At 46.4% G+C, this 57671-nt stretch carries 51 protein-coding genes, 2 tRNA genes, 1 riboswitch and 1 other annotated feature (2 of these 55 running past the window's edge); of the genes, 4 read left to right on the top strand and 49 right to left on the bottom strand.

Annotation, left to right across the window (positions count from 1 at the left end):
- From DCMF_RS12530 to DCMF_RS12655, 26 genes are all read right to left on the bottom strand, one after another.
- Positions 1-159, bottom strand: the start of a protein-coding gene (locus DCMF_RS12530) for a murein hydrolase activator EnvC family protein (RefSeq protein ID WP_148134744.1). Its footprint begins 393 nt before the window's first position; 159 of the gene's 552 nt are visible here — the first part of the coding sequence; it begins with the start codon at positions 157-159; its stop codon lies off the left edge, out of view.
- 236 nt (positions 160-395) lie between these two features.
- Entirely contained in the window at positions 396-1556 is a 1161-nt protein-coding gene (rodA, locus tag DCMF_RS12535; RefSeq protein ID WP_148134745.1) for a rod shape-determining protein RodA, read from the bottom strand.
- 207 nt (positions 1557-1763) lie between these two features.
- Complete coding sequence (gene minE, locus DCMF_RS12540) at positions 1764-2039, bottom strand: cell division topological specificity factor MinE (protein WP_148134746.1); 276 nt, start codon at positions 2037-2039, stop codon at positions 1764-1766.
- Between the two features lie 14 nt (positions 2040-2053).
- A complete protein-coding gene (gene minD / locus DCMF_RS12545; RefSeq protein WP_148134747.1) occupies positions 2054-2848 on the bottom strand; it encodes a septum site-determining protein MinD in 795 nt (264 codons plus the stop codon).
- A gap of 40 nt (positions 2849-2888) precedes the next feature.
- Positions 2889-3257, bottom strand: coding sequence for a septum site-determining protein MinC (gene minC / locus DCMF_RS12550; RefSeq protein WP_148134748.1), 369 nt, complete (start codon positions 3255-3257; stop codon positions 2889-2891).
- Between the two features lie 111 nt (positions 3258-3368).
- On the bottom strand, positions 3369-5270 hold the full coding sequence (gene mrdA / locus DCMF_RS12555; RefSeq protein WP_214659311.1) for a penicillin-binding protein 2: 1902 nt from the start codon (positions 5268-5270) through the stop codon (positions 3369-3371).
- Between the two features lie 101 nt (positions 5271-5371).
- Positions 5372-5863, bottom strand: a complete 492-nt coding sequence (gene mreD, locus DCMF_RS12560; protein WP_148134749.1) for a rod shape-determining protein MreD — start codon at positions 5861-5863, stop codon at positions 5372-5374.
- Positions 5860-6594: a rod shape-determining protein MreC gene (gene mreC, locus DCMF_RS12565; RefSeq protein WP_214659312.1), complete on the bottom strand. Its 735-nt coding sequence runs from the start codon at positions 6592-6594 to the stop codon at positions 5860-5862. The genes mreD and mreC overlap by 4 nt, the downstream gene beginning before the upstream one ends.
- A gap of 123 nt (positions 6595-6717) precedes the next feature.
- On the bottom strand, positions 6718-7749 hold the full coding sequence (locus tag DCMF_RS12570; protein WP_148134751.1) for a rod shape-determining protein: 1032 nt from the start codon (positions 7747-7749) through the stop codon (positions 6718-6720).
- A gap of 45 nt (positions 7750-7794) precedes the next feature.
- Positions 7795-8478 carry a RadC family protein gene (gene radC, locus DCMF_RS12575; RefSeq protein ID WP_214659400.1) on the bottom strand — a complete coding sequence of 228 codons (684 nt, stop codon included), beginning with the start codon at positions 8476-8478 and terminating at the stop codon, positions 7795-7797.
- A 46-nt stretch (positions 8479-8524) separates the two neighbouring features.
- The gene (locus tag DCMF_RS12580) at positions 8525-9109 is read right to left on the bottom strand and encodes a Maf family protein (RefSeq protein ID WP_148134752.1); all 585 of its coding nucleotides are present in this window, start codon (positions 9107-9109) and stop codon (positions 8525-8527) included.
- Between the two features lie 112 nt (positions 9110-9221).
- On the bottom strand, positions 9222-9845 hold the full coding sequence (locus DCMF_RS12585; protein WP_148134753.1) for a redox-sensing transcriptional repressor Rex: 624 nt from the start codon (positions 9843-9845) through the stop codon (positions 9222-9224).
- Positions 9846-9999: 154 nt separating this feature from the next.
- Entirely contained in the window at positions 10000-10182 is a 183-nt protein-coding gene (locus tag DCMF_RS12590; protein ID WP_148134754.1) for a hypothetical protein, read from the bottom strand.
- Between the two features lie 85 nt (positions 10183-10267).
- The gene (locus DCMF_RS12595) at positions 10268-11554 is read right to left on the bottom strand and encodes a bifunctional folylpolyglutamate synthase/dihydrofolate synthase (RefSeq protein ID WP_335582407.1); all 1287 of its coding nucleotides are present in this window, start codon (positions 11552-11554) and stop codon (positions 10268-10270) included.
- A 10-nt stretch (positions 11555-11564) separates the two neighbouring features.
- Positions 11565-14207, bottom strand: coding sequence for a valine--tRNA ligase (locus DCMF_RS12600; RefSeq protein ID WP_148134755.1), 2643 nt, complete (start codon positions 14205-14207; stop codon positions 11565-11567).
- A 349-nt stretch (positions 14208-14556) separates the two neighbouring features.
- Entirely contained in the window at positions 14557-15501 is a 945-nt protein-coding gene (meaB, locus tag DCMF_RS12605; protein ID WP_148134756.1) for a methylmalonyl Co-A mutase-associated GTPase MeaB, read from the bottom strand.
- Between the two features lie 104 nt (positions 15502-15605).
- Positions 15606-16019, bottom strand: coding sequence for a TIGR04086 family membrane protein (locus DCMF_RS12610; protein ID WP_148134757.1), 414 nt, complete (start codon positions 16017-16019; stop codon positions 15606-15608).
- A gap of 109 nt (positions 16020-16128) precedes the next feature.
- Complete coding sequence (gene yihA, locus DCMF_RS12615; RefSeq protein WP_335582408.1) at positions 16129-16731, bottom strand: ribosome biogenesis GTP-binding protein YihA/YsxC; 603 nt, start codon at positions 16729-16731, stop codon at positions 16129-16131.
- Entirely contained in the window at positions 16718-19135 is a 2418-nt protein-coding gene (gene lon / locus DCMF_RS12620) for an endopeptidase La (protein ID WP_148134758.1), read from the bottom strand. Before lon ends, yihA begins: the two co-directional genes overlap by 14 nt.
- 49 nt (positions 19136-19184) lie before the next feature.
- Positions 19185-20903, bottom strand: a complete 1719-nt coding sequence (gene lonB / locus DCMF_RS12625; protein ID WP_148137880.1) for an ATP-dependent protease LonB — start codon at positions 20901-20903, stop codon at positions 19185-19187.
- Between the two features lie 109 nt (positions 20904-21012).
- Positions 21013-22272, bottom strand: coding sequence for an ATP-dependent Clp protease ATP-binding subunit ClpX (clpX, locus tag DCMF_RS12630; RefSeq protein WP_148134759.1), 1260 nt, complete (start codon positions 22270-22272; stop codon positions 21013-21015).
- 18 nt (positions 22273-22290) lie between these two features.
- Complete coding sequence (gene clpP / locus DCMF_RS12635; protein ID WP_148134760.1) at positions 22291-22890, bottom strand: ATP-dependent Clp endopeptidase proteolytic subunit ClpP; 600 nt, start codon at positions 22888-22890, stop codon at positions 22291-22293.
- A gap of 57 nt (positions 22891-22947) precedes the next feature.
- Entirely contained in the window at positions 22948-24240 is a 1293-nt protein-coding gene (gene tig, locus DCMF_RS12640; RefSeq protein ID WP_148134761.1) for a trigger factor, read from the bottom strand.
- 253 nt (positions 24241-24493) lie between these two features.
- Positions 24494-24568 (bottom strand) — tRNA-Gly (locus DCMF_RS12645).
- A 39-nt stretch (positions 24569-24607) separates the two neighbouring features.
- Positions 24608-24690, bottom strand: a tRNA-Leu gene (locus DCMF_RS12650).
- A 73-nt stretch (positions 24691-24763) separates the two neighbouring features.
- Complete coding sequence (locus DCMF_RS12655) at positions 24764-25405, bottom strand: helix-turn-helix domain-containing protein (protein WP_148134762.1); 642 nt, start codon at positions 25403-25405, stop codon at positions 24764-24766.
- 157 nt (positions 25406-25562) lie between these two features.
- Here DCMF_RS12655 and DCMF_RS12660 point away from each other — a divergent pair, with 157 nt between their 5' ends.
- Entirely contained in the window at positions 25563-25838 is a 276-nt protein-coding gene (locus DCMF_RS12660) for a hypothetical protein (protein WP_148134763.1), read from the top strand.
- Between the two features lie 68 nt (positions 25839-25906).
- On the opposite strand, the gene DCMF_RS12665 is transcribed toward DCMF_RS12660, so the two are convergent.
- The 4 genes from DCMF_RS12665 to DCMF_RS12680 are packed head-to-tail and all read right to left on the bottom strand — an operon-like array spanning position 25907 to position 30786.
- Positions 25907-26677: an NAD(P)-binding domain-containing protein gene (locus DCMF_RS12665; protein ID WP_148134764.1), complete on the bottom strand. Its 771-nt coding sequence runs from the start codon at positions 26675-26677 to the stop codon at positions 25907-25909.
- Positions 26678-26684: 7 nt separating this feature from the next.
- Complete coding sequence (locus tag DCMF_RS12670) at positions 26685-27371, bottom strand: GntR family transcriptional regulator (RefSeq protein ID WP_148134765.1); 687 nt, start codon at positions 27369-27371, stop codon at positions 26685-26687.
- 13 nt (positions 27372-27384) lie between these two features.
- Entirely contained in the window at positions 27385-28356 is a 972-nt protein-coding gene (locus tag DCMF_RS12675) for a glycyl-radical enzyme activating protein (protein WP_236860262.1), read from the bottom strand.
- 33 nt (positions 28357-28389) lie between these two features.
- On the bottom strand, positions 28390-30786 hold the full coding sequence (locus DCMF_RS12680) for a glycyl radical protein (RefSeq protein ID WP_148134766.1): 2397 nt from the start codon (positions 30784-30786) through the stop codon (positions 28390-28392).
- A 468-nt stretch (positions 30787-31254) separates the two neighbouring features.
- Positions 31255-31312 (top strand) — a sequence feature (sodium ion sensor (DUF1646 type); this cis-regulatory element may regulate processes involved in with the transportation of sodium ions).
- Between the two features lie 96 nt (positions 31313-31408).
- Positions 31409-31555, top strand: a riboswitch (cyclic di-AMP (ydaO/yuaA leader).
- Between the two features lie 107 nt (positions 31556-31662).
- On the opposite strand from DCMF_RS12680, the gene DCMF_RS12685 reads away from it, so the two are divergent.
- The 3 genes from DCMF_RS12685 to DCMF_RS12695 all read left to right on the top strand — a co-directional run bounded on the left by DCMF_RS12685 (position 31663) and on the right by DCMF_RS12695 (position 35435).
- Positions 31663-32988, top strand: coding sequence for a glycosyltransferase (locus DCMF_RS12685; protein ID WP_148134767.1), 1326 nt, complete (start codon positions 31663-31665; stop codon positions 32986-32988).
- Entirely contained in the window at positions 32946-33695 is a 750-nt protein-coding gene (locus DCMF_RS12690; RefSeq protein ID WP_236860263.1) for an HAD-IIB family hydrolase, read from the top strand. The genes DCMF_RS12685 and DCMF_RS12690 overlap by 43 nt, the downstream gene beginning before the upstream one ends.
- Before the next feature lie 138 nt (positions 33696-33833).
- Positions 33834-35435, top strand: coding sequence for a ClC family H(+)/Cl(-) exchange transporter (locus tag DCMF_RS12695; protein ID WP_148134768.1), 1602 nt, complete (start codon positions 33834-33836; stop codon positions 35433-35435).
- Between the two features lie 225 nt (positions 35436-35660).
- Here DCMF_RS12695 and DCMF_RS12705 read toward each other — a convergent pair whose 3' ends face one another.
- The 19 genes from DCMF_RS12705 to DCMF_RS12795 form a co-directional block, all read right to left on the bottom strand.
- Positions 35661-36311 (bottom strand): superoxide dismutase, encoded by a 651-nt coding sequence (locus DCMF_RS12705; protein ID WP_148134769.1) that lies wholly within the window; start codon positions 36309-36311, stop codon positions 35661-35663.
- A gap of 33 nt (positions 36312-36344) precedes the next feature.
- Complete coding sequence (locus tag DCMF_RS12710) at positions 36345-38990, bottom strand: PAS domain S-box protein (RefSeq protein ID WP_148134770.1); 2646 nt, start codon at positions 38988-38990, stop codon at positions 36345-36347.
- Between the two features lie 407 nt (positions 38991-39397).
- Positions 39398-40207 carry a CoA-transferase subunit beta gene (locus DCMF_RS12715; RefSeq protein ID WP_148134771.1) on the bottom strand — a complete coding sequence of 270 codons (810 nt, stop codon included), beginning with the start codon at positions 40205-40207 and terminating at the stop codon, positions 39398-39400.
- Positions 40204-41181, bottom strand: coding sequence for a CoA transferase subunit A (locus tag DCMF_RS12720; RefSeq protein ID WP_148134772.1), 978 nt, complete (start codon positions 41179-41181; stop codon positions 40204-40206). The genes DCMF_RS12715 and DCMF_RS12720 overlap by 4 nt, the downstream gene beginning before the upstream one ends.
- Before the next feature lie 108 nt (positions 41182-41289).
- Positions 41290-42303 (bottom strand): methylmalonyl Co-A mutase-associated GTPase MeaB, encoded by a 1014-nt coding sequence (gene meaB / locus DCMF_RS12725; protein WP_335582409.1) that lies wholly within the window; start codon positions 42301-42303, stop codon positions 41290-41292.
- On the bottom strand, positions 42270-42674 hold the full coding sequence (locus DCMF_RS12730; RefSeq protein ID WP_148134773.1) for a cobalamin B12-binding domain-containing protein: 405 nt from the start codon (positions 42672-42674) through the stop codon (positions 42270-42272). The genes meaB (DCMF_RS12725) and DCMF_RS12730 overlap by 34 nt, the downstream gene beginning before the upstream one ends.
- A gap of 198 nt (positions 42675-42872) precedes the next feature.
- Complete coding sequence (locus tag DCMF_RS12735) at positions 42873-44555, bottom strand: methylmalonyl-CoA mutase family protein (RefSeq protein WP_148134774.1); 1683 nt, start codon at positions 44553-44555, stop codon at positions 42873-42875.
- 51 nt (positions 44556-44606) lie between these two features.
- Positions 44607-45179 (bottom strand): cob(I)yrinic acid a,c-diamide adenosyltransferase, encoded by a 573-nt coding sequence (cobO, locus tag DCMF_RS12740; RefSeq protein WP_148137885.1) that lies wholly within the window; start codon positions 45177-45179, stop codon positions 44607-44609.
- A gap of 334 nt (positions 45180-45513) precedes the next feature.
- Positions 45514-46143, bottom strand: a complete 630-nt coding sequence (locus DCMF_RS12745) for a DUF3841 domain-containing protein (RefSeq protein WP_214659313.1) — start codon at positions 46141-46143, stop codon at positions 45514-45516.
- A gap of 171 nt (positions 46144-46314) precedes the next feature.
- Positions 46315-46524: a hypothetical protein gene (locus tag DCMF_RS12750; protein ID WP_148134775.1), complete on the bottom strand. Its 210-nt coding sequence runs from the start codon at positions 46522-46524 to the stop codon at positions 46315-46317.
- A 23-nt stretch (positions 46525-46547) separates the two neighbouring features.
- Entirely contained in the window at positions 46548-48119 is a 1572-nt protein-coding gene (locus DCMF_RS12755) for an L-lactate permease (RefSeq protein ID WP_148134776.1), read from the bottom strand.
- Between the two features lie 228 nt (positions 48120-48347).
- The gene (locus DCMF_RS12760) at positions 48348-49625 is read right to left on the bottom strand and encodes an amidohydrolase family protein (protein WP_148134777.1); all 1278 of its coding nucleotides are present in this window, start codon (positions 49623-49625) and stop codon (positions 48348-48350) included.
- Positions 49626-49653: 28 nt separating this feature from the next.
- Positions 49654-51054 (bottom strand): YfcC family protein, encoded by a 1401-nt coding sequence (locus DCMF_RS12765; RefSeq protein ID WP_148134778.1) that lies wholly within the window; start codon positions 51052-51054, stop codon positions 49654-49656.
- 311 nt (positions 51055-51365) lie between these two features.
- Entirely contained in the window at positions 51366-51902 is a 537-nt protein-coding gene (locus DCMF_RS12770; RefSeq protein ID WP_148134779.1) for an Lrp/AsnC family transcriptional regulator, read from the bottom strand.
- A gap of 489 nt (positions 51903-52391) precedes the next feature.
- Entirely contained in the window at positions 52392-53768 is a 1377-nt protein-coding gene (locus DCMF_RS12775; RefSeq protein ID WP_148134022.1) for an IS4 family transposase, read from the bottom strand.
- Positions 53769-54481: 713 nt separating this feature from the next.
- Positions 54482-55243 (bottom strand): stalk domain-containing protein, encoded by a 762-nt coding sequence (locus tag DCMF_RS12780; protein ID WP_148134780.1) that lies wholly within the window; start codon positions 55241-55243, stop codon positions 54482-54484.
- Positions 55244-55364: 121 nt separating this feature from the next.
- Positions 55365-56342 carry a copper amine oxidase N-terminal domain-containing protein gene (locus tag DCMF_RS12785; RefSeq protein WP_148134781.1) on the bottom strand — a complete coding sequence of 326 codons (978 nt, stop codon included), beginning with the start codon at positions 56340-56342 and terminating at the stop codon, positions 55365-55367.
- Positions 56343-56995: 653 nt separating this feature from the next.
- On the bottom strand, positions 56996-57250 hold the full coding sequence (locus DCMF_RS12790) for a hypothetical protein (protein ID WP_148134782.1): 255 nt from the start codon (positions 57248-57250) through the stop codon (positions 56996-56998).
- Positions 57247-57671: the 3' portion of an ExeA family protein gene (locus DCMF_RS12795; protein ID WP_148134783.1), read on the bottom strand. 376 nt of this gene lie beyond the right edge of the window; 425 of the gene's 801 nt are visible here — the last part of the coding sequence; the start codon falls outside the window, past its right edge; it ends in the stop codon at positions 57247-57249. The genes DCMF_RS12790 and DCMF_RS12795 overlap by 4 nt, the downstream gene beginning before the upstream one ends.

The raw sequence follows: 57671 nt of genomic DNA on the forward strand, positions 1-57671 counted from the left end.
CGTATTCTCCGGCTGTAGATGAATTACTTCCTGGATCGCCGGCATCCAATCATTTTGGGGAGAAAGTGCCGAGGTAACAAAATTACGGACCATTTCCCCCAAGGGACTCCCGGTGCCGATCAATCCCCAGATAATGGCGCAGGCCCATAACGAAACCACTAGCTGCCAAACCCACCTTTTTTTGAACCTTTTGTGAAGGGAAGGTATGGGCGTGAAACCAAAGTTTTTTTTCACTTTAACAGGCACTGTAAACCCCCCTTGGACATGCAAATCTTGGTAATATATATATTTGTCCAGAAGGAAGTTTATGAATAGAAAAAAGCCCTTGATAGGGCTTTTTTCGGCATGCCGATACCGTTACCGGAACCGGGGAAAAAGATTAATGGTCAATTTTTTTAGAACAGAAGCTGCTGTTTACGTAGATTCACACTCAAAACCAATCCCATAGAAATCATATTGGTTAACATGCCGCTTCCTCCATAGGTGAGAAAGGGCAAGGGAATACCGGTTACCGGCATAATGCCGATGGTCATGCCCACATTCACCAGGATCTGAAAAGCCAGCATGGATGCTACGCCCACCACAATTAATGTGCCGAAAGTGTCTCGAGCATCCTTGGCAATGAGAATCATGCGCCAAAGAAGGAAAAAATAAATTAAGAGGATGAGGCAGCTGCCTACAAAACCCAGTTCCTCGCCTACGGTAGAAAAGATAAAGTCTGTATGGTGTTCCGGGAGAAAGTTTCCTTGTACTTGAGACCCCTGCCGGTAACCCTTTCCCCAGAAACCTCCTGAACCTATGGCCACCTGGGATTGAATCACATGATACCCGGCCCCCAAAGGGTCCATATTAGGATTGACAAAAATAATCAGACGCATCAGCTGGTAGGATTTCAAGGGTAACGGAATGGGAAGCTCTTCCGGGGGCTTTTGAAACCCGTCTGTGGCAAAAAAAAGTACCCCGAAGATCAGCGCAGCCACTAAAAAAATGCCTGCCACCATGATCAGGATGATTTTGGGATTGGCTCCCCCCACCCATAACATGCCGAACATAATTGCCAGAAAGACCAAAGAAGTACCCAAATCCGGCTGCTTTAAGATTAAACCCATGGGGATGCCGATAAAAAGCAAGCAAGGAATAATATCCTGAAATCTTTCCAGGTAGCCCTGGCGCTTGGCCAGCAAACAGGCAAAGCTGACAATAATGGCAATTTTGGCAAACTCAGAAGGCTGCAGGTCAAAAAAGCCCAAACTGATCCACCGTTGCGCCCCCTTTGCCTCATATCCCATGATAAAAACCGACACTAAAAGAATCAGATTGAAAATATAGAGGTAATTACCGATGCGCTTGAAAAAAGAATAGTCAAAAACAGCCACAAAGACCATCACGCAGAACCCAACAAAGATCCATAATAATTGTTTTTTCACAAAATAATATTGATCTTGAAATACGTTGGCCGAAGCGCTTTTTAAAACGGTGAGGCTGATTAACATAATCGTGACGAGAAGTCCCAAAAAAATCCAGTCTATATTTTTCAGCAATTTGGCATGAAACATAAAAAGTCCTCCATAGTCTCTAACTTCCCTTATTATAAGGGGAATAAGAGACCGGAACAAGGTAAAGTTGGTAATTTCGTTCTGAGAAATTTGTGGAAAAAAAAGCTCTAAATAAAAATATAAGCCTGCTCCCAAACACCCAACTGCACAAGTTCGTTAGGAGTTGCGCTGAAACAGGCTTAAAGCGTCTATGCAAAGGAATCAAACTTATGACATTTGCCGCCTAATACCCAGAATGGGAATATTTGCCACCAGGGCAACAGAGTCATCGGCAGCATTTAAAGATACTTCCAGAGCAGTCTGATCAATTTCTAAATACTTATTGATCACTGTAATCAGCTCTTCTTTTAGTGCTTCAACAATTTGTGGAGAGACATTCGCCCGGTCATGGACCAATACTAAGCGCAAACGCTCTTTCGCAACATTTTTGCTGTTCCCGTTTTCTCTCCCGAAGAACCGGTTCAAAAAATCCCCAAGGTTCATCTCTCCTACCTCCTTTACGATCTTGTGACAAAACGTTTAATTTTTTCAAACCAACTGGTATTCGGTTCCAAATTCAGTAAAGGAATCTCTTCTCCTAAAATTCTCCGCGTAATATTCTGAAAGGCCATGCCCGCCCGGGAGGTTTTGTCAAGTACAGCCGGTTCGCCCCGGTTGGTAGAAACAACGATAAATTCATCATCCGGCACCACCCCTAAAAGATCAATGGCCAAAATGTCAATCATGTCTTCAATACTCATCATATCGCCTTTTTTAACCATCTGGGGCCTAATTCTATTGATCACCAGCTTGGGATTTTTTAATCCTGCCGCTTCCAGAAGTCCGATAATGCGGTCTGCATCCCGGACGGCCGACACTTCGGGAGTTGATACGACAACAGCGCTTTCCGCCCCGGCAATGGCATTCTTGAACCCTTGTTCAATTCCCGCCGGGCAGTCTACCACTACAAAATCAAACTCTTCCTTCAGATCTGCGCACAATTTTTTCATTTGCTCTTCCGATACCGCCGTTTTATCTTTTGTCTGGGCAGCCGGCAGCAAAAACAAGCTGTCAAACCTTTTGTCTTTGATCAATGCCTGTTTCATGCGGCAATTTTCATGCACCACATCCACGATATCGTAGACAATGCGGTTTTCTAACCCCATCACCACATCTAAGTTTCTTAGTCCAATATCGGTATCCACCAATACCACCTTTTTTCCCAACAATGCCAGTCCGGTGCCAATATTCGCCGTCGCGGTGGTCTTCCCCACGCCGCCTTTACCGGAAGTAATCACTAATACTTCTCCCATTCAACATGCTCCTCTCCCAAATTGTCCTTGTTTCACCGCATTATCTTGGAGACTGGTATTTTTCGATAATGAGCATCCCATCTTTAATTCTTGCCGTTTCAGGATTTTCCGGGCAAGGCCTGTCCCCGTCAGGCGCTCGTGAGATGAAGTTGCCGATGCGCAGCTGGGTAGGATTTAAATAAAAGGCTGTGATGGTTGCTGATTCATTGCCCGAGGCACCTGCATGGATCACGCCTCTGGCCGTGCCCATAATAATCACATGGCCGCCGGCAACAATCTCCGCACCTGGATTCACATCGCCTAATACTACCACGTTGCCGGAATGCTTGATGCTTTGGCCGGATCTTAAGGTTTTCTGCAATAACAGGGTATTTTCCCCCATTGCGCCATCAAGCATTTCTTTTCCCATGTCCGTTCCTCCTGTGGTGCGCGTAATCTAAAGAAAAACCTTGAGGTAAAATTCTACAAAATTAGGCGTAAATCCTCCCTGCGCTGGAAAAAAACTCAAGAAGACATTCACCTATTCTACACCCATATTCAGGGGAAGGGTGTCCGGGATCGGTTCTCTTTTCAGTCCGAAATACTCTTCCAATACGGCTTTTGCCACATACCCCGCAGAAGAACTGCCGTGATAACCGTATTCGATGATCCCGGCAAAAGCAACCTCCGGATCATCATAAGGAGCAAAAGCGACAAACAACCCATGATAATCTTTGTCTTTATCATCACCGGCTAGTCCTGTCTGGGCCGTTCCCGTCTTCGCGGCTACTTTGATCTCGGGAGGGAATTCCTTAAAGAGGCTGTAAGCGGTTCCTCCGGGATCCGTAACGGAACTCATGGCTTTTCTCACTTCAGTGAGAATTTCCGGAGAAGCGCTGATTTTATTCAGCTCCTTGGGCTTAAACTGGTAAAGCAGTTTATTATCCGGAGAATAAATTTTGTCTACCAGATAGGGTTTCATGTGGGTACCGCCGTTAGCCAAAGTAGCAATATAGTTCGCCAGCTGAATGGGCGTATAAAGGTTATACCCCTGCCCCATGGACATATAAAAAGTATCATAAGGTCTCCATGTCGATTCCCACCCGGTGAAGGAGCTTTCTTTCCATTCTTTATTGGGCAGGAGCCCTTGCACTTCTCCGGGCAGTTCGATGCCGGTCAGCTGGCCTAAACCCATTTCCTTCCCAGTCTTATACAATTGTTCGATCCCTGCCCGGTAGCCCATTTCCTGAAAATAGGTATTACAGGATACCTTCATGGCACTGTAAAGGTTGACCGACCCATGAACCGCCGTACATCTTGCCCGGGGACGTACCCAGGCAGAGGGGCCGCAGTAAACCGTATCCTGATCATTCACTTTGCCGGATGAAAGGGCTGCCACGGCAGTAAGCGGTTTAAAGGTAGACCCGGGGGGATAGGTCCCGGAAATGGCCCGGTTAAAGGTGGGTTTTAGTTTCTCATCCCAATAATAGGATACTTTGTCTTTTGACAACCCGTTGGAAAAATCATTGGGATCCAAAGAAGGAGCGCTGGCCATGGCCAGAATGGCTCCCGTTTTCACATTGATTAACACGCCTGCTCCGGCCGTAGCTTTCGGATTCTGCTCTTGAACTTTGGCCAGGGTTTCCGCGAGAGATTTTTCCAAGACGGACTGAAGTTTGGCATCCAGGGTAAGAACCAGTGAGTTCCCCGGAACCGGATCTTTATGGGACCAGGTGCTCACAGGCTGGTGTTTGGCATTCACCTCCACCTGGTCTGCCCCATCCTTGCCTCTCAGTCCGATTTCCTTATTGCCGACCTGAAAATGTTCGAAAACCTTTTCCAAACCGGTTTTGCCGATCCAATCATTCATGCCGTAGTTAAATTCTTCCAAGGAATCCAGCTCATCCTGGCTGATCAGGCCCACCGTCCCTAAGATATGCCCCGCCTCACTGCCCAAAGGATAGTACCTCATGGGCTCCTCACGGATGGTCACTCCCGGCAGTTCTTCCCGGTGTTCTTCAATCCTGGTGACCATTTGGATTCCCTCATCATAGGGCAGTCGTTTAATCGTCACAGGTTCATACCCCCGGTTCTGATCTTCCATCGACTGTAAAATCGATTCCTGGGTTATTTCCGGGTCATTCAATATTTCCGCCAGTTTCCTGGCCACATCTTCTTTTTCCGGAATTTCCGCACTCGTCAAGGAAACGGAAAATACCGGCTTGCTGGTAGCCAGTACGGTCATGTTACGGTCATAGATATCTCCCCGCCGGGCTGGTATGGAAACAATGCGAAATTTATTTTTATCGGACAAGTCCTCAAAAGCGTCTGCCCGCACAATTTGCAAATAAAAAAGCCTTAATCCCAGCCCAAAAAACATGAGTACGATCACAGCAAAAAAAACTCTCAACTTTTTCGTTATTTCTTTAGTCGTCTCACTCAACAGAACGCACTCCCTTCCCTCATCCTCAAAAGCTGAAAAAATTTCTCAGGTACAGTGTCAGGGAACAGGCAAAACCACATCCATTTGTCTTGGGTCTCAGATTACCGCTCTTTGTTCAACCATTTGCTGATATATAGCTTATAAAAGGGAACATAAACAAAGACCGCCACAATGGAATTGTACAAGGTCAGAGGAAGAATCCGATGCCAAAAGCTGGTGCCCCAGGGAAAACCCATGCCAATAAGGTTGCCGAAGAAAACAAAAAGGATCTCATTCAACAGGGTGCCCAAGCATACAGTAACTACAGGGACCAAATAATTTTCCTTGAAAATCTTCGGTTCCATAAAACCGATCATGAGGCCGGTGAGCATTTTGGTTAAAATATTGATGCCAAAATATTTACCCTCCACAAGATCTTCTACGAAACCAATGATGAATCCGATCTTGAGCCCGGGAACAGGGCCTTTTAATAATGATAAAAAGATTACTAAAATCAATAAAAAGTCCGGTTTGGTCCCAAAATTCAGGAAAAAAACACTTTTTTGGATCAAGAGGCATAAGATGATGCCTACTGCAAAAACAAAGGTCTTCACGGTACATGTACCTCATTCGTCGGTTTTATCAGCACCAGCACTTCTTCCAGCCGGTCAAAATCAACAAAAGGCTGCACGGTTGCCTGCTTCATTAAACCGTTCGGCTCAACCTTCACCTCAGTGACAAAGCCGATGCGCAAGCCGGCGGGAAAAACCCCGCCTAATCCGGATGTCAAAACGACTTGATTTTCCTCAATATCGGCATCATGGGGAAAATGCACCATGCGGAGCATCCCTTGGGACCCGGTTCCTTCGATGATGCCGGGGGTACGGGACAATTGCACCACACAGCCCAAAGCCCCTTCCCGGTCCAAAATCAGTAAAACTTCCGCCGTATTTCGGGTCACGGAAATAATCTTGCCCACCAGGCCATCATTGTTGATCACAACCATATCCTTAGCCAGGCCATCATCCGTCCCCCTGTCTAAGATCACCGAATGATACCAGTTGCTGGCGTCCCGGGCGATGATCTTGGCCGGTACCATCTCCCAGTCCTTTTCCATGCTTTCCCTCATGCCCAGAAGTTCACGCAGCCTGGCATTCTCCAGTTGAGCTTCCGTAAGAGAATTTACCTCATTTTTTAACCGGGCAATTTCTTTCTCTTGCTCCTGGCGCTCTTCTAAAAGGCGGTGGTACCCGGTAAAATAACCGGTAACTGTTTTTGTGCCGCCCAAAACCGCCGTAGCCCCGCTTTCCAGCGGGGCTAACAAATCACGAACCCAAATTTCCAAGAAAGTAAGATTATTCCTCTCCATTCCTGAATATCGAGCAATTGACAGAATGACAAACACTGCTACCAAAAGAAGTAACCATTTGCCCCTTTTCCACAGCCTGGGCAAAACCATCACGTCCTTTTACCGCCGTTTCTTTGGTGAGATCAATACCCGGCGCAGTACATCGATATTCTCCAAAACTTTTCCCGTCCCCATCACCACTGCCGTCAAAGGCTCTTCCGCCAGATGGACCGGCATGCCTGTTTCCAATGAGACCAGGCGGTCCAATCCATGGAGCTTAGAACTTCCTCCCGCCATCATAATACCCCGGTCCATGATATCCGAAGCCAGTTCGGGGGGTGCTTTTTCTAAGCACACTTTGATGGCATCCACAATATTGGATACAGGTTCCGCTAAAGCATGATGGATCTCTCCTGCGGTAATCATCACCGTTTTGGGTAATCCGGTCACCAGATCTCTCCCTCGCACTTCAACCATTTTACCACGGGATGCATCATCTTCCAAGTAGGCGGAACCAATTTCCATTTTTATTTCTTCCGCGCTTCTTTCTCCGATGGCCAGATTATAGCTTCGTTTCACATGGCTGACGATGGCATTGTCCATTTCATCGCCGGCCACCCGGATGGATTTGACCGCCACAATTCCCCCCAGAGAAATAATGGCCACTTCGGTGGTGCCCCCACCGATGTCCACGATCATATTCCCGGTTGGTTCCGACACGGGCAGACCGGCACCGATCGCCGCCGCCATCGGCTCCTCAATTAAATAGGCTTCCTTGGCTCCGGCAGATAGGGCGGCTTCTCTCACGGCCCGTTCTTCTACCGCCGTAACACCCGAAGGAATGGATACCACCACCCGGGGCCGGATGAGAGGGCTCTTGGATTTTAAGGCTTTGAGGATAAAATATTTCAGCATGCTCTGGGTCACGTCAAAATCAGCAATCACCCCATCCTTCATGGGACGAATGGCCACAATATTTCCCGGCGTCCTGCCGATCATTTTTTTCGCTTCTTCCCCTACAGCCAAAACTTGTCCACTGTCCCTTTGAATGGCGACCACCGAGGGTTCATTCAAAATAATTCCTTTTCCTTTCACATGAACTAAAGTATTTGCCGTTCCTAAATCTATTCCCACATCTCTGGCTAAAAGCATTGATCACACTTCCTCCTGTGAATATTTGTCATATCCGCAAAAACGCTACATAAATCCTTTTTCTTTCAGAGAAATCCATTTTCCCTGACCAAAAATAAGATGGTCAAGGACATCAATACCGATGATCTGTCCTGCTTCCATCAGTCTCTTTGTGACATCAATGTCTTCCTTACTGGGCGTGGTGTCTCCACTGGGGTGATTGTGCGTCAAGATCAGGGCCGCCGCACTTGCTTTAATGGCATCCTTGAATAATTCACGGGGATGGACCAGTGATGAGTTGAGACTGCCAATGGACACCGTATAAACGTGCAGCAGCTGGTTCTTGGTATTCAGCAGCAATGCCTTGAAATGTTCCCGGTCTAAAAAACGCATCTCCTCCATTATGATATGGGCTGCATCCTGAGGGCTGCGGATGGTAGGCCGGATTTCTTCCCCGGTCGATGCCATTCTTTTGCATAATTCGACGACAGCCTTAATTTGGGCCGCTTTTGCCGTACCAATGCCGGGATACTGGACTAATTCTTCCGGGGCGGCATCGGCCAACAATTTTAAGCCCCCTTTAGACAACAGCTTATGGGCCAAATCTAATGCGGTGTCCTGCAAACTGCCTGTCCGGAGAATCACGGCCAGGAGTTCCGCATTGGATAATGCGGCAGCACCTTTCAGGAGCAGGCGTTCTCTGGGTCGACACTCTGCAGGCATTTCTTTAATGGTTAAACGATATTCTATTTCTTTCAGTTTGCCCCCCAAAGTAATGTTTCACTCCTTAAAAGTTCTAAAGCCGTAATAGATTAATATTCCAACTTCCCAGCATCTGATTTAATTTCTGCAGGGGAAGTCCCACCACATTGAAATAATCTCCCTCAATCCTGTCTACCAATAAAGCTCCCTTTCCCTGAATGCCATAACCGCCTGCTTTGTCAAAGGGTTCTCCGGAATTCACATAGGCGATGATTTCATCATCCGATAAAGCTTTAAAAACCACTTTCGTTTCTTCAAATCCGGTGATACTCTTTCCTCCCGGCTGCTCCAATATGGCGATCCCGGTGATCACCCGATGGATTTTCCCACTCAGAGCCCGAAGCATCTCCCGGGCATGGGAAATATCTCTTGGTTTGCCGAGAATCCCCTGATCACTGACAACAACCGTATCAGCACCAATGATCAAGCCATCCGATACTATATTCGCAGCGGCTCTGGTTTTTTTAAGGGCAAGTCTTTGTACTGATTCGGTGACCGGAAGATCATCGCTCAGATCTTCCTTAATTGCGCTGGGTCTGATTTCGGCATCAATCCCTACTTGTTTTAACAGTTCTACCCGCCTAGGGGATGCCGAGGCTAAAATCACAGGCAACTTCATAAGATTCCCCCTGCTTGACCAAATCCTTTCTCAATTTTAGCCTATCTTGAAAAAGGTAAAATATACGCAAAAACGTCTTTGTTCATCAAAGACGTTGGCAAATTTGCAAAACCTATAAGCTGAGCTTAAACGTTAAAACTTCCAGGTTTACGGCCAAGTCAACGTTCCTTAATTCCACTTCTTCAGGAACACTAATCGCCCGCGGAGCAAAGTTTAAAATCGCTTTAATTCCATTCCTGATTAAAAGATTTGCTATTTCTTGTGCATAATCACTGGGAACAGCGATAATGCCTATCTTTGCTTTCTCTTTCCTGATCACATCTGCCAATTTTTCCATGGGTGAGATATCTATATTCCCCAAAGGCTGTCCCACCTTTTGAGGATCGTTGTCAAAGATTCCTACAATTTTAAAACCCCGTTCCAAGAATCCCCGATATAAGCTAAGCGCTGTTCCCAGATGACCCGCTCCTATTAAAACTACCGGCCAGTCGTTGGTTAGCCCAAGGATTTTTAAGATATGCCGGTGCAAATCTTTCACATTATAGCCGACTCCCCGGGTACCAAACTCACCAAAATAGGCAAGGTCCTTCCGAACCTGTGCCGGACTAACCCCCACCCCATCGGCAATTTCTCCCGAGGATGTGGTGACGATTCCCTTGTGATCCAAACGGGCTAGATGCCGGGAATAAACCGATAGCCGAACAATAGAAGCTTCAGGGATTTTTTGAACCTTCAAATATACCCCCTCCTGGCCTCATCAAATGATAAATATATATTTTTCTACAAAAAAATTAAATTTCCTCTATTTTTTCAATATAGAACAATTATCTCCGGATTTTTTCTATTCATACCGGCCTAAAAACAATTTTAGCCTTTAACAGGGGACTGTTTTACCGTCTGCTGTCTGCCGCAAGCATCCCATGGTGATTTGCATCGTCATTTGCCTCCAAATCACGGTCCAGAAGGCTTAAATAGTAGCGGCCCAAAACAGTGGTGCACAGCATGACCATTAAAATCAGCCCCAGGTACTTCCACAGCTTTGGCCGAGAAAATTTGATCCGAATAATCAGCATACTTGTCCCTCCCTTTTGGTGCATAAATATGCACGGCGAGGGACAAGTAGAACAAAAAACATGAAGACGGTTACCGGGATAAAACTCAGCGTTTCCCATTCATTAAATGGGCTCTCGCTTCCGCCACCATATAAATAGACCCAGTGATTAAAATCATATCTTCAGATCCTGCCCAGGTCAGGGCCAAATCCACGGCATGGGAAATATTCTCTTCCACCGCTATTTCTTTTACGTAAGGCCGTACAAACTCCGCCACCTGCTGCCATGCTCCGGCCCGGGGGCTATTGGGTTTTGTGACTACTGCCTTCTCCACCAGGGGGGCAATTTCTGCCGCTACCTTTTCTCTTTCCTTGTCCGCCAGCATGCCGAGGAGGAGAATTTTCTTCCGGTCCGGCCAGTACTGCTGCAAGGCGTCTACCAGCACTTTGATCCCATGATGATTATGGGCGGCATCAATCACAATCAAGGGGTTTTCCCGGACGGTTTCCAGGCGGCAAGGCCAATCGGTCAGTGCCAGCCCTTTTCGGATGGCAGCAGCTCCTATACCTAGCTTCACAGCCCCAGCCACTGCCAAAGCAGCGTTCACAAGCTGATGCCGTCCCCTTAGGGGGACTTTCAGGTTGGGGAAAACCGTGTTTTTCACCGTACAATTAAATATTTGTCCCTGGTGAGAATAGGATAGGGGCTCAACCGAAAAATCTATGCCATGTTCCCAGAGGGGAGCATTCTTTTCTTTTGCCCGTTCCCGAATGATGGCTAAAGCCCGGGGATGATCAACTGCCGTAATCACATCCCTGTTTTCTTTGATAATCCCGGACTTCACCCGGGCAATATCTTCCAGAGTGGATCCCAGGTAATCCATATGGTCCATGCCTACATTCGTGATCATGGCGAGACGGGGGAGAATCACATTGGTAGAATCAATCTCCCCGCCCATCCCAACTTCCATGACCGCCAGATCCACCTTCTCCCGGGCAAAATAGTACAAGGCGAGAGCCGTACTCACCTCAAATTCCGTAGGATGCTCCACGCCGTCCTGCACCATGGCATCCAGATGAGAGCGCATCATGGTAAGCAATTCGGCAATCTCTTCCTTCTTTATTTCCTTTTCGTTAATGCGGATTCGTTCTGTATAGGAATGGAGGTGGGGAGAGGTAAACAGCCCTACTCTCATTCCCGACTGCTGTAACATGGAAGCCAGCATGGCGCAGGTAGATCCCTTGCCGTTGGTTCCGCCCACATGAACAAATTCCACCTTTTCTTCCGGATGACCCAGGCGGGAGAGTAAAGAGCGGATCCGCCCCAGACCCAAATTAATACCGAATTTTGTCAATCCCTTGAGATACTCCATCGATTCATCGTAATTCATCATCGTGTCCCTTCTAACCTTTAAGCATGATCAGGCGCTCCAGCAGCGCATTCTTCTTGAGCCGATATTCTTCTTCCTTGGCCTTCTCCTTTTCTACCACCTGAGCAGGGGCCTTGGCCAGAAAATCGGCATTATTTAATTTCCCGTGCAACCGGGCCAGTTCTTTATCCATATTCCCTACTTCTTTCTCCAGCCGGGAAATTTCCTTGTCCAAATCAATCAAATCCTTCAGGGGTACAAAGATTTCTATTCCCTTCACAACTGCGGCAGCCGCCTGTTCCGGTTTCTCCGTATGGGGAGGGAAGAACTCCACGGTATCCGCCTGGCACAAGCCGGCTAGGTACCCTTTTCCCTTTTCTAAAACAGCTTTACTTGTCTCATCCGTTAAAATGACCATATTGACCCGTTTGCCCAGAGGCACATTCATTTCCGCCCGAATGTTCCGCACGGACCGCACCACATCCATGACCAGGTTCATATCTTCTTCTTCCTGGGCATAGGATGCCAGCTCGCCTGGATCCGGCCAGGAAGAAAGCATAATCGTCCCCTTGTTTTCCGGCAGGTGCTGCCAAATCTCTTCCGTGATAAAGGGCATGAAAGGATGCAAAAGCTGCATGATTCCTTTCAATACATGGGTGAGGACAAATTGGGCGGTATGTTTCTCTGCTCCCGTTTCCTTGTACAGCCTGAGCTTAGCCAATTCAATGTACCAATCGCAAAACTCGCTCCAAATGAACTCATACAATGTGCGGGCGGCTTCACCCAGTTCATATTTTTCCAGAAACCGGGTGACATCCGTTAAAGTCGCCCGGTACCTTTCCAGGATCCATTTGTCCGCCATATTGAATTGAATGGGCTCTGCTCCCGGACTGTAATCCGTTAGATTCATCATCACAAACCGGGAAGCATTCCAAATTTTATTGGCAAAATTCCGTGCTGCTTCCAGCCTTTCTTCCTGGAAGCGCAAATCATTTCCCGGGGTATTGCCTGTCACCAGCATGAATCTCAAGGTATCTGCCCCATAGCGGTCAATGATTTCCAGGGGATCTACCCCATTTCCCAAAGACTTGCTCATTTTCCTGCCCAGCGCATCCAAAACCAGTCCATGAATGAATACTTCTTTAAAGGGTTCTTGCTTCATAAATTCCAATCCCATAAAAATCATCCGGGCCACCCAGAAGAAGATAATATCCCGTCCTGTCACCAATACACTGGTGGGGTAATAATAAGACAAATCTTCCGTTTGCTCCGGCCAGCCCAGGGTGGAGAAAGGCCATAAGGCGGAACTGAACCAGGTATCCAGCACATCCGGATCCTGTTCCAAATGGTTGCTCCCGCATTTCGTACAGGATTGGGGAGGCTCTTTGCGGCAGATCACCTCACCGCAATCCGGGCAATACCAGACGGGAATCCGGTGTCCCCACCAGAGCTGCCGGGAAATACACCAATCCCGGATATTTTCCAGCCAGCCGATATAAATCTTGGTAAATCTTTCCGGCACAAAGCGGATCTGTCCGTCCAGGACGGCCTGAATCGCCGGCTCCGCCAAAGGTTTCATTTTGACAAACCATTGGGGTGAGACTAAAGGTTCAATGACCGTACCGCAGCGATAACATTCCCCTACCGCATGGGCATGCTCCTCAATGCGGTCAAAGAGGCCTAGGCTCTTGAATTCTTCGATCAGCTTAGCCCGGCATTCATAGCGGTCCATGCCCTGATATTTTCCCGCTTCCGCCGTCATTTTGGCTTCCTTGTCAATTACTGAGATTTGGGGCAAGTGATGCCTTAATCCGATCTCAAAGTCATTGGGGTCATGGGCGGGAGTTATTTTCACCGCACCGGTGCCAAAGGACGGATCCACATATGCATCGGCAATAATCGGGATCTCCCGGTTGACGATGGGCAAGAGCACGGTGAGTCCAATTAAATCCCGGTATCTTTCGTCCTCCGGATTTACCGCCACGGCCGTATCCCCCAGCATGGTCTCCGGGCGTGTCGTGGCAATGGGAATAAAAGCCTCGCTGTCTTTGATGGGATACCGGAGGTAATAAAGTTTCCCTTCCTTTTCCGTATGCTCTACTTCAATATCGGAAATGGTGGTCTGACACTTGGGGCACCAGTTAATAATATAACTGCCCCGGTAAATAAGCCCCTTTTCATACAGCTTGACAAATACTTCCTGAACCGCTTGGGAGCACCCCTCGTCCATGGTAAACCGCTCCCGGTCCCAATCGCAGGAAGACCCCAACAGGCGCAGCTGTTTGGAAATACGGGCGTGGTAGTGTTTTTTCCACTCCCAAACTTTCTCTAAAAACTTTTCCCGTCCTAAATCATATTTGCTGATGTTGCTCTGGGCCAGGTTTTCTTCCACCCTGGCTTGTGTGGCAATGCCGGCATGATCGGTGCCGGGAAGCCATAAGGTATTATAGCCCTGCATACGCCGCCACCGGGTCAGGATATCCTGAATAGTATTGTCCAAAGCATGTCCCATATGGAGTTGTCCGGTCACATTGGGAGGAGGCATCACAATCGAAAAAGCTTCTTGCTCCCGGTTCACCTCATCATGGAAAAAATGATTTTCTTCCCAATACCTATACCACTTTTCTTCTACTTTTTTGGGGTCATAGGTCGTAGATATATTTTTGGCCTGCTCCACTTAGATTTTTCCTCCTTTAAAAATAAATCCCTTTCATCCATAAGGACGAAAGGGTGCTTTCGTGGTACCACCTTAATCAAAAGCCGGACAGCATCCGGCCATCTCTTCTCCAACAAGCTGTAACGGGCTTGCCCGGACTGATCTAAACCCTTGTCGTCAATCAATCGGCTCTGGGACGACCTTCCCGGTGCCCTTTCAAAAAGTCTCGCAGCCTGGGACTTTTCTCTCTGGAGAAACGGCCAATCGGTACTCCTTCCCGTCTTCACCAATACCTTTATGGATCTTATGTACTATACTATCCAAGAAAGGAGGCACTGTCAACTTTTTGGCCTTCATCAGCACAAAAAATTTATCTGAACTGGAGGTGGGCAGCAATTAATCTTTTCGCCGCCGTATAGGGATCCATTTCCCTTTGCATCATTTGGGCAACCAGCTTGTCCATCTCCCCCGACTTTTCCACGGCAGTCCATACATGTTTTCTGATTTCATGTTCTACAATCTCCCGGACTTCCTCCCGGAGCCGTTTTTTACGCTGTTTCAAAAGTAGCCCTGAGGACTCCAAAAAGCTTTTGTGTTCCATTATTTTTAGCCATAATTCCTGGACTCCCTTGCCGTTTAAAGAAACAGTGGGTACTACGGGGGGCCGCCAGCCGTCGATTTGTTTCATATCAAGCATTACTTCCACTTCCATTTTTACCCGGTCTGCCCCGTCCAAATCCGATTTATTCACCACAAAAATGTCGGCAATTTCCATAATACCTGCCTTGATTGTCTGGATGGCATCTCCTGCTCCCGGAGTCAGTACCACCAGGGTAGAATTGGCAATATGCATGATATCAAACTCAGACTGCCCCACCCCAACGGTTTCAATAATAATGATATCCTTCTTTAAGGCATCCATGACCTTTGCGGCCTCATTTGTGGCATGGGATAAGCCGCCCAGGCTCCCTCTGGTGCCCATGCTCCGGATAAAGACCTCCGCATCTAAGGCATGGCTTTGCATGCGGATCCGATCCCCCAAAATGGCTCCCCCGGTAAAGGGGCTTGTGGGGTCAATGGCAATGATCGCCACGGTCAATCCCCCGCGGCGAATCTCGCCCACCAGTTTATCCGTGAGGGAGCTTTTCCCTGCTCCCGGCGATCCGGTGATTCCTATGATATAGGCATGCCCTGTACAAGGATAGATCTTACTCATCAGTTCATTTTTTGCTTCCTCATCGTTCTCAATCAGGGAAATCATGCGTGCTGCAGCTCTCCGGTCTCCGTTCAGCACCCGTTTCACCAGATCGTCCATATTACCACCGCCTTTAATCCTAAATCACCATGTTTCCCGATAATTTTTACTAATTCGCCCCCTGATGTCAATTTTCCTCTCATTGGAAAAAGATTGGAATTCTTTTAATTTTTAAACATTTTAAAAAGAATGTCTTTTCCCTCTTGCCTTTTGAGAATGAGATAATTCACACCGCATAACCCCCCCAATATTCCTACCAATACATCACAAACTGCCCTTTGCACCAGCCCGTAGGACAGCGTATCCCCAGGCAGGAACAACCAGAAAAATAGGCTCCCCGTGAACCACCATAGTATTCCCACATAGGCCCCGTGAAGATACCCGGACCGCCTGGCATTGATTCCTGCGGAAAAACCTCCTGCAAACAGGGACAGCCAAAGGAAAAATGAAATTACCGGACCAAGCTCGGTCACGTCTTGATCAGACAAGAAAAAGGTACCCAGTACTAAAAGTCCTACACCCATGAGAAAAATAGCCAGACTCTGAAAATATCCCCGGAAAATAGCTTTTTTGTTCATTTACCTCCCTCCCCATTAAAAGATACGCAAGGAAAAAATTTTTACTACAAAAAAAGCCGCTCTACATAGATAAACGCACACCAAAGGGTGTGCGTTGTGCGTTCCATCGTCAAAGAACCTCTTCTTGGTATCCCAATATTTTTTCGATCTCACTTAAAAGCTTTTCCTTTCCTTCACCGCTCTCGGCGGAAAAGGAGATCAGTTCAGTTTCAGGCACATCCAGCCGGTTCCGGATTATACCTAAATTTTTTACTCTTTGGCTTTTGCTGATTTTATCGGCTTTCGTGGCAATGATCAGCTTAGGGAACCGGTAGTGAGACAGCCACTGCACCATTTGTTGGTCTTGCTCCGTAGGTGGATGCCGGAGGTCCACCAACTGCCAAACCTGCTGAATGGTGGACCTTTGGCTTAAATATTTTTCAATCATGGTGCGCCAGTGCTCACGGGTATTATGGGAAACCCGGGCAAATCCGTAACCGGGAAGGTCGACAAAATACCAGGCGGCATTAATCAAATAAAAATTGATCGTCTGTGTTTTTCCCGGTTGAGAACTGGTCCGGGCCAAATTACGCCGGTTTACCAGCCGATTGATCAAGGAAGATTTTCCCACATTGGAACGGCCTACCAGAGCAATCTCCGGATAGCATGCTTCCGGATACTGACTTGGTGTTACGGCGCTGGCCACGTATTCCGACCTTTTAACAGTCAGCATGGGAAGTCCTTTCCGGTTCCTGATGGGACATAACATGGGCCAGGTCCGCTATTTCCGGCCGATCCTCTGTTTTGATTTCCTGCTCCAGCAGCACCACCGGTAATACTTCGTCCATGGATTCTACCAGGACAAATTTTAACTTCCTGCTCACATTGGCGGGGATATCTTCCAAATCCTTTTTATTTTCCGCAGGAAGAATAATCGTCTTGCACCCGGCCCGGTGCGCGGCCAAAACCTTTTCCTTAATGCCGCCTACCGGCAGTACTCTTCCCCGTAAAGTGATCTCCCCGGTCATGGCAATGTCCCGGCGCACTTTTCTTCTGCTCAGTTCTGAGGCAATGGCCGTGGCCATGGTGATACCGGCGGAGGGGCCATCCTTGGGTATGGCGCCTTCCGGCACGTGCACGTGAATATCGGTATTTTCATAAAAATCTTCCGCAATACCCAGTTGGGGGGCAATGGACCGAATATAGGTAAACCCGGCCTGGGCCGACTCTTTCATCACATCCCCCAACTGACCGGTTAGGGTGATCCGCCCCTTCCCTTTATGAGATTGCACTTCCACCGTTAAAATCTCTCCGCCCACTTCTGTCCAAGCCATGCCGGTAACCACACCGATCTGATTTTCCTTTTCCGCCAAACCGAAGCGGTACTTGGCGATCCCTAAAAATTGGCTGATATTTTGGGCACTCACTTTTGCTTCCTGCACTTTACCCGCCACAATATCCCGCGCCACTTTCCGGCAAAGAGTGGCAAGACTGCGCTCTAAACTGCGCACACCTGCCTCCCGGGTATATTCCCGGATAATGGCCCGGACGGCGTTTTCCGAGACAGTGATTTGCTCTACTTTTAATCCGTGCTCTTTGATTTGCTTCGGTAAAAGATATTTCATGGCAATATTTAATTTTTCTTCTTCCGTGTAGCCGGAGATGGTGATGATTTCCATCCGGTCCTGCAAGGGACGGGGAATATTGTACTGGACATTGGCCGTGGTAATAAACATTACCTTGGATAAATCAAAGGGAGCCTCAATGAAGTGGTCGCTGAAGGTAGAGTTTTGTTCTGGGTCCAGCACTTCCAAAAGAGCTGAAGAGGGATCTCCTCTAAAATCGGAACTCATTTTATCAATTTCATCCAGAAGAAAAACGGGGTTTTTGGATCCCGCCAGTTTAATATTCTGCACAATCCGTCCCGGCATGGAGCCCACATAGGTGCGGCGGTGTCCCCGGATTTCCGCTTCATCCCGGACTCCGCCCAAGGACATGCGAATAAATTTCCGTTCCAAGGCCCGGGCAATGGACTTGGCCAAAGAAGTCTTTCCTACTCCGGGAGGACCGACAAAGCAGAGAATCGGACCCTTCATCTTCTTGGCCAGCTGGCGAATAGCCAGGTATTCCAGAATCCTTTCCTTGACCGTGACCAGCCCGTAATGATCTTCATTCAATATTTCTTCTGCCACATTAATATCTAATCGGTCCTTGGTCTCTTTATTCCAGGGCAGGTCCAGCAGCCAGTCCAGGTAATTTCTTACCACCATGGCTTCCGCCACCATGGGAGGCATTTTCTCCAGCCTTTCCAGTTCCCTGAGCGCTCTTTCATGGATATCTTTGGGCAGCTTCGCCTTTCTGATCCGTTCCCGCAGTTCATCCGCTTCGGCGATTCTGTCGTCTTTGTCGCCTAATTCCTTTTGAATCGCCTTCAACTGCTCCCGGAGATAATATTCTTTTTGGGTCTTTTCCATCTGTTTGCGCACGCGTAAGTTGATTTTACGTTCCAGCTCCAAAATTTCCATTTCTTTGGCCAGAATGGTGCACAGACCTTCCAACCGGATTTTCACGGAGATGGCCTCCAAAATGCTTTGCCGATCAGATAATTTTAAGTTGAGATGAGAAGCGACCACGTCAGCCAATCTCCCCGGTTCTTCCAGGGTGATTACCGAAACAACCGTCTCAGGCGGTATTTTTTTACTCATTTTAACATACTGCTCAAACTGACTGATTAAATTACGCATGAGCGCTTCTACTTCCGGGTCGTCTTTTTCAATTTTGTCCTCTTCCTTAATCACCCCGACCTTAATAAAAGGCTCATAGGAAAGATAATTTTCAATCCTGGCCCGGTACAGGCCTTCCACTAATACGCGAATTGTTCCCCCCGGCAGTTTAAGCAGCTGCTTAATTTCGGCAATCGTGCCCACTTGATAGATATCATCAGATGTGGGTTCGTCGGTCTGAGCCTCTTTTTGCATGGCGAGAAAAATCTCTCTTTTGTTGAGCATGGCTTCGTCAATGGCATTGATGGATTTTTCCCGTCCCACATCCAAATGAATGATCATATATGGAAAAACCAAAACCCCTCTGAGTGGAAGCATCGGCATTTCGCAATAATTAACGTGGTTGTTTTCCATTGGTTCACCCCCGGTTGAATAGTCATGACGCATTTAACCATATTCTATTCTAAAAACTAATTTCCTGCAAATTATGAGAATATGGTACAGAATTCAAATTTTCTTTTGTTGATGCCACTCTTGTTTTTTCCGACTTAGGCCTGATCAGAGCCAGGTTTAAGATCTCCTCAAATTTCTCGACGGCAATAACTTGGAAATCCACATACTTGTTGAAAATCTCCTGCCAATTTTCCTTGGGGATAATCACCTTTTTGGCTCCCGCTTGCCGGGCCGCTTCTACTTTTGCCACGACGCCTCCAATGGGTTTTACGTATCCCCGAATGGAAACCTCTCCTGTCATGGCCAGCTTGTTATCCACCGGGATTCCCGTAATCGCAGAGTAAATAGCGGTGGCAATGGTTACTCCGGCAGAGGGACCGTCAATGGGGATTCCTCCGGGAAAATTAACATGAATGTTAAAGTCCTTGGGTTCCATGTTCAAGTAATTTCTTAATACCGTAATCACGTTCTCCACCGAACCCTTCACCAGACTTTTCCGGCGCAGTTTTTTCCCATGGGCGCTTCCCACTTCTTCTTCGTCTATGACACCGGTGACAATAATTTGTCCTTGCCCTCTGCTCACAGGGGTCACGGTAGCTTCCAACTCCAGAAGCATGCCAATATTCGGTCCTGCCACGGCTAATCCGTTGACGACACCTACCTGAGGTTCATCCGGTACTTTTTTGTCCGGCCGGGGATCATGCTGGCCGCTGTTCACGACCCATTCAATATCCTGGACGGAAATCGTTTTCTTTCCTTCGGTGATGGCAGCGCCTGCGGCAATTTGAATAATATTCACCGCTTCCCGCCCATTACTGGCATATTTTGTCACCACATGCACCGCTTCTTCGGCTAACTGCAAATCTATTTTTTGGGCGGCGTTCTTCGCAATCACAGCGATTTCATGGGGCAAAAGGGGCCGGAAAAAGATTTCCAGGCATCGGGACCGGATCGCCGGGGGAATATCCTCCGGGAGTCTGGTTGTGGCTGCGACCAAACGAAAATCAGCCGGCAGCCCGTTTTGAAAAATATCATGAATGTGCGAAGGAATATTGGTGTCCTCGGAACTGTAATAAGCACTTTCCAACATCACTTTGCGATCTTCCAGGACCTTTAATAGTTTATTAATTTGGATGGAATGAAGTTCCCCGATTTCATCAATAAACAAAATCCCCCCATGGGCTTTTGTGACGGCACCTAATTTCGGTTGCGGAATCCCTGCCATGCCCATGGCACCGGCACCTTGATAAATAGGATCGTGGACCGAGCCGATGAGGGGGTCGGCAATGCCTCTTTCATCAAAACGGGCGGTAGCACCGTCTACCTCGACAAATTTGGCATCCTGGGCAAAAGGGGATTCTTTGCATTTTTTCGCTTCATCCAGCACCAGGCGGGCAGCCGCAGTTTTTCCAATGCCGGGAGGGCCGTAAACAATAATGTGCTGGGGATTTGGTCCGCACAAAGCGGCACGCAATGCTTTCAGCCCTTCTTCCTGACCGATAATTTCGTCAAAATGGGCCGGCCTGGTTTTTTCCGAGAGTGGGACAGTTAAAGAGATGCCCCGCATTTTTTTCAGTTTTTCCATTTCCTTTTTCGATTCCCGTTCGATGGCGACCCGGTTTCCCTGCTGACCTTTGAGCAGATTCCAAAAATACAGCCCAATCACAATGGCAAAAAATATCTGGACAAATCCCAAAATACTTCCGATTCCAGCGGGATAATGAAACATTCTCAACAACCCCTTTCCATATCTCTGCATAGTATTTGCATGGAAAAGGAAAAATACGCATACTTTCTTCCCGGAAACAAGAAAAAAGGTAGGATTTTCTCCTACCTTCTTATGCGGAAACTTCTTTCTTCTTGGGCCGCTCTTCTGCCAGCAAAATGGGTTTTTCCTTTTTCTCCACCACTTCTTTGGTGATCAGGCATTTCGTGACATCTTTCCGGGAGGGAATATCATACATCACATCCAGCATGAGGTCTTCTAAAATTGCCCGTAAACCCCGGGCCCCGGTATTTCGCTTGATCGCTTCCGCGGAGATATACCTGAGGGCTTCTTCTTTGAATTCCAGAGACACGCCGTCCATCTCAAAGAGTTTTTGGTATTGCTTCACCAAAGCATTACGGGGCTCCACCAAGATGCGCATCAAAGCGTCTTCATCCAACGCATCCAAGGTGACGATAATGGGCAACCGGCCCACAAACTCGGGAATTAAACCGTATTTCAGCAAATCCTCCGGCAAAATATGAGATAAAATCTCCCCAATCTTTTTATCCCGCTTTCCTTTGATTTCCGCCCCAAAACCTAATGTTTTGGAACTGGTCCTGTTCTGAATAATTTTGTCAATGCCATCAAAGGCGCCGCCGCAAATAAACAGGATATTGGTGGTGTCAAGCTGAATAAATTCTTGATGGGGATGTTTTCTTCCTCCTTGGGGAGGGACGCTGGCTACCGTTCCTTCCAGGATCTTTAAAAGAGCCTGTTGCACGCCTTCTCCGGAAACATCCCGGGTAATGGAGGGATTCTCCGATTTCCGGGCAATTTTGTCAATCTCATCGATATAGACAATGCCCTTTTCGGCTTTTTCCACATCATAATCGGCAGCCTGAATTAATTTGAGCAGAATGTTTTCCACATCTTCCCCCACATAACCGGCCTCGGTAAGAGAAGTGGCATCCGCAATGGCAAAAGGAACATTTAGCACCCGTGCCAAGGTCTGGGCTAATAAGGTTTTTCCGCTGCCTGTGGGACCCAGCATCACAATATTGCTTTTCTGCAATTCCACATCATCAATTTTACTGCCTAAATTAATGCGTTTGTAATGATTGTAAACAGCAACAGCCAAAGACTTTTTGGCCTGATCCTGCCCAATCACATACTGGTCCAGAATATTCATAATTTCTTTGGGCTTGGGGATTTCCCCCATGTCGAAACCCAAATCTTCACTCAGTTCTTCTTCTATGATCTCGTTGCATAACTCAATACATTCATCGCAAATGTACACACCGGGTCCAGCCACAAGTTTTTTCACCTGGTCTTGAAGCTTACCGCAAAAGGAGCACTTTAACTGGCCTTTGTCATCCGTGTACTTATACATAAATTCACCTCTCTAAGTCTACTTCACAGGAGGTAACTTTTTAGATATCACCTGGTCAATCAGGCCATATTCCTTGGCCTCCACAGGGCTCATAAAATAATCCCGGTCCGTATCCTTTTCAATTTTCTTCAGAGACTGTCCCGTTCTCTCTGATAATATCTTATTCAATTCGTCACGAATCCGTAATATCCTTTTTGCATGAATTTCTATATCTACCGCCTGACCTTGCGTTCCTCCCGAGGGTTGGTGAATCATGATTTCACTGTTGGGCAGGGCAAATCTTTTTCCCGGCGCGCCTGTGGCCAGGAGAAAAGCGCCCATACTGGCGGCAAGGCCGACACAAATGGTAGAAACATCCGGCCGAATATACTGCATGGTATCATAAATGGCCATGCCCGCGCTGATAGATCCCCCAGGACTGTTAATATAGAGGTGAATGTCTTTGTCCGGATCTTCCGCTTCCAAAAAAAGCATTTGGGCAATAATTAAATTGGCGACATAATCATCAACGGGACTGCCTAGGAAAACAATTCTATCTTTCAAAAGACGGGAATATATATCGTATGCTCTCTCTCCCCGGTTCGTCTGTTCCACAACCATTGGAATCAACGTGCTCATATTGACACCTCTCTTTGCTTAAAAGAATATGATTTTTATACCCACAATAGAAGTAATTTATGCAACATTACTCTGGTTGACCAAAAAATCCACCGTCTTGTTCAGGGTGATGCCGTACTCCAGCGTTTCCAACCGGCCTGCTTTCTCCAAAGCTTCCTTCACCGCATCCACCGGTTGATTGTATTGCTGGGCAACTTTTTCCAGTTCACTGGTGACCTCTTCATCGCTGGCCTGAATACCTTCTGCTTTCAGAATCGCTTCCAGGACCAGGTCTGTTTTCACATCTTGCTCTGCCTGGGGACGGTATTGTTCTTTCATTTTTTCCAGATCCGACTGCATAAACTGTAAATATTGCTCCAGGTTTAAACCCTGCATTCTTAATCTTTCACTTAAATCGTCAATCATTCTTTCTACCCTTTGGTCCACCATCACCGGGGGAATATCCACGGAGGCCGCATCGACTGCTTTTTTCACCACTTCATTCTTCACGTGCTCTTCCGCTCTTCTTTCCGCACTTTCCTCCAGCCGTTTGGTAATATCCGCCTTCAGGTCGGTCAAACTTTCAAATTCGCTCACATCTTTGGCAAACTCGTCGTCCAGAGGAGCTACTTCTTTTCGTTTGACTCCTTTAATTTTCACCTTAAACACAGCTTCTTTTCCGGCTAATTCTTCTTTATGATATTCAGCCGGGAAAGTAACCTGCACATCTCTTTCCTCATTGATTTTGGCGCCGATCAGTTGATCCTCAAAACCCGGAATAAATGAACCGGAACCGATTCCCAAAGAATAATTTTCCGCGGCGCCTCCTTCAAAAGGCTGACCGTCCACGAATCCTTGGAAATCGATGGCGGCAATATCATCCTTTTGAATTTCATCTTCTTCCCCTAGTTCGATCAATTTGGCATATCTTTGCTGCAGTCTGTCCAATTCTTTGTTGACATCTTCTTCCGCAACCGGATAATGGGGTTTTTCCACCTGAATTCCTTTATATTCGCCTAAAGTTACCTCAGGTTTCACATCCACAGTCACTTTGAAAGTAAACGGTTTTTCTTCATCTAGTTGAATGATGTCTACCGCAGGCCTGTCAATGGGTTCAATTCCCGTTTCTTTTACGGCTGCCGCATAGTTGGGGACGATCATGATCTCGGCTGCTTCTTCCAGCAAAGCAGCTTTTCCCACATATCTCTCTAAAATAGATTTCGGCGCTTTTCCTTTTCTAAAGCCCGGAATATTTACTTTCTTAACTAATTTGGTATAGGCTTGATGCATGGCCCGTGTTACTTGTTCTGTCTCAACCTCAATCTCTAGTCCGGCTTTGTTTTTGTCTATTTTTTCCAGATTTACTTTCATTAAAGCTCCTCCTTTATTATGTACATATCACCATGTTATTAATTCCCATTAATTGTTAATTTTAAACCAAGGTGCTCTCCCCTATTCTAGTTCTACAATTTCCAACCGTTTTCCTTCTTAGCCAAAAACTGTGATTAAAAAAACCTCTGGGTTTATTTCCTGATCCAGGTAGTTCCGAAATTCGGGAAAAGCAGAAGCGCGAAAAAAATAATGCAAAAAAGCCCCCAAAAAGGGGGATCAGGTGGCAATACACTGGAGCGGGCGAAGGGATTCGAACCCTCGACTTCAACCTTGGCAAGGTTGCACTCTACCACTGAGTTACGCCCGCATGATAAGTTGCATGATCGGCTCAGACAAGAAATCACAGTGGTGCGGGAGAAGGGACTTGAACCCCCACGGTTGCCCGCCAGATCCTAAGTCTGGTGCGTCTGCCAATTCCGCCACTCCCGCAAAAACCTATCAGCTGTCGCAAAGTGTATAATAACATACATCAATATTTTCGTCAAGCAGAAAGAGGTGATTGTTATAAATCAAAAACAACTTTTTTCGCTCTGCCGATGATGCCAATTTGGCCGGCCTTGCACACCAAGAGGGGATATTTCGGGTTTAAGCTTTGCAGGACCAAATAATCCTCTCCATAAATCACCTTTCTTAAAACCGCTTCCCCTTCCCCGGGGAAAACCAGCCCCATCTCTCCGCTTTTGATATCTTCCTGTTTTCTGATCAGCACCCTGGACCCCTCAGGAATCTGCGGTTCCATGGCATCCCCTTTTACTTGGAAAAAAAAGAATTCTCCCCCTTGAATTTCCCTTTCCGGAATCCATTCATAACCAATGAGATTTTCCTCGGCATAGAGGGATTGCCCCATCCGGATCACCCCCAGTACCGGTATTTGAGCCATGGCGCCTGCCGGTTGATAAATATTTGTTTGGGCTTCCATGATCCTGTCCGCAGCATAGCCGGCTGTAATGAGGACCTTATCCGGGGAGAGGCCGAGGGCCTTGGCCAATTCCAAGACTACCTGTCTGGAAGGTTCATATAAGCCTTTTTCCAATTTATTAATATAGGAAAATGAAATCCCCGTGCATAAACCGGCTAAGTCCCGCAGGGATAAATCTTCTTTTAGCCGGGCTTGCTTGATCAGATCCCCGAATTGTTTACTCATCCTCTACACCTCATTTGTATTATATCCATCCGGGAGAGCTTTAGGCAATATAGACTTAAAATTTGTATAGTTTTATGCAACTTATTGTTGACTTATACTATACACCATGTTATAGTTCAATTGTAGAATAATACTACACCCATTTAGGAGGATCCCTATGTATGAAATCACTTATAAAATGTATCTCAACCATATACCCGTCCTGCTGGATGACAGTTATCTCGGCCATGTAAAGGTGGAAGAAAGCACCCTTAAAGAAAACTTGAAAAGCCGTTTTGGCCTGCTGGAATCCCAGTTTTCCTCTTTAACACCGGCTAACCTGGCCCACTTTTATTTATTTACCTTGTACCGGGCGGATCAAAGCAGTGAATCCATCTCTTTTGAGATATTAGAAGTAAAAAGAATCCCTTCCGAGCCTGTCCGGCCCGAGTGAAGCATCAACGCTTCCCTGAAGCTTTTCCCGCTCCATCCCATGGCCCTTGTTCAAGCAAGTTAGGTCCCCTATTTCCTGAGACGGGCCAAAACAGGATCGAGGGCACGGACCCACAGTTCAAAACCGCCCTGCTCCTCGATGGTGCGTACCGCCATTTCGTTGAGTCCTCCGGGAGTCATCTCCCCGGCCAGACAGCCCAGATCCCCCTCTTGGTAGTGGCGGGCCTGGAAAGACAATGCTTCGAAGAAAGCAGTTGTATAGTCAGTGGACTCTTTCCGGGAAAGCCCTTCCCGCTCCCCCCATTTCACCACTTCCCATAAGAAGGTGTAATAGGTACTCATGAGCCCGGTAATGGCAGCCAACACCTGGATTTCTCTCATGTCATCCACGCCTACAATTTCACCGAGAGGAGCAAAAAGCTCCGCCACATCCCGGTTATTGGGGCAGATGGCAATGGGGCCAATCCTTCTGGACGCAAAAGGGAGAGGCACCATGTGGACCAGGGTCCGGGTTTTTCCGATCCACCTGGCGATCTCTGCTAATTTACGATCGGACATCAGGTTGATCACCCGGTGATCTTGCCGAAAAGATAAGGGACGAATAATCTCTTCGGCGCACTTAGGGACCACAGCCAGAACCACCCACTCGGACCTGTCCAGAACTTCCTGGTTGGAGCCAGCTACGGTGACGTTTGGGAATTTATCTGCCAGTTGGGCGGCGCGCAGGGCGTTTCGGGGCGACAAATAAATCCTGTGCTCCAGATCTCCCCCGGAACAGAAGCCAGTGACCAAAGCCGAGGTGATCACGCCGGTGCCGATAAAACCAATATCCCTTCCCATGATTCATTCACTCCTCTCCATGCCAAGGAATTTTCGCCAGAGCCATATCCTGGCCAGCCTCAAGGTGGTCTCTCTTAAGGATTTCCATGGCCTCAAGGAAATGGTCCCCCCGCACGGCTTCCACAAACCGGTACAGCCCGGCAATGATTTCCTGAACATGACGTTCCTTTTTTTCCGACAGCAGGCCGATACGAATCAATTCGTCCTGATTGCTCCGGTAAATGCGGTTGATGCGCTCATTCTCGTAGACACTGACAATTTCCATGTGCAGTTCGGTATCGGTGCGCTCCCATTCGTAAAGATCCTTCTGAGCGGCTTTCATGCGCACAACCTTTTCCTCAATGCGATGGGAGTATGCCCAGGTTTTTTTCAGGTCGAAAATCAGTTTCAGGGCGTTGCTCTCTAAGAGATTCCGCAGTTGGTAGATTTCCAGAACATCTTTCCGGGTAATATCTTTGACCCGGGTCTTTTTGCGAAAATCAGCGATGAGCCACCCTTCGTTTTCCAGGCGGCGCACGGCCATGCGAATCGGCATCCGGCTTGTGGCCAGCTCTTCCGCCAGGCTTGCCTCAGTAAGGAAGGAACCGGGCGGATAGGTCAGGTCCAGGATCCTTTTCTTGATCATGTCATAGGCAAAATCGGTCAGGGACCGGCCTGATGCCAATTCTCGTACCGGGTCAGACGTTTTTCCCATTCATCATGCCTCCTCAGCAGTTTAATGTACTTCCCGCAAACCCGCCGCCCACTCTGACCGGAACGCCCGGGTTCTGCCCGGCGAGATATTGGGCCCGTTCCAGGATACGTTCCCGGGAGGGCGGGACCAGGTCCTTTAAGGAATAATCCCGGTTAAGATTTCGATAGGTTTCCCGGCCCAGGCGATGATAGGGCAATAGCTCTACCTCCTGCAACTTTTTCATTGTTCTGCAGAATGCCGCAGTTCCGGACAGGTTTGCATCGTCATCGTTTGCGCCCGGTACCAGGGGAATCCGCACCACGATGGACAAGGGATAGGGGGATTGATCCACCTTGCGGATGTTATCAAGGATGCGTGCATGATCAGCGCCCACCCACTGTTGATGAAGCACGCTGTCTATCTGTTTGATATCTACATAGAGCATATTGAGCCAGGGCAAAATTTTTTCCACGCTCTCCCAGGGCGCGTAGAGACTGGTCTCAACAGCCGTATCAATGCCCAGTTCCCTGCACTTCAGTAGAACCTCCCGGACAAAATCGGCCTGACCCAAAGGCTCACCGCCGCTGATCGTCACACCGCCTCCCGAATGAAAAAAGAAGATCTCATCCTTGGCGATTTCCCGTACCACTTCCCCTACGGACATGAGGTCTCCGTATTTTTTCCACGCCCGCCGGGGACATTTTGTGACACAGACAAAGCAATTTTTACATTTTGCCTCATCGGTACAGACCTGCCGGCCGTCCTCTGACATGGAAAGGGCACCTTCCGGACATGCGCGCACGCATATACCGCATCCGATGCAGCGGTCCCGGGCATACCCTTTTTGGGGCCGGGAGCACTGGGACTCAGGTGTGGAGCACCAGCGGCATCTAAGGGGGCACCCCTTGAGGAAAAGCACCGTACGCAGCCCCTCCCCGTCGTGGATGGAGGATCTCTCCATCCTCAGAACGGAACCAAGAACCGCCTCACTTTTATTCATCATCATTTCCTTTCTCCCGGGCACAAAATTATATGTTAATTATCCTACGGAAATACCGTGCTGTACAGTGCGGCCGATGATCTCATCCTGCACGTCTTTCCCCAGTTCCACAAAGTAGGCGGTATAGCCGGCCACGCGCACCAAAAGCCCCTTATATTCCTCCGGATATTTCTGGGCCCGGATCAGCTTTGCCTGATCAATCACATTAAACTGGACATGGTAGACACCCAGGCTGCACATGCTTTTGAGCAGGGCCATCATCTGGGTAATGCCGTTCTCCGTGGACAGCATGGCTGGCTCCACTTTCATATTGAGCAGAGTCCCCTGGACGAAACGGGCGTGAGGAATATTGGCTACCGACTTTAATACCGCACCGGGACCATTGAAGTCCGTCCCGCCACTGGGGCTGACGCCGTCTGCCAGCGGTTTCCAAGCTTTTCGCCCGGAGGGAAGGGCGCCCACCTCCAGGCCAAAGGGAGTATTGCCGGATACCGGAAGAATTCCGGGGGTCATGCGGCCGAACTTGCTGCTGTATTTTTCGATCTCGTCAGCGATAAAGGTGAACATATCCCCCGCAATATCATCGACCATGAGATCGTCGTTGCCATACTTGGGTGCGTCCAGGCACAGCTTGTGCATCTCCTCCCACCCCTGAAAATCCTGCTCCAGGGCATGCAGTAACTGGGCCATGGTCGCCTGTTTCGTCTCATAGACAATATGGCGCACGGCGGCAATACTGTTGATCAGGTCCGCTACGCCGATGAGAATAATGCCGTTTCCCACGTTGTATTTGGCACCGCCCCAGGCGTAGTCCTTCCCCTTCTCGATACACTCTTTGAAAGTAAAGGAAAGAGCGGGAGAGGGACGATTCATACAGACCTCGTCAATCACATGGCTTCCTTTCACTACAGCCCGTGTGGCATATGCAATCTGCTCCTTCACTGCCGAAAGGAAATCTTCATAAGTCTGGAATTCCAGGGGATTTCCCGTTCTCGCCGAGATATATTGGCCGCTCTTTCGATTCTTCCCGTCTGAGAGGGCTAACTCCACCATCCCGCCCAGATTGATGTCCGCCAGGGCCGTGTACTGGCGCATCCGCCCCTCCAGGTTGGTCTCCACGCAGCCGCAGGGATTCCAATCGAAGGCTTCTTTCAGGGGAACCCCTTTGTTCATCAGCATTCTGATGCCCACATCGTCGTTGTGGAAGGCGGGAAATCCTGTGCCCAGCCGAATCAGCTCCACAACCTTTCTTAAAAAAGAGTTGGGGTTTTTGGCCAAACTATAGCGCACCGAGAGAGAGGGCTGATAAAGCTGCACATCCATAGTAGCCTGCAGGATCATGTAGGAAAGATCGTTGACCGCATCCCGCCCGGTGTCGTCCACACCGCCCACGCAAACGTTCTGAAACATAGGATACCCGGCAGCGAACTCTGCCGTAAGAGCGTCCTGAAAAAGACAAGGCTCACTGAATTTCACCCAAAGACAGTCCAGAAGCTCCTGGGCTTCTTCAGAAGTGATGCGCTCTGCTTTCAGATCAGCCTGGTAATAAGGCCAGAGATACTGATCCATCCGTCCCGGGTTATAGCTGGCCGCATTCTGTTCCATAAAAATGCAGATCTGATAAAAGTAAAAGGACTGCAAAGCTTCCCAAAAGGTCCGGGCCGGATGGGCCGGAACCTGCCGGCAAATTTCCCCTATTTTGCTCAGTTCCTTTTTCCGCCGGGGGTCTTTTTCTTTTGCCTCCAGGCGTTCGGCTTCTTTGGCGTAGCGCTCCGCCAATGTGATCATCCCTTCCGCTACAATCAAAAGGGATTTCAGATAGTAATCCTTTTCATAATCACCCGGCACCGTAAGATCCAGTTCGGCTTTCCTCTTTTTGACAACGTTGACGATTCCCGAAATTCCCTGGGAAATCAGCCACTGGTATCCGGCCGTAGTCTCCCCCCATCCGCGCACGGCCTTACGATTGATGTAGATCATCCCATGGTCCCGCAGTTCCCGGGTATCGTCTGGGATCTGGGCAAGCCACTCTTCGTAATTGGATCTTCCCTTCCAATAAGGTCGAATTTGTTCCTCAAAGATTTCCTGATCCTCCGGTTTGAGATAGAAGGGATCATAAGGACGGTTGCTGATGGTATCCAGCTCGTCGTTCAACACAGACCAGCAGGTGTCCGCGCATAGAATACCGGCCCGGATCTTGCTGCCGGAACAACCGACAATAAGCTCGTCACCCCCTATGGTGACCGTCTTTTCTTGACATTGTTTCCGAAAGGCTTTGGCTTTTTTCACCACAAGAGGGTCCCCTGCCGCCTCCCGGAAAGCCTCCGTAAGAATTCTTGCATTCTCCAGGTCCATCTCCGGCCGGGTTTCCAGCACTCTATTTTTGAGGCGGTTTACCCGCTCCATGTATTTCCCTTCCCGTGCTGTTTGGGCCATATCGACACCTCCATTCAATCAGGTAAACTTCCCTGCTCCTCACTTCTAGGAGCCTATATGTATTTTGGGATCCTAAATTTATTCTAGCACGCTGCCATATATTTGTAAAGCTAAGTCTAGCGGCAAGGAAAGTCATTTACCATCGGCAATTTTACCCTTAAAAGCGACCTTTTCTGCTACCTGGGCCAGAGGGAAAAAATTTGGGCATATCGGCATATTTCTTCCATAAGATTAACCGAAGCCCTTTACTTGGAGGTGGAGGTCGAATTACTGCCGGAAAAGGATCCCTCTGTTTTACTTTCGTTACGAGTGCCCATAAATTCAAATATTTGATTCTTGGCATTATTTGATGCTGTACTATTAACAGGTTCAATCTTCGTATCTGATCTATATGGTTTTGTTTTCATTTTTTATTGACAGCCATTTCTATTTATGGTAACCTTTTTATATTATAGTAAACCTTTCTCGAGTTGGACGGGCTGATTTCGGTTCGTTTTCAAGGAGTGGGCTTCTGGGGTGGGAAGTCAATATTTTTGGCATCTCGCTTTTTTGTTTTTTTCAAAAGATAGAGAGGCCTGACTTATTTTACTGCTCAGCCCATCTACTTTTAAAAACTGAATAATCTCCTCTGCCGCTTAATTCTCGATACGAGAAACGGGGGAACCAGTTTTCAGGGGTGAATCATTCCTGGTAGGCAAACCTGGAATGTAGGGTTATCTTTCGACCCGAATCCGTCAGCTAACTTCGTAAGCGTTGAAAGGGAGGATCAATTGTGAAGCGATGAGCTTTGCCGTATCCTTTATTATACCCTTTAACCCCGGACTTTTCTGCCCGGGGTTTATTATTTTCTTATGATGGAAAAAGGAGGTTTTTTACATGTTCATTGCCCAGCAGACGAAACCTAACGAACAAGAAAAAGAGACAATTTTTCCCGGCAAGATTATGTTTATTTCTGTACACGGCAGTCCTCTTGCGAAATTGGGCGGTATCCAATCAGGCGGCCAAAACGTTTATGTCCGGGAGTTGGTAAAGGCGTTGGATCAACTGGGGGTGACAGTTGATGTTTTTACCCATTGGACGGATATTTCTCAACCTCAGATCACCCCTATGGGGAAAAAATCCAGAGTAATCCGATTGGCAGCCGGAAGCCCCGGTTTTCGCCCTAAGCATGAGATGGCGGGCAACTTGCCAAAGTTTTTAAAAGAACTTAAGCAGTACATGACCAGCCCATACAGCTATACCCTTATTCACAGTAATTACTGGTTATCCGGCTGGGTGGGTCTAAATCTGCGCAGGTCGAGCCGTATGAAGCTGATTCATACCTCCCATTCTTTGGGAGCAGTAAGAAAAGGGGCCCTGATCAAAACTCCCGACCCAAGTATGACCAATCGATTAAATATAGAGAAGGAATTATTCCAAACCGCTGACCGGGTTATTGCTACCAGTCCAAGCGAAAAAGCTGTTTTAAGCAATTATTATACTGTGCCATCCAAAAAAATAAAAGTAGTCCCTTGCGGAATTAATGCAGGAATTTTTCATCCAGATAACCAAAAAAGTAAGCCTGACCACCTTCCCCTAAAAAAGAGGATGATTCTTTTTGTGGGAAGGTTCGAAGAGAACAAAGGTTTGAATATTTTACTCCAGTCCCTGGTTATTTTACAAAATAAGTTTCCTTTAACCGCGGCCAGTACTTGTTTAACGGTGGTCGGGGGAGATGAACTCAACCTATTACCCCATCAAATAAGTCCAGAGAAACAACGATACCTGGACTTTATCAAAGCCAAGGGTCTTACAGACCTGGTCAAATTCATCGGTCCCATTAGTCATGAGGATTTAGTTACCTATTATAGAAATGCCAGCATCACCATCATCCCGTCTTTCTATGAATCCTTTGGTCTTGTTGCTGTCGAAGCCATGGCATCAGGATGTCCCGTAATCGCTTCCCGAACCGGTGGTTTGGCAGATAACGTGATCAATGGGAAAACAGGATTCCTCGTGAAGCCAAAGGACCCGGAAGAATTAGCCGGCGCCATCAACAAGCTTCTTACGGATGAACAATTAAGAAGGCACATGAAAAAGGAGGCCTCAATTCATGGCAGACAGTTTTCCTGGCTAGACATTGCTTGGAATATGTTGAGTATCTATAAAGAGGTGATTGGGTGTCAGACAACCACATTAAACGGAATCCCCGATATCTCTTAGCCACAGATCTTGACGGAACCTTAGTGGGCAGTAAACCCGGCCAAACCGTTTTCAAAGAACTTTTTTTAAGGCACAAACATCTCTTCCACCTGGCCTATGTTACGGGCAGAAACTTTAGATCCGCATGGGGACTCATTGCCGAGGAGAAATTACTCCATCCTGACATTCTCATCACTGACGTTGGCACGGAAATATACCTTGCCCCTGATTATATCCTTCACCCGGAGTGGGATAAAAAAATGTCGGTCAACTGGAACAGGCAAAAAATTTCTGCACGTATTGAGAAAATTACCACATTAAAACCGCAAAATATTGATTCTCCTTATCGTCTTGCTTACTTTACGGAAGAAAAAGATTACCAGGAAGCAATCCATGAATTGAATCAGATAATAAGGGGGACTAACCTCGGGGTGGAAATTGTGCCTTCGATGGGTCATATCATCGATATTATTCCTGCCCAAGGGGGCAAAGGCCCTGCCTTGAGATATATGCAGCACCTTTTGAAGATTGAGCGAGACCGGACCATCGTTTGCGGCGATAGCGGCAACGATCTTTCCATGTTTGCCGGAGGAGCCAAAGGGATCGTTGTAGGGAATGCCAAAGAAGAATTAAAGGAAAAGTTGCATGGTTTCCCCAGTGTATACTTTTCCGCGTTGGACCATGCTTTCGGCATCCTTGAGGGATTAAAAGAATATGGGGTGATCTGATTTACCGATTCCTCCGCATAAAATTTATTTGTATTCGTTACTTCAATTATATAAAATAGATAAGGGATTTTAGCCTTCATATTATAAGAAAATATCGTGGGGAAAAATCGTCTCAAAAAATGCCGGAAGTGAGACATCATGACAAGTCAGACTTACAAGACCTTAAATCAATGGTGGGATTTCCGCCTGAAACTTTATGGCGAAGGGATCTTTACCGGACTTTTAACCAGTTTTGTCATCGTTTGTTTTCGTTTTTCTTTGGAAAAGGCCGAATTATTCAGAACAAAGGTATTTTTATTTGCCCAAACAAAAAATCATGGGGTCCTGGTTCTGTGGTTTATTGCCCTAATCTTGATTGGGTTTCTCCTTGGGAAGCTGACACAATGGGAACCACTGGCTTCGGGGAGCGGCATTCCTCAAGTAAAAGGTGTCCTATTGGGGAAAATAAAAACCAACTGGTTATCTGTGCTCATTGTTAAATTTTGGGGTGGGCTATTGGCCATTGGAGCCGGCCTATCTTTGGGACGGGAGGGGCCCTCCGTTCAAATCGGGGCTGCCGTTGGCCAGGGAATGAGCAGGTTATTGGGCAGGCTAAGAATTGAGGAAAGATATTTAATTACCTGCGGGGCCAGCGCAGGTTTGGCTACCGCCTTTAACGCTCCCTTAGCCGGAGTCATATTTGCCCTGGAAGAATTACATAAAAATTTTTCTCCCCTTGTTTTGACTTCAGCCATGGTTTCATCCTTAACGGCAGACTTCATCTCACAACAATTTTTTGGTCAAAAGCCGATTTTTAGCTTCCATAATCTTCCTGTTCTGCCCCTTAATTATTATTTGTATTTAATTGTTTTAGGCTTAATGATGGGGGCCTTCGGCGTTTTTTTCAATTACTCTTTAATTAAAATATCGAACCTGTACAAAAAAATTAAATATTTGCCCAAAACGTTAATCCCCCTTATCCCCTTGGCTTTCGCAGGGATCTTGGGACTGGTTTTGCCGGAAGTATTGGGTGGAGGACACAAAATTATTGAATCGTTAATTCAGAATATATTTAGTTTTAAAGTCTTGCTGTTATTGCTGGCCGTGAAATTTTTATTTACCATGGCGAGCTATGGCTCCGGAGTGCCCGGGGGAATTTTTTTGCCCTTATTGGTGATTGGAGCTTTAGCGGGAAAAATTTATGGGATCGCCATTACCCATTACCTGTCGGCAGACCCCATGTTTCTAAATAATTTTATTGTACTGGCTATGGCCGCCTATTTTACGGCAATTGTCAAAGCCCCGGTCACCGGCAGTATTCTCATCACGGAGATGACCGGTTCTTTTAACCACCTGCTGCCTTTGATTACTGTTTCGATGACCGCGTATTTCGTTTGTGACCTTTTGAAGTCGGAACCAATTTATGAGACATTATTGGGCCGCCTGCTTCCTGCAAAAGGAAAGCTTGACTCTGCCAGCGAAAAAGGGAATAAGGTTTTATTGGAAATAGCAGTATCCCTGGGCTCAAAGGTGGCCGGCAAAAAAATTCGAGACCTTATTTGGCCCTACCACTGTCTCATCGTGGGAATTAAACGGGGCAACTCTGAAATCATACCTACAGGTGATACCGTTTTATTTCCGGGAGATTATTTGATTGTGCTGTCCAATCAGGATAAGATGCCTGAGGTAAGAGAATCATTAACAAAAATGTGCAGTGAATGTTCAAAGTTCCTGAATGAATCTGATTCATCAAATCCTTGAAGGTGGTAAATGATCTAAATAACTAAAGACATTTTCTTGGATATTGGTGCAGAAGAATTGGGCCATCTAGAAATGGTTTCTACCGCAGAACTGCCTCGTTTCAAATATGAATCGCCAATATCTCCAGGGACGATTGGCGATTCTTTCTGTTCTCATTATTTTTCCGGCTGTGATACATGTTTCCCTTAAACCATACTATGATCAACTGTCTATCGTATGTAAAGATCAACCTACCCTAAGGGGAACTTGACCTCTTACCGCCCAAAGCAGCCGCCTTTCCACTTCATACCAGTTTACCAACTGCCACCAAGCATCCACGTAGTCTTTCCTTTTATTCTGATAGTCAAGATAATAGGCATGTTCCCAAACATCCAGTACAAGGATGGGAATCCCGCTCCATTGGGTCCCCTTTTGGTGTTTCTCCGCCTGTAAGATTTCCAGTCTCTGCCATGTGGGCTGCCATGTTAGTACTGCCCAGCCGGAACCTTCAACTTTAATTGCCGCGTTGCTAAATTGCTGTTGAAATACAGTAAAATCCCGGAAATAGCTGTCGATTTGGCTCATGGTATAACGGCCGGGCTGTCCCCCCCTCCCGACTGGCGCCATCACAGTCCAATAAATGCTGTGTAGAATATGTCCCGAGCCATTAAATGCCAACTCATTTTCCCAATATTTAATTAAGTCAAAGTCTCCCCTTTGCCTTGCCTCCACCAATTTAAGTTCAGCCTTATTCAAGTCGTCAACATAGGTTTTGTGATGAGCGTCATGATGAAGATGCAACGTTTCCGTACTGATTACCGGCTCTAAGGCGTCATAGGGGTAAGGTAACGGCGGTAATTGATGCTCGCCCGGGGGAATCATCATGGGGTATTGCATTTTAGAAGACCTCCTGATTCATAACCTTCATTTTTATGATTTTATTTTATTCTGTCTGATCATAGAGGTGCCTCTAAGCCCGTCCTTTTCTTCGCCCCTCTTTGCATGTACCCTGATATTCTCCACACCCAGCATGCGGATAAAGACATTCGTAACCTCCGGATCAAATTGGGCCCCCGCATTTTTTTTGATCTCCAATAAGGCCTCCTCCCTGCTCATCGCCTTGCGGTAGGGCCTATCGCTAACCATGGCATCATAGGCATCGGTGACCGCCAGAATGCGGCAAAGCAAAGGAATGTCTTCTCCTTTTAAGCCTTTAGGATATCCTTTACCGTCCCAGCGTTCGTGGTGAAAAAGGATATATTCGGCTACGGCCGATAGTTCCGGTGCGTTCTGAGCAATGCGGAAGCCAATTTCGGGGTGTTTTTTCATTTCTTCCCATTCCTCCGAGTTGAGCAGTCCCGGCTTTTGGAGAATACTTCCTTCAATGCCCACTTTGCCAATGTCGTGCAATACGGCTAAAAGGGCCAGCTCATCCAGTTCCTTGGCAGAAAGTTTTATTTCTTTCGCCATTGCCTGGCAATAATCTCTCAACCGTTCCGCATGTTCTTCCGTTTCCAAATTTTTTTCGGCAAGGGTGGCCAAGAGAGTATTGATAATGCTGTTTCTATAGCTTTTTCCCTCCATCAGTTTTTGCCGGTACATCCGTTCTTCCGCTTCTTTGATCACTTGGAGAAGATCTTCTTTTTTTGTCTTCACGGCAAAGCCAAAGGAAACACTAACCTGCATCGGCCCGTCACTTTTCACGACACAACTGTCCTTTATCCTTTTGATAATGTTCTCTGCATTTTCGGCAGTACTCCTGGGGAGCAGAATCAGGAATTCGTCTCCTCCCCAGCGGGCGATGATATCTTCTTGGCGGCAGTTTTCCTTAATGGCATCCGCCGTTTTTTGTAAAAGCCGGTCTCCCACCTCATGACCAAAAACATCATTGGTCAGCTTCAACCCGTTAACATCTCCCATGATTACGGCGATGGGCTGCTCCAGGGAGGTATCCAGTTTCATGATTCTTTCTTCCATAAACCTCCGGTTATATAGTCCCGTAAGGGAATCATGATAGCTCATATAAAGGATTTTTCCCTGATGTTCTTTTTCTTGGGTTACATCACGGAAAACCATGACCACCCCAAAAATCTTCCCTTTTTCATCCCGGATGGGGGCGGCACTGTCGGCGATGGATACCTGCCTCCCGTCTTTGGTGATTAGGGCGGTATGATTCGCAAGTCCAATAATTTTCTCCGTCAGGAAGACTCTCGCCACAGGATTTTCCACTTCTTCTCCCGTATCTTCGCTTATCAGTTTAAAGACTTGGGCAAAGGGTTTTCCTGACGCTTCTTTCTCACCCCATCCTGTGATCTCCTGAGCAAACTTATTCATGAGGATAATCCTGCCCTCACTGTCTGTGGTAACGACCCCGTCGCCGATGGAAAGCAGGGTGGTGTGGAGCAACTGTTTCTCCCGGTATAGTTCTTCTTTGTATCTTTCCCGGTCAGTAACATCAAATATGATGGAAAAAAGCATTTGCCCATCATAATGGGTTACCGGGCAGGAATAAACATCGACCAGCCTGATTTCTCCGCTGTGTAAGCGATGGGGAAAAAGGAAATACCGTTGCCGTTTCTTCAGTGCCAGCAGCCGACGTTTTTCCACCTCTTCTTCCGACAGCATGTTAAGGTCCTGAATCTGCAGGCTGAGCAGTTCCTTCCGGGTGTAACCATAAAAAGCACATGCCGCCGGGTTGGCATCGACAATTTTGCCGGTGGCAGGCTCAATGAGGAGCATGATGGCGGCATGCTCTTCAAACATAGCCTGCAGCCGCCGGAAATGGTATTCTCTTTCTTTCTCTGCCTTTTTCTGTAAGGTAATGTCCTTTCTGGAACAAACAATATATTTTACTTCGCCCTCTTCTAGCACCGGAGTAAATACCGTATGCCAGGTCCGGGTTCCATTTGGAAAAGCCAGTGTTTCTTCTAACTCGATAGGATGTTTTTCTTCTACCGCTTTTAAGTAGCCCTTTTTTAAGGATTTACCCATTTCTAAGCCTAGTAATTCTTCCGGGGTTTTCTCATTTATTTCTTCAGGTGTATAGCCTGTTAGTTTCTGGTGGGCGGTATTGTTCATGATATACCGAATATCTCCCTTTTCGATACGGGCCAGAAACATGGCATCCTGGGTGCTGTTAAAAATAATTTTCAGGTCGGAGGAGATTTTTTCGATTTCTTTTTTCTGCTTTTCCAACTCTTGAATTTGTGCGATTTCACCGGTGGTTTCTTGAAATAGTGTGGCAAAATATCCTTTTTCAGGAGAAAAAGCGGTTACTTTATACCAGCGCCCCAGCGGCTCAGCATACTGGGTAAATTCTCGCCGTTCACCGGCCAGGGCCACCTTAGCGTAGAAATCCACCCAGTCAAAATTGCCGTTTCTGATACCGGGCAACACTTGAGTGACCCTTTTCCCTATAATCTCCGCTCCTATTAACCCGGTCATTTCTTCAAAAGCATGGTTTATATCCAGAAAGATATAGTCCTCAGGTTGGCCCCGATCATTAAACAACAGCTCGTGGTAGGCATATCCAAAAGGCGCCTGCTTCAATACTTCCATCGCAATATTTTCTTTCATCGTCTACCACCTCCCCTAATTTTTTGCCAGTGTACCCTTCACTCATTTGGAAAACCTTTCCGCATCCCAGCGCAATCACCAGTAGGACCATTTCCCCACAGTTCCCAGCCAACTTTGCCGAAAAACGTCCTGTGGTTTATTGTTTTTTATTTTATTTTACAAAAACTTTCTAAACAGATTCTTAACAAGCCATACATGAAAGAAGCCTGAATACCCTTCTTGTGAAGGATTCTCAGGCTTCTTGGATCGTTACACGATCAAATACTTTTCAAAAAATCATCGACATGAGTGTAATTGTCACAGGAAGAATGATGGAGGCCATAACCATAAGAACTACTCCGAAAGCTGCTTTCTTATTCTTATTTGCCCAATTATAATGGTAAAAGATATGAAAACACTTGGACAACTCATGGCAAGAAAATTCCTTCCCGGTCCACGACGTGGTAAAGCAATTCCATCTGTTTTTTGGTCGGAGGCAACGTCTCCCCTGATACCCGGGAGACATTGAGTTTAAAACCTACATGGTCTATGACATCCTGCACCGTAAAACCCGGGTGCACCGTATCCAGGTACATCTCACCTGTGTCGTCAAAACGAAATACCGCCATATCCGTAATCACCGTAGAAACCCCGCCCTGAAAATAAGACCCGTAAACCTCCTGTTTGGGAACCCATGCTCCGGTGGGCCATTTTTTAACCCTCCAGCCAGGCGAAGTAACATAATCAACCTGTTCTTTAAATCTGCGTTTTTCCTGGACCATAATAAACACCGTTCTTTTGGCAAAAGAACAAATATCCGCATTGCCGCCGCTGCCCGTAAATCTTTTTTCGGGATGATTATAATCCCCAATCACGGTACAATTGACGTTGCCATACCGATCAATTTCCGCCCCGCCTAAGAAGCCCAGATCCACATAACCGGCATGCAACTGTCCGTAAAAGGCTTCAAATAATCCGGACGCCCTGGAAGCCTGGTGCACACAACGGGCATCCCCTACAGAAGTAGGAATATCCAAAGGCCTGCCGTCGATGCTGCCGGCTTCATAGATGCAAACAGCGTTGGGAGCCTGTTCATGCTGGGCCAGCGTAATGGCCAGCATGGGCAGCCCGGTACCGGCGAAAACAACATCCCCGTCCCGGACTTCTCGCGCGGCCGCAACAGCCAGTAAAACTATGGGTTTAAACTCGCCAATTTTGCAGGATGCCCCGGACACTATCTCGTCCCCCTTTTGACCCGTGTAGAATAACCCAGTATTTGACTGGCGCGCAGTTCTTCCAACCGTCTCGTGCCTAATTTCTCCAGGTATTCTTCATGACAGCTGACCCCGAATATCCACTTCTCGGCAAATGCATCAAAGGCATTTTGATCACGGACCGTACGGTTATAGTTTTTCAGAAATTCCGCATCGGCATCATAATAGAACTGGGAACCGGTGGGATGAGCCGCCCAGGGACACTCCACCACATAGTCGATCTCATGACCGGACACCAGGTTCGCCCCCGGATCTCTTCTCAGGTAGCTATCCGGTACGATTTCTTCACAAATCACAATCACGGTACGGGAAGCTTTGATCACTTCTGCATCGTTGTAGCTCTGGGAAAGCACGCGCACCGTACCTTCGTCGCCGACAACAGGGGCATATACCAGGGCCACGTCCGGATTTACCGCCGGTAATAACAAACATTCTCCTCTATGGAAGAAAGGATCCGCGGCCATGACATATTTTTGGGCCGGGATATGCCGATGTTTGCCATCTCTTAATCCGGCTTTGGCCAACTGGTCATATTCCGGATTGAAAATATCGGTACCCATGGCCAAAGCGCAGGGAAAGAAAGGCAATCCTAAAGCGCCGGCCATTAAACGTCCCGCAGTATGTCCGTGACTGTAATCATCAACGAGAACTTCCCCGCTGATCTGCTTGCGGGCAAGATTCTCCCCGATTTTACCCAGCATCTCCTGTCCCATCCAGGCCCCTTCCCAAATTTTTACGCAGCCCGCACCGACCAGAAGGTCACTGTGGTATCCTCCCTGCACCTCGAATAAGTGCAGATCTTTTTTTCCCTGCCTGATCAGTTCATAACAAAGTGCGACCGGACGCCTCCAGATGGTAAAGCCGCTGAAAGCTACCTGATCCCCGTCATGCACCAGGGCGGCGGCTTCTTTTAAGGTGATGATTTTTAGTTTACTCAACTTAAGCTCTCCTTTTAAGGTTAGGGGACACACCTCTATGTCAGGCATTCCTATCCCGTCAGAGGAATGTCCCCAATTTATGTCTCTCAAGCAGGAGCAAGCGGGAATCTACTCTTTCATGTATCTTTGGGCAACCTGTTCTGCCAGGGTGTATGGGTCCGTTTCCTTGCTCATTAATTGATCAACCATCTTTTCCATTTCTCCCGCCTGACTCAATTTATTTAACACGGGCTGCAGGATGCGGGCCCACAAGGCTTCATTCAGTTCGGCCATCCTTTTCCGGCGCACCCGATCAGAAAACCGGCGGCTTTTGATCAGGAACTGATAATGCTCCTCAATCTTACCCCACAAGGCTGCTACACTTTGGACAAATTTATCCGGCTCCAGGATACTTTCTACTTTCAGGACAGGTATGGTCCAGCCCGCACCGGAACCGTCCCCGCTCTCTCGGGGCATGGCAACCAGGTTTAATACTTCTTGATACAGCTTGCCTGCACCGTCCCGGTCTGCCTTATTGATCACAAAGATATCGGCAATTTCCATTAAGCCTGCCTTAATGGCCTGAACTTCATCCCCCATACCGGGAACCAGAACAACGACCACCGTATGGGCATGATTGATGATGTCGACCTCCTGCTGTCCTACTCCGCAGGTTTCGACGATAATTTTTTCTTTTCCCAAGGCCTCCATCACATGAATCCCTTCACCGACAGCCTTGGACAGGCCGCCCATGGCGCCTCGGGTGGCGAGACTTCTGATAAATACGCCTGGATCCTCTGCATGCCGGAGCATGCGGATGCGGTCCCCCAGAATGGCTCCCCCCGTGAAAGGGCTGGTAGGATCAACGGCCAGCATGCCGACGGTTTGATTGCTTTTCCTAAAGGCCGCAATCAGCTCATCGGCAAGGGTACTTTTGCCGGCCCCGGGGGCCCCGGTCAGTCCGATCACATGAGCATGGCCGGTTGCGCTAAATATCTCTCGCATGGCTTGATCCGTATCGGGAATTTGATCTTCCAAATTCCGGATCAGACGGGAAGCCGCCCGGATGTTTCCGGCCAATACTTTTTCGCTCAGCTCATTCATGATGCTCACGCCCTTGGTGTTACATTTGTCTGAATCCATGCCACAATGGACTCCAGAGGAACTCCCGGGGTAAAAATACCTTTCAGCCCGGCTTCATATAAAGCGGTTTTATCCCGTTCCGGGATAATGCCGCCGCCAATGACGACGATGTCTCCGGCTTCTTTTTCCTCCAGGAGCCGGACTACTTCGGGAAATAAATATTTGTGTGCCCCGGAAAGGCAGCTTAAACCCACCACATCCACATCTTCCTGAACAGCAGTGGATGCTATTTGTTCCGGGGTTTGATGACAACCGGTATAAATCACCTCAAAACCGGCGTCGCGGAAACAGCGGGCCAGGACCTTAGCCCCCCGGTCATGTCCATCCAGACCCGGTTTTGCCAGCAGTATGCGAATTTTTCTATTTGACATTACCATACTTGCCTCCTCAAACTATTTCGTTGAAGCAAGTTCTTAATTCAGATGGAGATTTTTTTACTCCATCTGAATTTTAGAACTGCAAATGCATGACTTAGTTGGCGTTTGACTCCCGCCGTTAGCGGTCAGGGGACACACCTCTTCAAGGAATGTCCCCAATTAATGCGGGAGACCTACGCCAAGTTAGTCAGGTTAAAATATCCCGGGATCACGGTATTCACCGTAGACTTCCCTGTAGACATCACAAATTTCCTGTACAGTGGCATAATTTTTCACGGCTTCAATACAGGACGGCATCACATTGTCCCCTTTTTTACAGGAGGCAGCAATGTCTTTCAAGCATTTCGCCACCATGCGGTCGTCCCGTTTCCTCTTCACTTTTGCCAGACGCTTCAGCTGTTCGGCTTCCACAGATTCGTCAATCTCCACGAGGGGAATATCGGTTTCTTCATTTTCTTCCCCATACTTATTGACGCCAATCATCACTTTTTCCCGGGCGTCGATCTGCCGCTGGAATTTGTAAGCGGCATCGGATATTTCCATTTGGGGATAGCCTTTTTCGATAGCGGCAATCATACCGCCCATTTCGTCAATTTTATGAATGTATGCCCAGGCCTTCTCTTCCATTTCATTGGTCAGCGACTCCACAAAATAGGAGCCTGCCAAGGGATCGATGGTGTTGGCCACACCGGTTTCTTCGGCAATAATCTGCTGGGTGCGCAAAGCAATCTGCACGGCATGTTCGGAAGGAAGGCATAAAACCTCGTCCAAAGAATTGGTGTGCAGGGACTGGGTGCCGCCCATCACGGCGGCCAGAGCTTCAACAGCGGTTCTAATCACATTGTTATAGGGCTGCTGCGCCGTCAGGGAACAGCCGGCGGTCTGGGTATGGAAGCGCATCCACCAGGACCGGGGATCCTTGGCCCCGAACCGGTCCCGCATGGCCTTGGCCCAAATGCGGCGGGCCGCACGCAGTTTAGCGATTTCTTCAAAGAAATCAATATGGGCATTAAAAAAGAATGACAGCCTAGGGGCAAACTCGTCTACCTGCAAGCCTTTGCGCCGGATTACATCCTCCACATATTCCATGCCGTCTCTTAAGGTAAAGGCCAGCTCCTGAACAGCGGTGGAACCCGCTTCCCGGATGTGATATCCGCTGATGCTGACAGTATTCCATCTGGGCACAAACTTGGTGCCAAACTCAATGGTATCACTGATCAGTTTTACCGAAGGCTCCGGCGGGCACATCAGCGTCTTTTGAGCAATAAATTCTTTCAGCATATCGTTCTGAATGGTCCCGCTGATCTTTGCCAGGGGTACCCCCTGCATTTCCGCCGCAGCACAGTACATCGCCCATAATACGGTTGCCGGAGGATTAATGGTCATCGAGGTACTTATCCTGTCTAAAGGAATCCCATTGATCAGGTCTTTAAAGTCTTCGATGGTATCGATGGCAACCCCGCATTTGCCGCATTCCCCTTTCGCCTTGGGGGAATCGCTATCATAACCCATAAGGGTGGGAAAATCAAAAGCAGTGCTCAAACCGGTTTGTCCTGTGCTTAAAAGATAGTGCCAGCGTTTATTGGTCTCCACCGCCGTACCCATTCCGGAAAACATGCGAAAGGTCCAGTATTTCCCCCGGTATCCGGTGGCTTGATTGCCTCTTAAAAAAGGAAACTGTCCCGGGTACCCGATGTCCTGGGCAAAATCCATGTCTTTTAGATCATCCGGGCCGTAGATCCTCTTAATTTCCAGATCCGAAACCGTGGTCCACTTTTCTTTTTGGTCCCCATGTTTGGCAACCGTCTTCTTGACCTCATCTTCCCACTTTTTCTTTAATGCGCTGGATTCATCCAGAAATTCTTTAGAAAACATCGGCAATTCCTCCTAATAAAACAGATCCATCATTTCTATACTTTTTACTCCTTAATACTCAATGCCGGCCCGGCCTTTAATCCCGGAATGATAATGATGTTTGACTTCTGTTATTTCACTGACCATATCGGCCCTTTCTTTGATCCTTGCAGAAGCATATCGTCCGGTTAAGATCAAATTCAATTTTGGCGGCTTATTTCGTATTAAATCCAGCACCTCTTCCTCCGGAATCAGATTAAAATCAACGGCAACATTAATCTCATCCAGGATCACCATGTGATATTCTTCACTTTTCACAACTTCTCTGGCCTTTTCCATGCCCTCCCTGGCCAAATCCACATCAATGGGCGCGGGATGATCGCGCATGACAAAACTATCAAGGCCGGATTGAATGATGGTGAGATCCGGCAGATACTTTTCCGCTGCCAGAATCTCTCCATACTTCCGGCCTTTCATAAACTGAATGATGCATACCTTCCAACCCTGGCCGACAGCCCGCAAGGCCTGGCCAAAGGCAGAGGTCGTTTTACCTTTGCCGTTACCTGTAATGACCATCACCAAACCACGTTCCGCCGTAGCAGCTTGAATAGATTGCACGGGTGGCATTTTCTCATCTTCTTTCATGTTAGTATAAAAAATTAAGGCAAGATGAGCAATATGATTGTTGCTTATCTTCATATGCCTCTAATTGATCTATCATGAATATGTCTCGTTTAATTATACATCTATTAAACAACTTTTTCATCTTGATACAAGACTTTTCTTTTGTGATACCGGTAGTAGCGGCCATTTCCCCCTCTCCTCGATGATCCGGCAGGTGAATATGCTTCGGATCAGACTCTCGTGGATCAAGGCCATAAAATAACGAGCCGGCAGACTCCCTATTCCTGGAAGCAGCGACTCGTCTTTATGGCTTACCGTAACACAAAAACACAGGTCTTGACCTGCGCTTCACCATTCAATTTGTGCCGGATTCCTGAGAATAGAGAATTTCTCTGACCATATCCGGCCTGATCTCCCAGATGTTGGCCTGTACCCTGAAAATATTCCATTCTTCAATCTCGAAGATCCGTACCCAGCTATCCATAACCTGTTTTATTTCACGGGGATAGAAATGGGCTGTTTTTTCATCAAGCAATGCGCGCAGATTTTTATGGCCCTTGTTTTCCATTTCTTTTCTATATGCGGCTTCATCCTCCGCATCCTTCGGGACATAGAGGTGGTTCAGCACGTAGTCCCATTTGGTGCCATCAAAATAGATGACCTTAGATTCGTCCACCTCCAGCACATAGACGACCGAATCCTCCGTTGGCTTCAGCATGCTTTTCTCACTGATGGCACACCAAATGGGGAACTTGACTTCCTGCGGTTTCGGCACCCTTTTGCCCGCTGTCTCTGCGAACCAAAGATACAGCTTGATCATATAGTCCGCCATGACGTCGAATTTCTCTTCCAAATGTTTTCGGTTGATCCGGATGAGGCCATTTGTTTTCAGCTCATCCAGACTCTTGATGTGTTGCCGGGTCCATAAGGTGACCTTCTTTTTATTTTGCTCTTGGTCAGCTGCTTGTTGCGTCATTGAATCCATTTATAACCCCTCTTCTTGAAATTAGCATAAGCCTCACCAAACACGATTTCTACATGAAACCACCAAACTCCTCCCTCTTCCGGAAAATACGTTGGCTGTAACTCCTTTTACGGTATGACATAAGGGTAATTGACAGAAGGTTGCTGTGAAGAAAAATTAAAATGATCTTCGCTATTTACGGGTCAAGATTGAGAGCAAGCCAGCCAGGGATGCGGTCAGAAAGGATAATGCAATTAGGCTTGGGTTCTCACTGATCCCTCCTTTATAGCTAGTGATAAAGCTCAGCCATAACAACACAAACGCCGCAGTGAGCATCCACATGCGCTTTTCTTTCAGCTTATCTTTAAGCCGACTGTTTTTCTCTTTTTGCGTTGCCTCCATGATTTCTTTCCCTCCTCACATGCCTAAATGGGGACAAGTAAGTCCAGAATAAACACAAATAGCCCGACCAGAGCGGCGTTAATTAAGCAGTACTTGATGGTTTTGCCCATTACTGTATTTTCCTGGCCGCTAAGGCCGACATTCGCGCTACCGATCATAATCGTGGAGGGGGCCATCGATACGCCCAATGAGCCGCCAACGGATTGCACCGCCGCCATTAAAACGCTGCTTTTTCCAATCAGCATGGCTGTCTCCATCTGTAAAATACCAAACATGATATTTGAATTGGTATTGCTGCCGGTAATAAAACTGCCCAGAACGCCAATGAAAGGGGCGGCCAGGGGATATAATCCGCCCAACGCCGCCGCCACACCTTGGGCAATCAGGTTGGTCATGCCGAAATCGCTCATCACCAGAGCCATCATCACCATGGTCATGATGCCCACACTCATGGGAATACATTTCTTGACCGTATTTTCTACGGCTGCTTTGATCATACCCTTATCCGCTTTTGCCCGCCATAGATAAATAATAATGCCGATCAGAGCGGAAACAAACAGAATTGGAGCGGGATGAGAAAACCATTGGATTTTTGAATATTTCTCAACCCCTTCGATAACATATCCCAATGTGGTCTGTGCCCGGGGATAAGTTAGCCCCCAGTTGAAATTGGCCAGTGCTGCTTTAACCGGTTTGATTTGAAGTATCACGGAAATCATAATCAAGGCATAGTAAGGGGAACATGCCGTATGAAATCCCATTGTTGTCTCTGTTTCTACCTGAACCGACGCTATCTCATGGGCAGGTCTGCGCTTCTTGGCAAAGGCCCATAGTATCATCACCAAACAACCACACATACCGGCAATCAGGGTAGATAATTGGGCCATATCACAGATGTTCATAAACCACAGGCTGAAAGACATAGCCACACCCGTAGTAAAAACAGGGCCCAGGGCCTTTTTTACCGCCGCCCACCCTCCATAGATATGCGCTACGCCAAAACCGGTAGCAAATATGGCGATGCTAAATATCACCGCCATCCATGGGCCAATGATTTCCCCCGGGATACCAGTCACCAACTGAATAGAATTATAGGATGAGCCCATGGAGCCGAATGAAATGGACCAAGAATGCCCGATCAAGCAAGCAGCCACGGCAATCAGCGGCTCAAAACCCATCATCACCATGATGGGCGCAACCACTGCTACCGGTATGCCAAAGCCGGCCAATCCTTGTAACACTGGTGCGAAACACCAAGCAAACAACAAGCATTGGATCATACTATCATCAGAAATACCTACCATTTTATTGCTGATAACCTTAATTGCGCCGGCCTGCTCAGCAATATTATAGAGAAATACCGCCCCCCAAATAATCAGGATCACATATAACGCTAAGCTTAATCCTTTACTATTTGCCAAGGCCAATAATCGTCCGTCCGCCCCAAAAAAGAGGAGGGCAATTACCGTAGCAATCAGCCAAGTAACTGCCCCCACCTTTGCCGCCTCCCATTTGAGCATTAGAATACCCAAAATCAACACGGCAATAGGGGTAAATGCCAACAGCCAAGTAGCAAGACTTAAATGCATATCCATTTTCCAAACATTGCCTCCAAAGTTTTACTTTATTCGTAATTCGCAGGCGGCTGTTTCTCTCCCCACTACCCCTATCATCACCTATTGAAGGACAACACTTTGTATTGTGTAGCAGGTGGAGGAAACAACCGCCCGGGGTCTAATCCCCCGTCCCTGGGGACGGATCTTTTGCGGATGCCTTTCTCTATTCCCTTTACCTTGCAGCCTCTGCTGCGGGTTGTTTATTGTTTATTCAATTTTTTCTGTTTCATATACTTTGCCGTCCTTCATCACGAAGGCACAATCCAAAAACGCTCTGGGATCCGTGAGAAGATCATGCTTCCAGGCTGCCAGATCCGCCAATTTGCCTGGTTGAATGGTGCCAACGATATCACTGATCTCCAGTAATTCGGCATTTGTGGCAGTCGCTGCTCTGAGGATCCGGAAGGGGTCCATGCCACTTAACATCCACGATTCATATTCATAGGCGCCTTCATAGCTCCTGTGTACCGTGACCAGGTCGCTGCCGAAGCCGAGTTTGATGGTGCTGTTGATGATGGTCTCACGGCCGGCGATCAGTCGCGGCGCATAGAAGCGCAGCTTCTCCTGAAACTTCGCGTCCTTCTTTCTAAGGTTCTCCTCGTCCATCCGGATAATCTCATCGTAGGGACAGAAGGTCGGCACGATGGGAATATTTTTCTCTTCCAGCAATCTTGCCGCTTCTTCCGTAATCAGGGAGCAATGCTGCAATTCATCAATACCCATATGGGCCATCTTGATAATGGACGGCGCCGCGTAAACATGGGCCGTAACTTTTTTATACAGGCTATGGGCGGTATCAATAATGGCCTTCATCTCTTCGTCGCTCATCTGTTCATCATCAGGCGTATCATTGGGGGTGGAAAATCCACCTGCCGACATGATTTTGACAAAGTCTGCCCCATATTTCACCTGCTCCCTTACTGAATCGCGGAAAAAATCCGGACCACTGCCCATAGCGGGATAAGTGCTACACAGGTATTTCGACAACGCTGGGTTGGCTTGGGCCATCTGACTGGAATCACCATGACTGCCCGTTGTACATTGCACATAAGGCAGGACGACCAGGCGACTGCCGGCAAAATAGCCCTCGTTGATGGCGCGTTTAGCGTCCAGCGCGCCGTAACCGTCGTCGCTATTACCGCCCATATGCCGCAGGGATGTAAAGCCCCGGCGCAGAGCCTTTTCCGCATTATGCAGAACGGCCATGGATTTATAGACTGGGGAATTGAACACGGTCTCGTATTTGCGGTTGCTCCATTCGAAGAAGGTAAGGTGGGTGTGGGCGTCAATGATGCCGGGGGTTACGGTAGCATCACTCAGGTCGATCTCCTCGTATTCCGCCGGGACGCGCACGTTTTTGCCCACTTCCATGATCTTCTTCCCTTCCACGAGGATCTCCATCTTCTCTTGGAGTTCATCGTGGATACCATCGTAGAGCTTGCCGCATTTGATTATTTTTATAGTAAAATCGTTCTGATTTTTCATAGGGATTCTCCTTTTTGTATGTATTTAGTTAAGACCAACCCAGCAGGCAGGCAAAGAAGAGGAAGATGGAGCAGAGGATGGAGACATAGAGCAAATATTTGCCGATGAATTTCAGCCACTTGTCGTAGGGCACGCCGGCAAGGGCGATGGTACCCATCATCAAACCGTTGGTGGGGGTGATGAAATTGGCGAAACCGTCGGCGAACTGGTAGGCGCTGATGGCGACCTGACGCGAAATGCCGAGGATATCGGCAGCCGGCGCCATGAGCGGCATTACCACATAGGCCTGACCGGAACCGGAGGAGATGGGAATGGCGATGATAAAGTTGACGATATACATGCCGACCGCGGCCAGAGAGGTGGGCAGCAAGGTCAGGGGCTGTGTGCAATAGTGCACGATGGAATGGATGATACTGGCATTGGTCATGATCACACTGATGGCGCTGGCAAAACCGATCACCAGAGAGGCGCCGAGCATTGTTCTTGCCCCTTTGGTGAAGGATTCGGACATTTGATTCGTCGACATGCGGCTAATGAGGCCGACCACCACGCCCAGGACCATCATGCACGAGCCCAGCTGGCTAATGCCCCATTCCAGCTTGATGCCACCAAAGGCATAGATGGCGAAAACCATTAACAGAATCACAAAATTCACCACATGGATAGGCTTGAGCTTCATGAGTTCACCACCCTCATCGCCTTCCACCTCATAGATGCCCACCAGGGATTTATTGGGATCCTTACGGATCTTATTGCAATATTGTATCGTGTACCAGATGCCGAAGGCCACAAAAAAGATAAACAATAGGCTCCTGACGGCGATGCCGGACATCTGCGGGATCTCGGCGATATTTTGCGCCAGCAGAACGGTAAAAGGATTCATGGGTGAGTTGGTAAAGCCGGTATTGGAGGAGATATAAAGCACCGCTGCAATAGCTACCGCATCCAGCCGCAGCTTACGAGCCAAGGCGATCAAGATGGGAACAAAGGCGAGGGCCACGTTATTGCCGACACCCAGGGCGCCGAGAACAGCCATCACAACCATGACGGCGGGGAAGATCAGGCTGTAATTGCCTTTAGTCTTGCGGATGGTGGCGGCCAGGATCGCATCGATGGTGCCGGTATCCATTACAATCTGGAAGGCGCCGCCGATGAACAGGCAGACGAATATCGTGGCGGCCGCGGCTTTCATACCATCCATAAAGCTGTTCAGAAAATCGCCCAGCGTGGCCGGCTCGTTCTCTATGAAGGTGAACGAATTCGCATCGATCGTGCCGTTGTCCAGCGTCTGATAGGTGCCGCCAGGGATAACATAAGTCAAAAAACAGGTAACGATGATGAGGATAAATAAAATTACATAAGTATGTGGTACTTGAAACCTTTTCTTTTTGATTGTTGCAGCTTTCGTATCGATGGTTTCAGCTTTCATAGCATTTCCCCCTTAATGATTCTTGTTGACTCAAATGATCATCACAGTAATATCTATACCCTGATCCAGGTGGTTGAGCGCTTGATCGCCTCCTTTCTTTTCTCAGAATCTCGATGTTGATGGTTTGATCAGACCCCCTTTGTCGCCCTCCCCTTTTTGGGCATAACTTAACTAAGCCTTCCTGCCGGAGGTGCATTTGAAGGTTCTATAATTGGGGTATTAGGTTAGGCTACTTCAGCAAATTTTTTACTAACTCGATACAGGCAATTATTTCAATCAAAAATACAATTGGGGATTTAATAAAAATAGATTTAAATTCGAATCCCTGTTCTCGACTTAAATCGCCTTAAGAGAACGTGAGTCTGTACATTCTTAATTCCAGGGAGAGCATAAAGTATTTTTTGTGTAAAGGCCTCAAGGTAGGAACTATCGGGTAGCAGCCCATGACAATGAAGGGAACTTGGTCCGGTCATTTGGTAAATATTCGTGACCTCGTGTCTCTTGGCGAGAATTTCCGCAGTCTCAACCAATTTTTCCGGTTCAACATCAACTTCAAAAAACACCGATATTTCTTTTCCAACTTTTAAAGGATTCACACTGATGGTAAACTGTTCAATAATCCCACGGTCTACCATACTCTGGATTCGGTCTCTTGTAGCGGCTCGTGACAAGCCAACAATTCTTCCCAGCTCAGCGTTTGACATTCTTGAATTTTTCGCTAACAATTCCAGTATTTTGTGATCAACTTCATCTAATGTCGCAGGAACATGACCTTCAATTGGGGCATCAGACAAGTAATACCTACAGTCAGATAATTTTGGAGCATTCTGTACTTCTTTACCTTTCATATTCCTCCCCCTCACCAATATTTTTCATGGCTTTTCCACCTAACAGACTCAAAATGTTTTTCAAAAATATATATCTGTTATCTAATTTAAAAAAGAGTATCCTAAATGCATAGTTTTTTGTATTTTCTAAACGTGGAACCTGCTATAACTTTTTTGGAATAGTTCCACATAATAAATTTTTCCCCTCTAACCATTGTCACTTAATTTTGACAATTTTCCTATCATTTGTATGTTATTTTGTACTTTAATTTACATTCGTTAGTTATTTGCAATATTTAAACACCAAATGGTAATTTATTAATCAAAAAGATGTCCTGTCACCCTACTGCATGGGCTTCCAATCTCTTCATTATCATTTCTCTAATTTTGGGCAAAAAAATAGCCCTACTCATTATGAGTAAGGCATTGTGGACATGGTTAAGATATACTATTACTAACACAACTTTCCCAGCTGTTAATATCTGATTGATCTTTGAAAAATCTATATAGTTACGCACACAACAATAATTTTTGTTTTAAAGGATGTGGTATCGCATTCAAAAATGTATTCATAATCTCGTCAGCCATTTCCTGACTGAGCAAAGGTAACTGAGTTAGAACTTGACGAAGGGTATTAACCAGCAACATTAGAGATTGCGAGAGTTTTATGTCTGCCAGTTCTTCTCTAAGGTAGTAAAATAAATCACCTAACGTTCTATCATCAGTGGCGTTTCTAGCTTCCTGTGATAACATGGCATATCTAAGGAATACGATGGATGTTGTAGCCACTTGCATGTCGTAACTGCGGCCTTGGTACTCTTTAGCCAAGGAAAGATATGACTTGCAAACCTTGAAGAAAACTTCTATATCCCAACGCTTTCCATAGATTCGAACGATTTCTTCCTCACTAACGGAAAGATCGGTACAAAGAAGGGCAAGCCAATTATCAGATCGGCGGTCTTTTATAAAGACAATTCTAGCATCAATAAATTCGTCAGAAGGTGCTGATTTATCTTCTCTAAGTTTGATGCAAGCCGAACCGATGATATTTTTAGAATCAGATAGTTTAATCCTCTGGTATATATCTTTGACATTCTGCCACTGACCTTGGTATTGATAATGGACTTTTTCTGTAATACGGATCATGCCTATGACATCACGATGCTCTTTTTTTACGCGGATCACGGTCTTGGGCATGGTGAACCAGCTATCAAACAGCACAAATTTTGCTGGTATGTCCTTAGCGTCACGAAGAAGGGTAAGCATGACATCAAGAGTTGACTGCCTAGCTTGATCCCGACGTTTGTAAGCAAGAGTCCGTTTGTCCATGGACTTGGCCTCACAAAGCACATTTTCGTCCTTAGTTGAACTTAACAATTTGAAGGAAATAGGAAGAAAGGTGTTCCCGTCGGACCAGCCCAAAGTTAACATTCTGAACCCTTTACAGAATTTATGGCTGGTGTGGTCAAACACTTTTGCCAGCAACTCAACCTTTTTACTACGATTACGGCTAAAAAGTGAGTCATCAAAAATAAGTACGGATTGACGATTCTGTTCGGTTAGCCGATCAATGAGCAATATTAGGTGTGTCATTATCAGTTGAAGTAGCTTTTCCCAGTTGAAACGGCTGTTGTTAAGGAATCGATAAGCAGTATTTTTCTTAAAAGATATATTTTCGCTTTGTAGGGATAAGGTTCGATAGAGATTTTTACCGTAAAAGACCAGCGAAAATAATTCTTTCAGCATTGTAGTACAGTGGATACCCGACTCTTTGTAGAAATTGCATTTAAGCAGCATTTTTGAAAGGTTTAACTGGGTGAAAAAGCAATCAATACGAGACTTAAGCATCTGGTCGCTACTTGTTTTTTCTGATATAATACTGGTCATGGGAAACCTCCTAGCGGCTGGTATTATTGGGTTTTGGTCGACTTCAATTATACCATTCCGAGGGGGTTTTCTGTTATTTTAATGTGCGTTTACTATATGAATTTTTCAAAGATCAATCTAAATTGACGGTGGGAAAGTTGAGTTACTAAATTATTTGCTGTTTTAATAGGCACGGCTATGGTAAATATATCAATATCCTTGATCTATTTTTGCTTGGTCTGGCTTTAGGATATTCCATTCAATCTTAAAAGAAGTATCTGGATAAAAACTTCTGCAAAAGAAATTTTATTATAGTCGGCATCCTTACAATTTAGTACAATTTTTTCATCCAGTAACTTAATATAGCATTTTCCATTCTCTACAAATTGGTAACACTTGAAATATCATCAATAATAATAATGCTTTTTAGTTAAGATAAAGTAATTAATACCCATTAATACCATAAGCAGGGCAGTGGTTAACCCAAATCCTTTAAATAAAATTTTCTTGATCTTATTATAATACTTAATCAATCTTAGTCCTGCGATGAACTGGAAAGTAGCTAATGTAAATAAGAATGCTCCAAAAATTACACTTGGAAGTATCTCATCTGGATTAAATACTGCGTAATAAATTAAATCGCACATAATATAAAGAAATATTCCAGTGAAAACATAAACCAACCAAGTCGCGGCAGAAGGACTCTCTTTAGTAGTTGTATTGGTAATTTATAATCATGGAGAACATCTTTTACTTTCTTTAGGATATTTCAGTTTTATTTCGTCATACATATCGTAGCACTTTTGCGCTCCTTCTAAGTCCCCTCGGCCATACAGAATATAACCCTTATACAAATAACCATAAGCACAATAAGGATCTAGTTCAATAGCTTTATCAAAATAATATAATGCTTCATCCAGTTTATTTAGATTCTGAAGTGTAATTCCTATTTTAAAGTATGGAACCGGATCGCTCAAATTAACCTCATTTGCTTTTTTATACATTTCTAGTGCGTTTTCAAAGTCTGTTGCATAAAAATATTTGTTTCCTAAAGCCAAATAATTCGGGATTCGATGCACTGTAATCGATATTGTGTTAGTCTGGGGGTTCCAATCGACGTCATCTCCTAATGATTCACCAACAAAACGCAGTGGAATAAAAGTATTTCCATTAATTATTTTCCCTGGTAAAGATAGAAAGATTTCCTTGCCATTAACTATTGCAATTTTTTTGTTGATGGTCAATTCAACAACTGTATTATCTCTCCTGCCAACAACAGTTTTATGGGTGCTATCCCAATTAACACTTGCTCCCAAAGCTTCAAAGAAAGGTCTCATAGGAATTAGAGTACTGCCGTTTTGTAATACTGGAGCTGGGGAAAAATCTTGTTTTTGACCATTAATCCGCACTTCTATATTCTGGGAAGCAAAAACACTAGAAAGGGTAAATATTATCACAGTCATGCATAGAGTTATTATTTTCTTATCCAATTTCACAAATCATCCCCCCTGATAAATCCATTTATATTTATCGCCAAATATTATCTCATAAATTATATCATCCGCATATTCTCTCTGTTTAAATTGACAGATATTTTTCTTTTACTAAATTATAACCTCAAATAAAATGCACTTTAATTGTAGAAAACTCATTTTCATCAATTATATTATCTAAATCATTATCAATTACAACTATTAAATATAAATCACCAATTGGAACATCTTTAATATCATACTTAGTCTCACTATATACTATATAGTTAACCTTCCATTCGACTTTAAGAAACTCATTCTCCTTTTTAATTAAATCTGCTCTTTGATCAATTGGGTTTTGTTCATCAAATATAATATAGTGCTGTCCATCGTCACTAATATACATCTCTGAATATTTAGAGCCAGCAGGAGCCAAACCAGAACCATCGCAAAAATACGGCAAATTACTAATTTTTATATTAGGTTTAACTAAATCAAAGTATACTTTATCTGATACTGATGCAATCATCGCAGAATAAAATTCATCCATGTTTGAATCATAATCCTTAATATTAAAACGCATTGAAAAATTGTCTTTTTTAATATTAACTTCTTCGTAATTACTAATAATACAATAAATATCGTCTCCTTGCTTTATTTCTAGCCCTAAACCTTGGATCTTATTAGGAGCCCTAAAAATTGTAATGGAAATTATACTTGTTTCTGAATTCCAATCAACATCATCACCTAAAGCCTCACCAACAAATCTTAAGGGGATAAAGGTATTGCCGTTTATTATTTTTCCTGGTTGGGAAAGGGCAATCTCCTTACCATTAACCAATGCAATCTTTTTGTTAATGGTTAATTCAACAATAGCATTATCTCTTTTTCCTATTACTGTTTTGGTAGCACTATTCCATTCAATCTTTGCTCCTAAAGCCTCAAAGAATGGCCTCATTGGAACGAGAGTACATCCATTTTCAAAAATAGGAGCTGGGGAAAAGTGCTGTTGTTCATCGTTTACAAAAACCTTAATTTCTTTGGAAGCATAAGCATTAGGCAAAGTATTACTAAAAATAATTAAATATAGTAATACGACTAATAGAATTTTGTTCATTTTCATTTTTTTCACCTCAAATATAAATAATCGGCAATTTCTTACCGATTTATTCCACAACCTACCAAATAAATCCTTTAATTACCAAGAATTTAACTGAGCTTTTTTCATAATGCCCAGCTAGACTGAAAAGATTAATATTTAATCAATTACAGCCTACGGCTATACAAAAAGAAACTATTAAAGCATCTTAATAATATAAGGATTTGGACAGGTTGCTGGCTAAGGCGTTTGGTTTGTATCTTTGTCCTTCCGTACGTACTTGCCTTATCCCATATTTTCCTTTTATTCAGGGTTAACTTCAGATCTTTATATTATTCAGAGAGGTTATACACCCCTGAATAATGAGAATACTTCTCTTGATTCTGCAGCCTGTCCCCACTAAAATTTATCGCTAACCAGATCCTCAATCCTGGGAATCCATATTATATTAACAAAATAATTAATTCCTCATTGATATAAGTTCTTTTGATAGTATCTGACTTTAGCTGTTAATGCTGCCGCATAATGACCAAATACAGCTGGTGTAAGTTATCCAAGCTCTGACGGATAAACTGACCGAATATCAGGTCTGTCAGTCAGTCCGTCAGCTTAACGGCTTAAAAATATTAAGGGAGAAGCCGGTCGCTCTTAAGCAAACCGGCTGGGTGTGAGCGAAATCACTTCTGTGATTGAAGGCTAAGAAGATCACCCCGGGCTTCAAAAAGTTTCTCTTTAAAAACCAGACCGAACCAAGCCGTTCTATTTCGGGTAGGCGGATAGCGGTAGAACTTATCATAGACTTTACAAACGGCTTCGCTCATCTCTTCCTGGCTAAACCTAAGATTTTCAGCTATTTCGGTTGCCAGCGGCAGTAGATCGTAAAAGCCCGTTCGGATAAAATATTCTTCAAGGCTTAAAACGCTATGCTTCATGAGAGTTCCCCCTCAATAACCCGTTTCACCATCCGGTCGTCAATGATCCGGTGACCATTCTGCGCGCCGTACATCATCGCGTGGGTACACACTTTGTTAATGAGTCTGGCTGTTCCGCTGGAAAAGCGGTAGATGTCGTCAAGGGCCTGGTCGGAAAAGATTGCCTCGCTAGTTCCGGCATAAGCCAAATGCTGCCGTATATAAGCGCCTACTTCCGAGCGGTCATAGTAATTCAGTTTGCACTGCAGGTCAATGCGCTGGCGGATGGCGGCGTAAGATTGCATCTGCAATCGGTCCCAAAGTTCGGTCTGTCCCACTAAGATGAGGGCCATCGGGCTTTGGGCGTCCATATTCATGTTTAAGAGAAAACGGACTTCTTCCAGCATTTCCTTATCCAGCAGATGGGCTTCATCGACAACCA

Source organism: Candidatus Formimonas warabiya (assembly GCF_002777255.1).
Classification (GTDB): domain Bacteria; phylum Bacillota; class Dehalobacteriia; order Dehalobacteriales; family Dehalobacteriaceae; genus Formimonas; species Formimonas warabiya.

Bases quoted from the DNA above. Each gene is read 5' to 3' on its own strand.
- minC (WP_148134748.1), bottom strand. From the start codon at position 3,257: ATGGGAAAAGAAATGCTTGATGGCGCAATGGGGGAAAATACCCTGTTA.
- DCMF_RS12785 (WP_148134781.1), bottom strand. From the start codon at position 56,342: ATGAAAATGAACAAAATTCTATTAGTCGTATTACTATATTTAATTATT.
- DCMF_RS12745 (WP_214659313.1), bottom strand. From the start codon at position 46,143: ATGGATTCAATGACGCAACAAGCAGCTGACCAAGAGCAAAATAAAAAG.
- DCMF_RS12675 (WP_236860262.1), bottom strand. From the start codon at position 28,356: ATGATGATGAATAAAAGTGAGGCGGTTCTTGGTTCCGTTCTGAGGATG.
- clpX (WP_148134759.1), bottom strand. From the start codon at position 22,272: ATGTATAAGTACACGGATGACAAAGGCCAGTTAAAGTGCTCCTTTTGC.
- DCMF_RS12655 (WP_148134762.1), bottom strand. From the start codon at position 25,405: ATGAGTAAACAATTCGGGGATCTGATCAAGCAAGCCCGGCTAAAAGAA.
- meaB (WP_335582409.1), bottom strand. From the start codon at position 42,303: ATGGATTCAGACAAATGTAACACCAAGGGCGTGAGCATCATGAATGAG.
- DCMF_RS12730 (WP_148134773.1), bottom strand. From the start codon at position 42,674: ATGTCAAATAGAAAAATTCGCATACTGCTGGCAAAACCGGGTCTGGAT.
- DCMF_RS12685 (WP_148134767.1), top strand. From the start codon at position 31,663: ATGTTCATTGCCCAGCAGACGAAACCTAACGAACAAGAAAAAGAGACA.
- DCMF_RS12590 (WP_148134754.1), bottom strand. From the start codon at position 10,182: ATGCTGATTATTCGGATCAAATTTTCTCGGCCAAAGCTGTGGAAGTAC.
- DCMF_RS12750 (WP_148134775.1), bottom strand. From the start codon at position 46,524: ATGGAGGCAACGCAAAAAGAGAAAAACAGTCGGCTTAAAGATAAGCTG.
- cobO (WP_148137885.1), bottom strand. From the start codon at position 45,179: ATGAAAGAAGATGAGAAAATGCCACCCGTGCAATCTATTCAAGCTGCT.
- DCMF_RS12665 (WP_148134764.1), bottom strand. From the start codon at position 26,677: ATGGGAAGGGATATTGGTTTTATCGGCACCGGCGTGATCACCTCGGCT.
- DCMF_RS12775 (WP_148134022.1), bottom strand. From the start codon at position 53,768: ATGACCAGTATTATATCAGAAAAAACAAGTAGCGACCAGATGCTTAAG.
- rodA (WP_148134745.1), bottom strand. From the start codon at position 1,556: ATGTTTCATGCCAAATTGCTGAAAAATATAGACTGGATTTTTTTGGGA.
- DCMF_RS12790 (WP_148134782.1), bottom strand. From the start codon at position 57,250: ATGAAGCATAGCGTTTTAAGCCTTGAAGAATATTTTATCCGAACGGGC.
- lon (WP_148134758.1), bottom strand. From the start codon at position 19,135: ATGGAAAACAACCACGTTAATTATTGCGAAATGCCGATGCTTCCACTC.
- minE (WP_148134746.1), bottom strand. From the start codon at position 2,039: ATGAACCTTGGGGATTTTTTGAACCGGTTCTTCGGGAGAGAAAACGGG.
- lonB (WP_148137880.1), bottom strand. From the start codon at position 20,903: ATGTTTCATTATCCCGCTGGAATCGGAAGTATTTTGGGATTTGTCCAG.
- DCMF_RS12760 (WP_148134777.1), bottom strand. From the start codon at position 49,625: ATGAAAAATCAGAACGATTTTACTATAAAAATAATCAAATGCGGCAAG.
- tig (WP_148134761.1), bottom strand. From the start codon at position 24,240: ATGAAAGTAAATCTGGAAAAAATAGACAAAAACAAAGCCGGACTAGAG.
- DCMF_RS12570 (WP_148134751.1), bottom strand. From the start codon at position 7,749: ATGCTTTTAGCCAGAGATGTGGGAATAGATTTAGGAACGGCAAATACT.
- DCMF_RS12695 (WP_148134768.1), top strand. From the start codon at position 33,834: ATGACAAGTCAGACTTACAAGACCTTAAATCAATGGTGGGATTTCCGC.
- DCMF_RS12735 (WP_148134774.1), bottom strand. From the start codon at position 44,555: ATGTTTTCTAAAGAATTTCTGGATGAATCCAGCGCATTAAAGAAAAAG.
- DCMF_RS12610 (WP_148134757.1), bottom strand. From the start codon at position 16,019: ATGAACAAAAAAGCTATTTTCCGGGGATATTTTCAGAGTCTGGCTATT.
- DCMF_RS12710 (WP_148134770.1), bottom strand. From the start codon at position 38,990: ATGAAAGAAAATATTGCGATGGAAGTATTGAAGCAGGCGCCTTTTGGA.
- DCMF_RS12770 (WP_148134779.1), bottom strand. From the start codon at position 51,902: ATGAAAGGTAAAGAAGTACAGAATGCTCCAAAATTATCTGACTGTAGG.
- minD (WP_148134747.1), bottom strand. From the start codon at position 2,848: ATGGGAGAAGTATTAGTGATTACTTCCGGTAAAGGCGGCGTGGGGAAG.
- DCMF_RS12755 (WP_148134776.1), bottom strand. From the start codon at position 48,119: ATGGATATGCATTTAAGTCTTGCTACTTGGCTGTTGGCATTTACCCCT.
- DCMF_RS12670 (WP_148134765.1), bottom strand. From the start codon at position 27,371: ATGGGAAAAACGTCTGACCCGGTACGAGAATTGGCATCAGGCCGGTCC.
- DCMF_RS12580 (WP_148134752.1), bottom strand. From the start codon at position 9,109: ATGAAGTTGCCTGTGATTTTAGCCTCGGCATCCCCTAGGCGGGTAGAA.
- DCMF_RS12705 (WP_148134769.1), bottom strand. From the start codon at position 36,311: ATGCAATACCCCATGATGATTCCCCCGGGCGAGCATCAATTACCGCCG.
- DCMF_RS12765 (WP_148134778.1), bottom strand. From the start codon at position 51,054: ATGAAAGCTGAAACCATCGATACGAAAGCTGCAACAATCAAAAAGAAA.
- yihA (WP_335582408.1), bottom strand. From the start codon at position 16,731: ATGCTGACTGTTAAAAGGTCGGAATACGTGGCCAGCGCCGTAACACCA.
- DCMF_RS12595 (WP_335582407.1), bottom strand. From the start codon at position 11,554: ATGATGAATTACGATGAATCGATGGAGTATCTCAAGGGATTGACAAAA.
- DCMF_RS12680 (WP_148134766.1), bottom strand. From the start codon at position 30,786: ATGGCCCAAACAGCACGGGAAGGGAAATACATGGAGCGGGTAAACCGC.
- DCMF_RS12660 (WP_148134763.1), top strand. From the start codon at position 25,563: ATGTATGAAATCACTTATAAAATGTATCTCAACCATATACCCGTCCTG.
- meaB (WP_148134756.1), bottom strand. From the start codon at position 15,501: ATGGACGATCTGGTGAAACGGGTGCTGAACGGAGACCGGAGAGCTGCA.
- clpP (WP_148134760.1), bottom strand. From the start codon at position 22,890: ATGAGCACGTTGATTCCAATGGTTGTGGAACAGACGAACCGGGGAGAG.